The organism is Brevundimonas sp. UBA5936 (assembly GCA_002430835.1).
Taxonomy (GTDB): domain Bacteria; phylum Pseudomonadota; class Alphaproteobacteria; order Caulobacterales; family Caulobacteraceae; genus Brevundimonas.
In genome coordinates this window covers 1-56,452 of sequence record DJDA01000153.1, presented here as the reverse complement: position 1 = coordinate 56,452, position 56,452 = coordinate 1, and the positions used below count along the sequence as shown (strand labels likewise).

General features: G+C 67.5%; 54 protein-coding genes (1 of these 54 cut by a window edge). 18 read left to right on the top strand and 36 right to left on the bottom strand.

The window, feature by feature from the left end:
- On the top strand, positions 1-902 hold the 3' portion of the coding sequence (locus B2Y21_RS15670; RefSeq protein WP_292060771.1) for a cation diffusion facilitator family transporter. 19 nt of this gene lie to the left of the window's left edge; only the last 902 of its 921 coding nucleotides appear in the window; the start codon falls outside the window, past its left edge; it ends in the stop codon at positions 900-902.
- 15 nt (positions 903-917) lie between these two features.
- Here the strand turns inward: B2Y21_RS15670 and gatB are convergent, their stop codons facing one another.
- Genes gatB through gatC form a run of 3 tightly spaced genes read right to left on the bottom strand, consistent with a single transcriptional unit; the run spans position 918 to position 4,183 of the window.
- Complete coding sequence (gene gatB, locus B2Y21_RS15665; protein ID WP_292060770.1) at positions 918-2,411, bottom strand: Asp-tRNA(Asn)/Glu-tRNA(Gln) amidotransferase subunit GatB; 1,494 nt, start codon at positions 2,409-2,411, stop codon at positions 918-920.
- A 2-nt stretch (positions 2,412-2,413) separates the two neighbouring features.
- Positions 2,414-3,892 carry an Asp-tRNA(Asn)/Glu-tRNA(Gln) amidotransferase subunit GatA gene (gene gatA, locus B2Y21_RS15660; RefSeq protein ID WP_292060768.1) on the bottom strand — a complete coding sequence of 493 codons (1,479 nt, stop codon included), beginning with the start codon at positions 3,890-3,892 and terminating at the stop codon, positions 2,414-2,416.
- 3 nt (positions 3,893-3,895) lie between these two features.
- Positions 3,896-4,183 carry an Asp-tRNA(Asn)/Glu-tRNA(Gln) amidotransferase subunit GatC gene (gene gatC, locus B2Y21_RS15655; RefSeq protein WP_046653549.1) on the bottom strand — a complete coding sequence of 96 codons (288 nt, stop codon included), beginning with the start codon at positions 4,181-4,183 and terminating at the stop codon, positions 3,896-3,898.
- Positions 4,184-4,354: 171 nt separating this feature from the next.
- On the opposite strand from gatC, the gene B2Y21_RS15650 reads away from it, so the two are divergent.
- From B2Y21_RS15650 to dprA, 7 genes are all read left to right on the top strand, one after another.
- Complete coding sequence (locus tag B2Y21_RS15650; RefSeq protein WP_003164651.1) at positions 4,355-4,654, top strand: hypothetical protein; 300 nt, start codon at positions 4,355-4,357, stop codon at positions 4,652-4,654.
- 197 nt (positions 4,655-4,851) lie between these two features.
- Positions 4,852-5,316, top strand: a complete 465-nt coding sequence (gene ruvX, locus B2Y21_RS15645) for a Holliday junction resolvase RuvX (RefSeq protein WP_292060766.1) — start codon at positions 4,852-4,854, stop codon at positions 5,314-5,316.
- 1 nt (position 5,317) lies between these two features.
- Positions 5,318-6,241 (top strand): AEC family transporter, encoded by a 924-nt coding sequence (locus tag B2Y21_RS15640; protein ID WP_292060765.1) that lies wholly within the window; start codon positions 5,318-5,320, stop codon positions 6,239-6,241.
- Positions 6,242-6,264: 23 nt separating this feature from the next.
- A complete protein-coding gene (locus B2Y21_RS15635; protein ID WP_292060763.1) occupies positions 6,265-7,248 on the top strand; it encodes an aspartate carbamoyltransferase catalytic subunit in 984 nt (327 codons plus the stop codon).
- Positions 7,245-8,540: a dihydroorotase gene (gene pyrC / locus B2Y21_RS15630; protein ID WP_292060762.1), complete on the top strand. Its 1,296-nt coding sequence runs from the start codon at positions 7,245-7,247 to the stop codon at positions 8,538-8,540. Before B2Y21_RS15635 ends, pyrC begins: the two co-directional genes overlap by 4 nt.
- Positions 8,541-8,554: 14 nt before the next feature.
- Positions 8,555-9,193 carry a glycerol-3-phosphate 1-O-acyltransferase PlsY gene (gene plsY, locus B2Y21_RS15625; protein WP_292060761.1) on the top strand — a complete coding sequence of 213 codons (639 nt, stop codon included), beginning with the start codon at positions 8,555-8,557 and terminating at the stop codon, positions 9,191-9,193.
- Positions 9,190-10,278, top strand: a complete 1,089-nt coding sequence (gene dprA / locus B2Y21_RS15620) for a DNA-processing protein DprA (protein WP_292060759.1) — start codon at positions 9,190-9,192, stop codon at positions 10,276-10,278. Before plsY ends, dprA begins: the two co-directional genes overlap by 4 nt.
- Here dprA and B2Y21_RS15615 read toward each other — a convergent pair.
- The gene (locus B2Y21_RS15615; RefSeq protein WP_292060757.1) at positions 10,275-10,460 is read right to left on the bottom strand and encodes a hypothetical protein; all 186 of its coding nucleotides are present in this window, start codon (positions 10,458-10,460) and stop codon (positions 10,275-10,277) included. The genes dprA and B2Y21_RS15615 overlap by 4 nt on opposite strands.
- A 152-nt stretch (positions 10,461-10,612) precedes the next feature.
- On the opposite strand from B2Y21_RS15615, the gene topA reads away from it, so the two are divergent.
- Complete coding sequence (topA, locus tag B2Y21_RS15610; protein WP_292060755.1) at positions 10,613-13,249, top strand: type I DNA topoisomerase; 2,637 nt, start codon at positions 10,613-10,615, stop codon at positions 13,247-13,249.
- Between the two features lie 39 nt (positions 13,250-13,288).
- On the opposite strand, the gene B2Y21_RS15605 is transcribed toward topA, so the two are convergent.
- Complete coding sequence (locus tag B2Y21_RS15605) at positions 13,289-13,660, bottom strand: hypothetical protein (protein ID WP_200168449.1); 372 nt, start codon at positions 13,658-13,660, stop codon at positions 13,289-13,291.
- 231 nt (positions 13,661-13,891) lie between these two features.
- Between B2Y21_RS15605 and B2Y21_RS15600 the strand changes: the two genes are divergently transcribed.
- Together B2Y21_RS15600 and B2Y21_RS15595 are read left to right on the top strand one after the other, a co-directional pair.
- Positions 13,892-15,385 (top strand): DEAD/DEAH box helicase, encoded by a 1,494-nt coding sequence (locus tag B2Y21_RS15600; protein ID WP_292060754.1) that lies wholly within the window; start codon positions 13,892-13,894, stop codon positions 15,383-15,385.
- A gap of 82 nt (positions 15,386-15,467) precedes the next feature.
- Positions 15,468-16,526 (top strand): GGDEF domain-containing protein, encoded by a 1,059-nt coding sequence (locus B2Y21_RS15595; protein WP_292060753.1) that lies wholly within the window; start codon positions 15,468-15,470, stop codon positions 16,524-16,526.
- 8 nt (positions 16,527-16,534) lie between these two features.
- Here B2Y21_RS15595 and B2Y21_RS15590 read toward each other — a convergent pair whose 3' ends face one another.
- The 5 genes from B2Y21_RS15590 to tpiA all read right to left on the bottom strand — a co-directional run bounded on the left by B2Y21_RS15590 (position 16,535) and on the right by tpiA (position 21,925).
- Positions 16,535-18,550 carry a TonB-dependent receptor gene (locus B2Y21_RS15590; RefSeq protein ID WP_292060752.1) on the bottom strand — a complete coding sequence of 672 codons (2,016 nt, stop codon included), beginning with the start codon at positions 18,548-18,550 and terminating at the stop codon, positions 16,535-16,537.
- A 133-nt stretch (positions 18,551-18,683) separates the two neighbouring features.
- Positions 18,684-18,833, bottom strand: coding sequence for a hypothetical protein (locus B2Y21_RS15585; protein ID WP_292060751.1), 150 nt, complete (start codon positions 18,831-18,833; stop codon positions 18,684-18,686).
- Between the two features lie 70 nt (positions 18,834-18,903).
- A complete protein-coding gene (locus tag B2Y21_RS15580; protein ID WP_292060748.1) occupies positions 18,904-20,556 on the bottom strand; it encodes a CTP synthase in 1,653 nt (550 codons plus the stop codon).
- Positions 20,557-20,681: 125 nt separating this feature from the next.
- Positions 20,682-21,086, bottom strand: coding sequence for a preprotein translocase subunit SecG (secG, locus tag B2Y21_RS15575; RefSeq protein WP_223850708.1), 405 nt, complete (start codon positions 21,084-21,086; stop codon positions 20,682-20,684).
- 89 nt (positions 21,087-21,175) lie between these two features.
- Positions 21,176-21,925, bottom strand: coding sequence for a triose-phosphate isomerase (tpiA, locus tag B2Y21_RS15570; protein WP_292060747.1), 750 nt, complete (start codon positions 21,923-21,925; stop codon positions 21,176-21,178).
- Positions 21,926-22,056: 131 nt separating this feature from the next.
- On the opposite strand from tpiA, the gene B2Y21_RS15565 reads away from it, so the two are divergent.
- The 5 genes from B2Y21_RS15565 (at position 22,057) to trpC (ending at position 28,247) form a co-directional block, all read left to right on the top strand.
- Entirely contained in the window at positions 22,057-23,988 is a 1,932-nt protein-coding gene (locus B2Y21_RS15565; RefSeq protein ID WP_292060746.1) for a peptidylprolyl isomerase, read from the top strand.
- Entirely contained in the window at positions 23,988-25,511 is a 1,524-nt protein-coding gene (trpE, locus tag B2Y21_RS15560) for an anthranilate synthase component I (protein WP_292060745.1), read from the top strand. The genes B2Y21_RS15565 and trpE overlap by 1 nt, the downstream gene beginning before the upstream one ends.
- A 308-nt stretch (positions 25,512-25,819) precedes the next feature.
- Entirely contained in the window at positions 25,820-26,410 is a 591-nt protein-coding gene (locus B2Y21_RS15555; protein WP_292060744.1) for an anthranilate synthase component II, read from the top strand.
- Positions 26,407-27,444 (top strand): anthranilate phosphoribosyltransferase, encoded by a 1,038-nt coding sequence (gene trpD / locus B2Y21_RS15550; RefSeq protein ID WP_292060812.1) that lies wholly within the window; start codon positions 26,407-26,409, stop codon positions 27,442-27,444. The genes B2Y21_RS15555 and trpD overlap by 4 nt, the downstream gene beginning before the upstream one ends.
- The gene (gene trpC, locus B2Y21_RS15545) at positions 27,444-28,247 is read left to right on the top strand and encodes an indole-3-glycerol phosphate synthase TrpC (protein ID WP_292060743.1); all 804 of its coding nucleotides are present in this window, start codon (positions 27,444-27,446) and stop codon (positions 28,245-28,247) included. Before trpD ends, trpC begins: the two co-directional genes overlap by 1 nt.
- A 152-nt stretch (positions 28,248-28,399) precedes the next feature.
- Here trpC and lpxB read toward each other — a convergent pair whose 3' ends face one another.
- The 18 genes from lpxB to B2Y21_RS15455 all read right to left on the bottom strand — a co-directional run bounded on the left by lpxB (position 28,400) and on the right by B2Y21_RS15455 (position 48,128).
- Positions 28,400-29,566 (bottom strand): lipid-A-disaccharide synthase, encoded by a 1,167-nt coding sequence (gene lpxB / locus B2Y21_RS15540; protein WP_292060742.1) that lies wholly within the window; start codon positions 29,564-29,566, stop codon positions 28,400-28,402.
- Entirely contained in the window at positions 29,563-30,402 is an 840-nt protein-coding gene (lpxI, locus tag B2Y21_RS15535; protein WP_292060740.1) for a UDP-2,3-diacylglucosamine diphosphatase, read from the bottom strand. Before lpxI ends, lpxB begins: the two co-directional genes overlap by 4 nt.
- Positions 30,399-31,187: an acyl-ACP--UDP-N-acetylglucosamine O-acyltransferase gene (gene lpxA / locus B2Y21_RS15530; RefSeq protein ID WP_292060739.1), complete on the bottom strand. Its 789-nt coding sequence runs from the start codon at positions 31,185-31,187 to the stop codon at positions 30,399-30,401. Before lpxA ends, lpxI begins: the two co-directional genes overlap by 4 nt.
- Positions 31,184-31,648: a 3-hydroxyacyl-ACP dehydratase FabZ gene (gene fabZ, locus B2Y21_RS15525; RefSeq protein ID WP_046653574.1), complete on the bottom strand. Its 465-nt coding sequence runs from the start codon at positions 31,646-31,648 to the stop codon at positions 31,184-31,186. The genes lpxA and fabZ overlap by 4 nt, the downstream gene beginning before the upstream one ends.
- Positions 31,645-32,664 (bottom strand): UDP-3-O-(3-hydroxymyristoyl)glucosamine N-acyltransferase, encoded by a 1,020-nt coding sequence (gene lpxD, locus B2Y21_RS15520; protein WP_292060737.1) that lies wholly within the window; start codon positions 32,662-32,664, stop codon positions 31,645-31,647. Before lpxD ends, fabZ begins: the two co-directional genes overlap by 4 nt.
- An 8-nt stretch (positions 32,665-32,672) precedes the next feature.
- Positions 32,673-33,257: an OmpH family outer membrane protein gene (locus tag B2Y21_RS15515; protein ID WP_128115850.1), complete on the bottom strand. Its 585-nt coding sequence runs from the start codon at positions 33,255-33,257 to the stop codon at positions 32,673-32,675.
- 31 nt (positions 33,258-33,288) lie between these two features.
- Positions 33,289-35,718: an outer membrane protein assembly factor BamA gene (bamA, locus tag B2Y21_RS15510; RefSeq protein WP_409410784.1), complete on the bottom strand. Its 2,430-nt coding sequence runs from the start codon at positions 35,716-35,718 to the stop codon at positions 33,289-33,291.
- 53 nt (positions 35,719-35,771) lie between these two features.
- Positions 35,772-36,989 carry a M50 family metallopeptidase gene (locus B2Y21_RS15505; RefSeq protein ID WP_292060735.1) on the bottom strand — a complete coding sequence of 406 codons (1,218 nt, stop codon included), beginning with the start codon at positions 36,987-36,989 and terminating at the stop codon, positions 35,772-35,774.
- 23 nt (positions 36,990-37,012) lie between these two features.
- Positions 37,013-38,209, bottom strand: a complete 1,197-nt coding sequence (gene dxr, locus B2Y21_RS15500; RefSeq protein ID WP_292060733.1) for a 1-deoxy-D-xylulose-5-phosphate reductoisomerase — start codon at positions 38,207-38,209, stop codon at positions 37,013-37,015.
- Positions 38,206-39,024, bottom strand: coding sequence for a phosphatidate cytidylyltransferase (locus B2Y21_RS15495; protein WP_292060731.1), 819 nt, complete (start codon positions 39,022-39,024; stop codon positions 38,206-38,208). The genes dxr and B2Y21_RS15495 overlap by 4 nt, the downstream gene beginning before the upstream one ends.
- A 1-nt stretch (position 39,025) precedes the next feature.
- On the bottom strand, positions 39,026-39,784 hold the full coding sequence (gene uppS, locus B2Y21_RS15490; RefSeq protein WP_292060729.1) for a polyprenyl diphosphate synthase: 759 nt from the start codon (positions 39,782-39,784) through the stop codon (positions 39,026-39,028).
- Between the two features lie 35 nt (positions 39,785-39,819).
- A complete protein-coding gene (gene frr / locus B2Y21_RS15485; RefSeq protein WP_125900163.1) occupies positions 39,820-40,377 on the bottom strand; it encodes a ribosome recycling factor in 558 nt (185 codons plus the stop codon).
- Positions 40,378-40,417: 40 nt separating this feature from the next.
- Entirely contained in the window at positions 40,418-41,155 is a 738-nt protein-coding gene (gene pyrH, locus B2Y21_RS15480) for a UMP kinase (protein WP_003164613.1), read from the bottom strand.
- 137 nt (positions 41,156-41,292) lie between these two features.
- Positions 41,293-42,231, bottom strand: a complete 939-nt coding sequence (tsf, locus tag B2Y21_RS15475) for a translation elongation factor Ts (RefSeq protein ID WP_292060726.1) — start codon at positions 42,229-42,231, stop codon at positions 41,293-41,295.
- Positions 42,232-42,331: 100 nt separating this feature from the next.
- Positions 42,332-43,174: a 30S ribosomal protein S2 gene (rpsB, locus tag B2Y21_RS15470; protein ID WP_292060724.1), complete on the bottom strand. Its 843-nt coding sequence runs from the start codon at positions 43,172-43,174 to the stop codon at positions 42,332-42,334.
- A 240-nt stretch (positions 43,175-43,414) separates the two neighbouring features.
- Positions 43,415-43,780, bottom strand: coding sequence for a GFA family protein (locus tag B2Y21_RS15465; RefSeq protein ID WP_292060723.1), 366 nt, complete (start codon positions 43,778-43,780; stop codon positions 43,415-43,417).
- On the bottom strand, positions 43,780-47,235 hold the full coding sequence (gene dnaE, locus B2Y21_RS15460; RefSeq protein ID WP_292060722.1) for a DNA polymerase III subunit alpha: 3,456 nt from the start codon (positions 47,233-47,235) through the stop codon (positions 43,780-43,782). The genes B2Y21_RS15465 and dnaE overlap by 1 nt, the downstream gene beginning before the upstream one ends.
- Positions 47,236-47,468: 233 nt before the next feature.
- Positions 47,469-48,128 carry a response regulator transcription factor gene (locus tag B2Y21_RS15455; protein ID WP_292060721.1) on the bottom strand — a complete coding sequence of 220 codons (660 nt, stop codon included), beginning with the start codon at positions 48,126-48,128 and terminating at the stop codon, positions 47,469-47,471.
- Between the two features lie 231 nt (positions 48,129-48,359).
- On the opposite strand from B2Y21_RS15455, the gene B2Y21_RS15450 reads away from it, so the two are divergent.
- Positions 48,360-48,680 carry a hypothetical protein gene (locus B2Y21_RS15450; protein ID WP_292060720.1) on the top strand — a complete coding sequence of 107 codons (321 nt, stop codon included), beginning with the start codon at positions 48,360-48,362 and terminating at the stop codon, positions 48,678-48,680.
- On the opposite strand, the gene B2Y21_RS15445 is transcribed toward B2Y21_RS15450, so the two are convergent.
- Genes B2Y21_RS15445 through B2Y21_RS15430 form a run of 4 tightly spaced genes read right to left on the bottom strand, consistent with a single transcriptional unit; the run spans position 48,677 to position 52,366 of the window.
- On the bottom strand, positions 48,677-49,420 hold the full coding sequence (locus B2Y21_RS15445; protein WP_292060719.1) for an ABC transporter ATP-binding protein: 744 nt from the start codon (positions 49,418-49,420) through the stop codon (positions 48,677-48,679). The two genes, B2Y21_RS15450 and B2Y21_RS15445, sit on opposite strands and share 4 nt — an antisense overlap.
- Positions 49,413-50,726: a lipoprotein-releasing ABC transporter permease subunit gene (locus B2Y21_RS15440; protein ID WP_292060718.1), complete on the bottom strand. Its 1,314-nt coding sequence runs from the start codon at positions 50,724-50,726 to the stop codon at positions 49,413-49,415. The genes B2Y21_RS15445 and B2Y21_RS15440 overlap by 8 nt, the downstream gene beginning before the upstream one ends.
- Entirely contained in the window at positions 50,723-52,039 is a 1,317-nt protein-coding gene (gene proS / locus B2Y21_RS15435) for a proline--tRNA ligase (protein ID WP_292060717.1), read from the bottom strand. Before proS ends, B2Y21_RS15440 begins: the two co-directional genes overlap by 4 nt.
- A 60-nt stretch (positions 52,040-52,099) precedes the next feature.
- On the bottom strand, positions 52,100-52,366 hold the full coding sequence (locus B2Y21_RS15430; RefSeq protein WP_087141628.1) for a DUF1467 family protein: 267 nt from the start codon (positions 52,364-52,366) through the stop codon (positions 52,100-52,102).
- Positions 52,367-52,440: 74 nt separating this feature from the next.
- Between B2Y21_RS15430 and B2Y21_RS15425 the strand changes: the two genes are divergently transcribed.
- Positions 52,441-52,794 carry a 5-carboxymethyl-2-hydroxymuconate Delta-isomerase gene (locus tag B2Y21_RS15425; RefSeq protein ID WP_292060715.1) on the top strand — a complete coding sequence of 118 codons (354 nt, stop codon included), beginning with the start codon at positions 52,441-52,443 and terminating at the stop codon, positions 52,792-52,794.
- Positions 52,795-52,967: 173 nt separating this feature from the next.
- On the opposite strand, the gene B2Y21_RS15420 is transcribed toward B2Y21_RS15425, so the two are convergent.
- The 4 genes from B2Y21_RS15420 to B2Y21_RS15405 all read right to left on the bottom strand — a co-directional run.
- Positions 52,968-53,306: a DUF3088 family protein gene (locus tag B2Y21_RS15420; protein WP_125900152.1), complete on the bottom strand. Its 339-nt coding sequence runs from the start codon at positions 53,304-53,306 to the stop codon at positions 52,968-52,970.
- Positions 53,306-54,982 carry a ribonuclease J gene (locus B2Y21_RS15415; protein ID WP_292060713.1) on the bottom strand — a complete coding sequence of 559 codons (1,677 nt, stop codon included), beginning with the start codon at positions 54,980-54,982 and terminating at the stop codon, positions 53,306-53,308. The genes B2Y21_RS15420 and B2Y21_RS15415 overlap by 1 nt, the downstream gene beginning before the upstream one ends.
- Positions 54,983-54,988: 6 nt before the next feature.
- Entirely contained in the window at positions 54,989-55,783 is a 795-nt protein-coding gene (locus B2Y21_RS15410) for a type III pantothenate kinase (RefSeq protein WP_292060809.1), read from the bottom strand.
- The coding region (locus tag B2Y21_RS15405; protein WP_292060712.1) for a biotin--[acetyl-CoA-carboxylase] ligase at positions 55,780-56,452 on the bottom strand (673 nt) is incomplete at its 5' end. The genes B2Y21_RS15405 and B2Y21_RS15410, both read right to left, overlap by 4 nt.

Below are 56,452 nucleotides of genomic sequence, written 5' to 3'. Positions count from 1 at the left end.
GACACCTTCCTTCCAGCGGCCGAGCGATGGTCATATCGGCATGGTTGACTGGCCTCTACTTCATCGCTGAACTGGTAATTGGGCTGTGGACCGGCTCTATCGCCGTCATTTCCGACGCTTTTCACACATTCTCCGCCGTGGGCGGGGTCATCGTTGCCCTTGTCGCAACGAAGCTTGCGCGCCGATCAGCCGACGAGAGCCGCAGCTTCGGCTGGTTCCGAGCCGAGATAATAGGCGCGCTGGTGAACGGCGGTTTCCTGTTGGCCATGGCCATAGTGGTCATCGTCATGGCGGCCATGCGGTTGTCCGAGCCGGTTCATCTGCCTACAGGCCCGATGCTGTGGGTAGCGGCAGGCGGTCTGCTGACAGAATTCGTCGCGTTGGGGCTGATGTGGCGTCAAAGCAAAGACGACCTAAACATGCGAGGCGCCTTCTGGCACGTCATACAGACCTTCGTCGGCAGTCTGCTGATCATCGTGACAGCCCTGATCATCCGGTTCACGGGATTCCTGCTGATCGACCCGCTTCTCGGTATGGCTTTTGGATTTGTGCTGATCTGGGCGAGCTGGGGCATATTGCGCGATGCCGCTCACCTGTTGATGGAGGGTACTCCGCCAGGTGTCAGCCTGTCACAAATCACAGAAGCTCTCGCCGAGGTCGAGGGCGTGGCTGACGTCCATCACGCACACGCCTGGGCGCTAACCAGCGGCAAACATGTTTTTTCCAGCCACATCCGGGTCTCCAAAGGCAGCGACCCACAAAACGTGCTGTTCACCGCTCACGCATTGCTGCGTGAGCGGTTCGGTTTCTTTTTCGTCACCGTCCAGGTGGAAGACCGCTGCCTCGACGAAAGCGGCGCAGAACAGATTGATGTGATGCGACCGATTAAAGCCCACCACTGACGTTCCTGTCAGAGCTTACAGCCCCAGCTTGGCCTTCAGGATGTCGTTCACTGCGGCCGGGTTGGCCTTGCCGCCGGTGGCCTTCATGACCTGACCGACAAACCAGCCGATGGCCTGGGGCTTCTCGGCGACGGCGGCGGCCTTGTCCGGGTTGGCGGCGATGATCTCGTCCACCGCCTTTTCGATGGCGCCGGTGTCCGTGACCTGCTTCAGGCCGTGCTTCTCGACCACCTCGGCGGGCGAGCCTTCGCCGTTCCACACGTAGTCGAAGACTTCCTTGGCGATCTTGGACGAGATGACGTCCGTCTCGATCAGCTCGACCAGCTGGGCCACATGGGCGGCGGGCAGCGGGTTGTCGCTGAAGTCCTTGCCGTCGGCGGCCAGGCGGGCCGAGACCTCGTTCGTCACCCAGTTGGACACCAACTTGGCGTCGCGGCCCTTGGCGGCGGCCTCGAAATACAGGGCCTTGGCCTGCTCCGAGATCAGCACGCCCGCGTCGTATTGCGACAGGCCGTATTCGCTCATGAAACGGCGGCGCTTGTCGTCGGGCAGTTCCGGCAGGTCAGCCTTGATGGCGTCGATCCAGGCCTGTTCCAGCACCAGCGGCAACAGGTCGGGATCGGGGAAGTAGCGATAGTCCTGCGCCTCTTCCTTGGAGCGCATGGAGCGCGTCTCGCCCGCCGTCGGATCGTACAGACGGGTCTCCTGCGTGATCGAACCGCCGTCTTCGAGGATCTCGATCTGGCGGCGCGCCTCATACTGGATCGCCTGAGAAATGAAGCGGAAGCTGTTGACGTTCTTGATCTCGCAGCGCGTGCCCAAGAAGCTGAAGTCGCCCGTTTCCTTGAACTTGTCGTAGTTCCCGGCGCGGCAGACCGACACGTTCACGTCGGCGCGCAGATTGCCCTTCTCCATGTCGCCGTCGCAGGTGCCGAGGTAGATCAGGATGGTCCGGATCTTCTTGACGTAGGCGACCGCCTCTTCCGGCGTGCGAATATCGGGGCGCGAGACGATCTCCATCAGCGCCGTGCCCGCCCGATTCAGGTCGACGTAAGACTCGGTCGGCGACAGGTCGTGGATCAGCTTGCCCGCGTCCTGTTCCAGGTGCAGGCGCTCGATGCCGACGTTGAAGAAGCTGCCGTCCTCGGCCTCCACCTCGACCACGCCCTCGCCCACGATAGGGTGATAGAGCTGGCTGATCTGATAGCCGGTCGGCAGGTCGGGATAAAAGTAGTTCTTGCGGTCGAACTGGCTCTTCAGATTGATCTGGGCGCGCAGACCCAGACCCGACTTCACCGCCTGCTCGACACAATACTTGTTCAGGGTCGGCAACATGCCGGGAAAGCCCGCGTCGACCAGCGACACCTGCTCGTTCGGCCCCGCGCCGAAGCCGACCGCCGCGCCCGAGAACAGCTTGGCGTTCGAGGCGACCTGGGCGTGGATCTCCAGACCCATGACGATTTCCCAAGCGCCCGTGCGGCCTTGGATCAGTTTGGAGTTGTCAGTCATGCTCACCACCAACGGTCCGGCTTGGCGACGAAGCCCGCCGCGTCTTCGAGGGCGCTCGCGACCTGGAACACCGTCGCTTCATCCAGGGCCTTGCCGATGACCTGCAGGCCCAACGGCAGGCCGTCGGCGCTGAGGCCGGCGGGGACCGAGATGCCCGGCAGACCGGCCAGATTGGTCGTCACCGTGAAGACGTCGTTCAGATACATGGTCAGGGGGTCGATCTGCTTGTCGCCGATGGCGAAGGCGGCCGACGGGGTGGACGGCGTCAGGATGGCGTCCACCTGGCCCCAGACGTTGTCGAAGTCCTGGGCGATGCGGCGACGCACCTTCAGCGCCTTGACGTAATAGGCGTCGTAGAAGCCAGCCGACAGCACATAGGCGCCGATGGTCAGGCGGCGCTGGACTTCCTTGCCGAAGCCCTCGGCGCGCGAGGTCGCATAGAGGTCGTCCAGAGAGGTGAACTGCTCGGCGCGGTGGCCGAAGCGCATGCCGTCATAGCGCGCCAGGTTCGACGACGCCTCGGCCGGGGCCACGATGTAGTAGGTCGGCAGGGCGTATTTGGTGTGCGGCAGGCTGATCTCGACGATCTCGCAACCGGCGGCCTTCAGCCACTCGACGCCCTGCTCCCACAGCTTCTGGATCTCGGCGGGCATGCCGTCGAGGACGTATTCCTTGGGCACGCCGATGCGCAGGCCCTTGACCGACTGGCCGACCGATTGGGTCCAGTCGGGGGTCGGGATGTCCAGGCTGGTCGAATCCTTGGCGTCGAACGAGCACATGGAGTTCAGCAGCAGGGCCGAATCCTTGACCGTCTTGGCGATCGGCCCGGCCTGGTCCAGCGAACTGGCGAAGGCGACCATGCCGTAGCGGCTGGCGCGGCCGTAGGTCGGCTTGATGCCCACGGTGCCGGTGAAGGCGGCGGGCTGGCGGATCGAGCCGCCGGTGTCGGACGCGGTCGCGGCCAGGCACAGGTCCGCAGCCACGGCCGAGGCCGAACCGCCGGACGAGCCGCCCGGCGTCAGGTCGGCGTTCGATCCCTTGGACTTCCACGGGTTCTTCACCGGACCGAAGGCCGAGGTTTCGTTGGACGAGCCCATGGCGAATTCGTCCATGTTCAGCTTGCCCAGCATGACCGCCCCGTCGCGCCACAGATTGGCGGTGACGGTCGATTCATACGGCGGGACGAAGCCGCGCAGCATGTTGGAGCCGGCGGTCGTCTGCACGCCCTGGGTGCAGAACAGATCCTTGATGCCCAGCGGCGCGCCTTCCAGCGCCCCGCCCTCGCCCTTGGCCAGACGGGCGTCGGAGGCCCGCGCCTGTTCCAGCGCCTTGTCCGCCGTCACCTCGACATAGGCGTTCAACGTCGGGTTCGAGGCCTCGATGTTGGTCAGGAAGGCGCGGGTCAGTTCTTCGGACGAGAAGGTCTTGGCCTTCAGGCCGTCGACGGCGTCGGCCAGCGTCAGCTTGGTCAGATCGGTCATGACTTACTCCACGACCTTGGGCACGACGAAGAAGCCGTCGGCGGATTTGGGCGCGTTGGACAGGACGTCGGCGACCTTGTCGCCGTCCGTCACCACGTCGTCGCGCAGGCGCAGCGGCTGGGACACGTTGGAGGTCATCGGTTCGACGCCCTGCACGTCCACCTCGTCCAGCTGTTCGATCCACTTCAGGATGCCGTTCAGCTCCTGGGCCAGCGGCTCCAGGCGGTCCTCGGGGGTCTTGATGCGGGCGAGATGCGCAACCTTGCGCACCGTCGCGGCGTCGATGGCCATGCGGCCCTCCAAAGCATGAGAGTCTAAGGGGTCGGGATTAGCGTCTCGACGCCGCTTCGACAAGGATTTGGGTGCAGGCGCGAAGACAGCTTGGCCGTTGCGGCCAAACGCCCCCTATCGAAGGCCGTGGCGGCGCCTAAGTATGGAGCGCAGATCACAGGAGACGCGACCATGAAGATCACCGGCCCCCAAGTCCGCGCCGCGCGCGCCCTGGTGCAATGGCCGCGCGACCATGTGGCACGCCTGTCCGGCCTGACGGTTGACGCCCTGGCCGATTTCGAGCGCGAGAACGTCGACCCCGGCGACGAGGCCCGCAGCCGCCTTCAGGCCGCGCTGGAGGAAGGCGGCGCTGTGTTCCTGCACGAAGAAGACGGCGGCCTGGGCGTGCGGCTGAAATTCACGCGCAAGGAAGTGCGCTCGATCCGTAGCCTGGAGAACGAAGGCGGGCCGGTCGGGGACGACGACGTGTAGGTCCGTCTCCAACTCCGCTCATCCCGGCGGACGCCGGGATCCAGTGCTTTGGCTTCAAGCAAGAACCTTGACCACATTGCGTGATGGCCGCGAACCAGCGCGTGCACAGCTCTTACTGGATCCCGGCGTCCGCCGGGATGAGCGGGAGTATAGGGAACCACTTTGACACGCGCCCCGTCTGGGCCTAACGCGCCCTCGTGCCTGTCCTTGATCTATCCGAACTGTCCGCCGCCTGCCCGCCCAACACCCCGTGGCTGGGTCTGGATCTGGGCGAGAACACCATCGGCGTCAGCGTGTCCGACACCGGCCGCATCATCGCCAGCCCGCTGGAGCTGATCCGCAAGACCAAGTTCAGCAAGGACGCCGAACAGCTGTTCAGGATCATGGACGGCCGCAAGGTCTCGGCGCTGGTCATCGGCCTGCCGCTGAACATGGACGGCACCGAAGGCCCCCGCGCCCAGTCGTGCCGCGCCTTCGCCCGCAATCTGGAGCGGTTCCGGCCGGTCAACGTCGCCTTTCAGGACGAACGGCTGTCGACCACCGCCGTCGAGCGGTTCCTGATCGACGAGCTGGACCTGACCCGCAAGCGCCGCGCCGATGTGGTGGACCGCACCGCCGCCGCCTGGATTCTGCAAGGCGCGCTGGACCGGCTGCGCGGCTGAGATGGCGGCCATTCTCGCGGGCGTCCTGCCGGTCTTCCTGCTGCTGGCGCTCGGCTATGGACTGAAGAAGTCGGACTATCTGCCCGACGCCGCCTGGCGGCCGATCGAGAAGCTGGCCATCAATGTCCTCTATCCGGGCTTCCTGATCCCGGCGATCTGGAATGCCGACCTGTCGGGCTCGGCCGCAGGCGCGGCGGGCGCCGCCGCCGTCACCGTGTCGATCATCATTTCGACCCTGACCCTGCTGTCCAAGCCCCTGTTGCCCCTCAGCGGCCCGGCCTACACCAGCGTCTTTCAGGGCATGATCCGCTGGAACAGCTTCGTCTTCCTGCCGGTCGTGCAGGCGACCTTCGGACCGGCGGGCGTGGGCCTGGCCGCCGTGGTCATCGCCGCCATGATCCCGGTCAGCAACATTCTGAGCGTCGTCGTCCTGGCCAAATGGGGCGCGGGCCAGCACGGCGCCTCGCCCAGGGCCCTGTTCCGGGCGATGATGTCCAACCCCATCCTGCTGGCCTGTCTGCTGGGGCTGGCGCTGAACTTCTCGGGCGCGCCCCAGCCGCCCGGCGTGGCCGAGACACTGCAACTGCTGGGATCGGCCGCCCTGCCGCTGGGTCTGATCGTGGCGGGCGCGGGCCTCAGCTTCCGGGAGTTAGCGCGCACCCGCGTCACGGTCGGCGCCGTGGTCGTGGTCAAGATGATCGTGACGCCGCTGGCCATGTGGCAGTTGGCGCGCCTGTACGGCGGCGATGAACTGGCGCAGGGAATCGCCCTGCTGTGCGGCGCGGCGCCCGGCGCCGCCTCAGCCTATGTGCTGGCGCGTCAGATGGGCGGAGACGCGCCGCTGATGGCCGGGATCATCGCAGCGACGACGGTATTCTCGGTCATCGGCATCCCCGCGGCCCTGCTGCTATTCCATCTGGCCTGAGTCCCGCCTATAGCCACGTCTCAATGACCCATGCAGCGCCCGTCTCCGACCTCATCAAGGAACGGCTGACGCCGTTCCCCCGCGACCACTTCCTCGCCGCCGGAGACCTTCATCCGCCGGCCGCCTTGGCCTTGCTGGACCTGGCCGACGCCTTCGTCGACTTTAACAGGCAGTCAGCCAAGGGCGTGGACCTGATGCGCGGCCAAACGGTCGTGAACCTGTTCTTCGAGAACTCGACGCGAACCAGCTCCTCCTTCGAGATCGCGGCCAAGCGTTTGGGCGCCGATGTGGTGACCATGCCGGTCGCCTCGTCCTCGGTGAAGAAGGGCGAGACGCTGATCGACACCGCCGTGACGCTGAACGCCATGAAACCGGAGATTCTGGTCGTGCGCCACGCCTCTTCCGGCGCGGTGGACCTGCTGTCGCAGAAGGTGGGCTGCGCCGTGGTCAACGCCGGCGATGGGCGCCACGAACACCCGACACAGGCCCTGTTGGACCTGCTGTCCCTGCGCCGCGCCTTCGGCGAGGTGGGCGGGCTGACGGTCGCCATCTGCGGCGACATCGCCCACAGCCGTGTGGCGCGCTCGAACGTCGCCCTGCTGCAGATGATGGGCGCGCGGGTGCGGCTGATAGGCCCGCCGACGCTGGTGCCCGGCGACGCCGACCGCTGGGGCTGCGAGGTCTTCCACGACATGAAGGACGGCCTGAAGGGCGTCGACGTGGTGATGATGCTGCGCCTTCAGCTGGAGCGGATGGCGGGCGCCCTGATTCCTTCGACGCGCGAGTATTTCCGCTTCTGGGGTCTGGACCGCGAAAAACTGGCCTGGGCCGCGCCCGGCGCCAAGGTCATGCACCCCGGCCCGATGAACCGGGGCGTCGAGATCGATTCCGACGTGGCCGACGATCTGAGCGTCTCCCTGATCCAGGATCAGGTCGAGATGGGCGTCGCCGCCCGCATGGCCGTTCTGGCCGCCCTCGCCCACCGCCGCGCGGGAGGCGCCGCATGACCGCCGCTCAACCCATAGCCATCATCAACGCTCGCCTGCTGGACCCGGCCAGCGACTATGACGGCCCCGGCGCGGTCCTGATCGAGAACGGCCGCATCGTCGAGGTCATCCACGGGCAGGCGACCCAACGCCCCGAGGGCGTGCAGATCATCGACGCCGAGGGCCGCTGTCTGGCGCCCGGCCTGATCGACATCCGGGTCAAGACCGGCGAGCCGGGCAACGAGCCCAAGGAGACGCTGAAGTCGGCCAGCCTGTCGGCGGCGGCGGGCGGCGTCACCACCATCGTCGTCCAGCCCGACACCGATCCGGCCATCGATGACCCGGCCCTGATCGACCACATCCAGCGGCGCGGCGCGGCGCTCGATCTGGTGCACGTCCGCGCGGCCGGCGCGGCGACCCAAGCCCGCGACGGCGAGCGCATGGCCGAGATCGGCCTGATGCATGAGGCAGGCGCCCTGTACTTCACCGACGGCGACCGGGTGATCCGCAACACCCGCACCCTGCAACGGGTGATGAGCTACGCCGCCTCGTTCAACGCCCTGATCGCCTGTCGCCCGACCGAGCCGTGGCTGTCGGAGGGTGCGGTCGCGACCTCGGGCGAACTGGCGACCCGGCTGGGCCTGTCGGGCGCCCCCGCCATCGCCGAGCGCATCCAGCTGGAGCGCGACCTGGCCCTGGTCGAGCAGACCGGGGCGCGTTTCCTGATCGACCAGATCTCGACCGAGGGCGCGCTGGAGACGCTGGCGCGCGCCCGTGCGCGGGGACTAGAGGTCGCGGCCTCAGCCTCGATCAACCACCTGTGCTTCAACGAGATCGACATCGGCGACTATCGCACCTTCTACCGGCTGGACCCGCCCTTGCGCGCCGAGAGCGACCGGCAGGCTCTGGTCGAGGCGGTGCGCGACGGCCTGATCGACGTCATCACCTCGGCCCACTGTCCCGAACCGGCCGAGAACAAGCGCCGCCCCTTCGCCGAGGCCGAGCCGGGCGCCGTGGGTCTGGAGACCCTGCTGCCCGCCGCCCTGACGCTGCACCACGAATACGGCGTCGATCTGCTGGACGTGCTGCGCCCGCTGACGCAGGGCCCGGCGGCTCTGCTGGGGCTGGAGGCCGGAGAGCTGTCGCAAGGGTCGCCCGCCGATCTGGTACTGTTCGACGCCGGGGCGCCGGTGGTGATCGACGCCGCGACCCTGCGGTCCAAGTCGAAGAATTCGCCCTTTGACGGGCGTCGACTGCAAGGCAAGGTCTTGCTCACCGTCGTTTCGGGCCGCATCGTCCACGACGCACGTTAAGGGGAGCGAATCACTTGCAGGATCTGGCGGGGCCGGCGCTCCTTACGCTCGGGCTTGTGGCTATTGGCGGATACCTGCTGGGCTCCATCCCGTTCGGCGTGGTCCTGACCCGCGCGGCGGGCGCGGGCGACGTACGCAACATCGGCTCTGGCAATATCGGCGCGACCAACGTCCTGCGCACCGGGCGCAAGGATCTGGCCATCGCCACCCTGATCCTCGATGCGGGCAAGGGCGCGGTCGCCCTGCTGATCGCGCGGCATCTGCTGGGGACTGACGCAGCAGGCGCCATCGCCGGCGGCGCGGCCTTCCTCGGCCACCTGTTCCCCGTCTGGCTGGGCTTCAAGGGCGGCAAGGGGGTAGCGACCTTCTTCGGCCTGATCCTGGCGGCGTGCTGGCCTCTGGGCCTGCTGGCGGCGGCGACCTGGCTGATCATGGCCTTCGCCCTGCGCTATTCCTCACTAGCGGCCCTGGTGGCGGCGGCATTGACGCCGCTTTACGCCCTGCTGCCCCTGCCCGCGCTGGGCCTGCCCGCGCCGCAGCCCATCTTCATCATGGCGGTCTTCACCGCTGTCCTGATCTTCATCCGCCACCATGAGAACATCGGCCGCCTGCTGAAAGGCGCCGAGCCCAAGATCGGGGCGAAGAAAGCGTGACGCCCCTGTCGGAGGCCGAGCGTTTCGCCCGCCTCCGGCTAGCCCGGACCGACCGCGTCGGCCCCGTGGCCTTTTCCCAGCTGTTGCAGCGGTTCGGTTCGGCTGAGCGCGCGCTGAACGCCCTGCCCGACCTGATCCGCAGCGGAGGCCGCAACGGCTACGCCATCCCTGCGCCCAAGGCCGTCGAGGCCGAACTTGAGGCGGGCGCCCGTATCGGGGCGCGGCTGATCCTGTGGGGCGAGGCCGCTTATCCCCAAGCCCTGGCCGCCGTCGATCCTCCGCAGCCCCTGCTGTGGACCCTGGGCGATCCAGCGCTGATGCAGCGGCCCTGCATGGCCATCGTCGGGGCGCGCATCGCCTCGGCAGGCGGCCAGAGAATCGCGCGCGGCCTGGCCCAACAACTGGGCGAAAGCGGCCACGTCGTCGTCTCCGGCCTGGCGCGCGGCGTCGATGCGGCGGCGCATCTGGGCGCCCTCGAAACCGGCACGGTCGCCGTGCTGGGCGGCGGCGTGGATGACGTCTATCCGTCCGACAACGCCGAGCTGTATCGCCAGATCGTCGAGCGCGGCTGCATCGTCTCGGAAAGCCCCGTCGGCGCGCGGGCGCAGGCGCGAGACTTCCCGCGCCGCAACCGCATCATCTCAGGCCTGTCGCGCGGCGTGGTGGTGGTGGAGGCGGAAATCCGCTCCGGCTCCCTGATCACCGCGCGGCTAGCGGGCGAACAGGGGCGCGACGTCTTCGCCGTGCCGGGCTCGCCGCTGGACCCGCGCTCCAAAGGTCCGAACGAACTGCTGCGTCAGGGGGCCATCCTGTGCGAAGGGATCGAGGACATCGAGCGGGCCTACGCCGCCCTGCGCACGCTGCGCGAACCGCCCGCTGATTCGCCGTTCGAGGCCGGTTCGCCGGATCAGATCGACGATGCGGTGCTGGATCGTATCGAAGCCCTGCTGTCGCCGACGCCCATCGGTCGCGACGAACTGGCGCGCGCGGCTAGATTGTCAATTGCGGAAACGGCCGCCGCCCTGCTGGAGCTTCACCTCGCAGGGCGGGCGACCTTGCTGCCCGGCGGCCTGGCCTCGACCTAGGCGGGCGCGGTGCGGCGGGCCATGTCCGCCGCGCTTTCCAGAAGTCCGGCCAACCGCTCATCCCCGTCCCAGCGGGCCATTCCGGCCAGTTCCGTGGCCATGGCGGCCACATATTCGCGAACCGGATAGTCCGTCAGATCAAGGCTCGTCGCCTTGCGGCGTCGCTGCGCTGTCTTGTTCATCGTCAACCCTCCCGAGAACATCTGAGAGGAACACAACTCAGGGAGGTTTGTAAACTCACGTTACCCGGAAAGGTTGCTCATATAAAATGGGCCGATTGACTTCCGCGCTCGCCGCAACCACGTTCGCGCCCCGTTTTCCCCGATAGAGCGCCATGAATCTCGTTATCGTCGAGAGCCCCGCCAAGGCCAAGACCATCAATAAATACCTGGGCTCGGACTATAAGGTTCTGGCTTCCTACGGCCACGTCCGCGACCTGCCGTCCAAGGACGGCTCGGTGCTGCCCGACGATGACTTCGCCATGCACTGGGAGGTCGACGCCAAGGCGTCCAAGCGCCTGTCCGAGATCGCCGAGGCCGCCAAGGCCGCCGACCGCGTCATCCTGGCGACCGACCCCGACCGCGAGGGTGAGGCGATCAGCTGGCACGTTCTGGAAATCCTGAACAAGAAGAAGGCGCTGAAGGACACGGACGTCCAGCGCGTCACCTTCAACGCCATCACCAAGTCCGCCGTGCTGGAGGCCATGGCCAATCCGCGCCAGCTGGATATGGAGCTGGTGGACGCCTATCTGGCGCGCCGGGCGCTGGACTATCTGGTAGGCTTCAACCTGTCGCCGGTGCTGTGGCGCAAGCTGCCGGGCGCCCGTTCGGCCGGTCGGGTCCAGTCGGTCGCCCTGCGCATCGTCGTCGATCGCGAGATGGAGATCGAGAAGTTCAAGGCGCAGGAATACTGGTCGGTCGAGGCCGATCTGATCGCCGACAGCCCGCCCTTCACCGCCCGTCTGGTCAAGCATGACGGCAAGCGCGTCCAGCGCCTGGACATCGTGTCCGAGGCCATGGCCATGGCGGCGCGCGAGGCCGTTCACGGCGGCGACTTCACCATCAAGTCGGTCGAGAAGAAGCCGGCCAAGCGGTCCCCCGCCCCGCCCTTCACCACCTCGACCCTGCAACAAGAAGCGGCGCGCAAGCTGGGCTTCACCGCCCAGCGCACCATGCAGGCGGCGCAGAAGCTGTATGAGGGCGTCGACGATACCGGCGGCCTGATCACCTACATGCGTACCGACGGCGTCTATGTGACGCCTGAGGGCATCGCCCAGGCGCGCGAGGCCATCGGCCAGCGTTTCGGCCCCGCCTATGTTCCGGCCGAGCCGCGCTACTACAAGACCAAGGCCAAGAACGCCCAGGAAGCGCACGAAGCCATTCGTCCGACCAACATCCTGCGCAGCCCCGACACCCTGCGGCTCGAGAACGATCTGCAGCGCCTGTACGAGCTGATCTGGAAGCGGATGATCGCCTCGCAGATGGAATCGGCGCGCCTGGACCGCACCACGGTCGAGATCGAGACGCCCGACGGCCAGACCGGCCTGCGCGCCACCGGCCAGGTCGTCGCCTTCGACGGCTTCATCGCCGCCTATGAAGAAGGCCGCGACGAGAAGCAGAAGGGCGCTGAGGACGACGAGGATGAGGGCGGCCGCCTGCCCGCGCTGAAGGAAGGCGCCAAGGCCAAGGTCGAGGCGATCCGCACCGACCAGCACTTCACCGAGCCGCCGCCGCGCTTCTCGGAAGCCACCCTGGTCAAGAAGCTGGAAGAGCTGGGCATCGGGCGCCCGTCGACCTACGCCTCCATCCTGACGACCCTGCGCGACCGCGAATACGTTCGCATGGACAAGAACCGCTTCTATCCCGAGGACAAGGGCCGGCTGGTCACGGCCTTCCTGGAGCAGTTCTTCGCCAAATGGGTCGAGTACGACTTCACCGCCGCGCTGGAGACCCAGCTGGACGAGGTGTCGGCCGGCGATCTGGACTGGAAGACCCTGCTGCGCCGCTTCTGGCAGGACTTCCACGCCGCGACCCAGGCCGCAGGCGAACTGCGCACCACGGCCATTCTGGACCACCTGAACGAGGCGTTGGGCCCGCACATCTTCCCCGACAAGGGCGACGGTTCGGACCCGCGCGAATGCCCCCTGTGCCATCAGGGACAGCTGAGCCTGAAGACCAGCCGCTTCGGCGCCTTCATCGGCTGCTCGCGCTATCCGGAGTGCAAATACACCCGCCCGGTGGCCTCGCCTGACGCGGCCGACGGCGGCGCGGAGGGCGGCGATCGCGAACTGGGCGTCGATCCGGCGACCGGCCAGCCCGTGCATCTGAAGATCGGCCGCTTCGGCCCCTATGTCGAAACCACGCCGCCGGACGCGGACAAGCCCAAGCGCTCGTCCCTGCCCAAGGGCTGGTCCCCGGCCTCGATCGATCTGGAGAAGGCGCTGCGCCTGCTCAGCCTGCCGCGCGACGTGGGTCCGCACCCCGAAGACGGCAAGATGATCACCGCCAGCCTGGGCCGCTATGGCCCGTTCGTGGCGCACGCGGGCACCTACGCCAACGTCGCGGACATCGAGGAGGTGTTCGACGTCGGCCTGAACCGCGCCGTGGCCCTGCTGGCTGAAAAGCGCGCGGGTCGTGCGGGCCGCGCCTCGGCCGCCGCGCCGTTGAAGGAGCTGGGCGCCCACCCGGAAACGGGCGAGGCCGTGCAGGTCATGGCCGGCCGCTACGGCCCCTACGTCAAGTCGGGCAAGATCAACGCCACCCTGCCCAAGGGCACGGCGCCCGAGGACATGACGATGGAGGCCGCCCTGCCCCTGCTGGCCGCCAAGGCCGGCGCTGCGCCCAAAAAGAAGGCGCCCGCCAAGAAGGCCGCTGCGAAAAAACCCGCGGTGAAGAAGGAGCCTGCGGCCAAGAAACCGGCCGCGAAGAAGGCCCCCGCCAAGAAGGCGGCCAAGGCTGCGGAAGCCGAATAAGACGAAGCGCCCTCGTTCTCACGAACGGGGGCGTTTTTTCTACCGCCCAGCGACCAGCTCGTTGCGGACGCGACGGCCCAGGGGATCGCGGCCCGACCAGCTCTCCCCCACGGAAGCCTCGACATAGGGCGTGCAGAAGCGCGAGATGATCATGCGCGGGCGGATTTCGTTCAAACAGACGCGATCCCCCTCACGCGCCCAGCGCGCGGTCAGGCGGCGCCCATCCGAAAACAGGGCGCGATAACCGCCGTCCCGATCGAACCAGTGTTTGACCCAGTCGCCGTCGGGATAGTGGGAAACGACCGTATTGCCGAAGGCCGCCTGCATGGCGTCGGCGTTTCCGCCCCCGCCCGATGCTGATGCGCTCGCAGGCGCAGCCAACATCAGCGTGATCAGCACGGCTGCGCGCATCCGGTCCCTCTCCCAGTCGTCTTCCAGTCCCCAGGCGGACCATACAGGCCGAAACGCCGTTGCCAAGCGGCCCGTTCCGAACGGAAATACTTGACTGAGGCGTAGGGCCTTCTTTATACGGCCGCAGGCTCGGAACAGGACTGGCGATGCGCGCCGCCCGCTCGCCCAAGAGGGGCGGTTCCGTCAGCTGAAGGCGTTTGCGAACGCTATCCTCCGTCCCTTCAGGACTGCATGACTGAATTTTCCAAGCTGGGCCTTTCGCCCACGACCCTGCAAGCGGTCGCCGATACCGGCTACACGACCGCCACCCCCATTCAGGAACAGGCCATTCCGGTGGCCCTCGCCGGCCGCGACGTCCTCGGCATCGCCCAGACGGGCACCGGCAAGACGGCCGCCTTCACCCTGCCCATGGTCGACCGCCTGGCTTCGGGCCGCGCCCGCGCCCGGATGCCGCGCGCCCTGGTGCTGGCCCCGACCCGCGAACTGGCCGACCAGGTCGCCGAGAGCTTCGCCAAATACGCCAAGGGCACCAAGCTGAACTGGGTGCTGCTGATCGGCGGCGTGTCGATGGGCGATCAGGTCGCCGCCCTGAACAAGGGCGTGGACGTGCTGATCGCCACGCCGGGCCGCCTGCTGGACCTGTTCGATCGCGGCAAGATGCTGCTGACCGGCGTCGAGCTGATGGTGGTCGACGAAGCCGACCGCATGCTGGACATGGGCTTCATCCCGGACATCGAGCGCATCTTCAAGCTGACGCCGCCGCGCCGCCAGACCCTGTTCTTCTCGGCCACCATGCCGCCGGAGATCACGCGCCTGACGCAGCAGTTCCTCAAGGATCCGACCCGGATCGAGGTGTCGCGCCCGGCCACGACCGCTGACACCATCACCCAGCACATCACCCGCCTGCCGACCTCGGACCCCAAGGCCAAGCGCACCGCCCTGCGCGCCCTGGTCGAGCGCGGCGAGGTCCAGAACGGCATCGTCTTCTGCAACCGCAAGTCGGAAGTCGACATCGTCGCCAAGTCGCTGCAGGTCCACGGCTTCGACGCCGCGCCGATCCATGGCGATCTGGACCAATCCTTGCGGATGAAGACCCTGTCCGATTTCCGCAGCGGCGCGCTGAAGCTGCTGGTCGCCTCGGACGTCGCCGCGCGCGGTCTGGACATCCCGGCCGTCAGCCACGTCTTCAACTATGACGTCCCGCACCACGCCGACGACTACGTCCACCGCATCGGCCGCACCGGCCGCGCCGGCCGTCTGGGCGAGGCCTTCATGATCGTGACGCCGTCCGACGACAAGTCGTTGGACAAGGTGCTGAAGCTGATCAAGAAGGAACCGGTCGAACTGCCGCTGGAGCATATCGACTTCACCGCCATCAAGGACCGCCCGCGCGACGACAGCCGCCCGGGCCGTGGCCGCGGCCGCAGCGACCGCCCCGAACGCGGCGAACGCAGCCGTTCGCGCAAGGCGGTCGACGCCGCCCCGGCTGAAGTCGCCGAAGCTGCCGCCCCCGTTGCGACTGAGGTCGTCACGCCCAAGGTGGAAGAAGCCCCGCGTCGTTCGCGCAGCCGCAAGAAGTCCGACGACCGCGCCCCGGCTGCGGCGCCCGCCGCCGCCGCTGCATCCAAACCGGCTGCGTCCAAGTCCGCCGGTGAAATCCGAGGCAGCGCCTTTGGCGATGATGTGCCGGCATTCCTGCGCCGGCCGGTCGTTTTTGCTGACTGACGCCGCAGTTCTTGATTTAACTCTGCGTTACGGAAGGCCGGGGTAAGTTCCCGGCCTGAACTTCCCAGGGGCGCTTCAAGGCATGACCACTCAGGTCGAAACCACGGTTCGTAGTCCCGAAGCCTATGCCCTGGCGCACCGCGCGGTTGATGCGATGCAAGAGGCAGGCGTCTGGCCGACCCCGCTGAACTTCGAGCTCTGGCTGCACTATCTCAGCGCGCCAGACAGCCCGTTGAGCCAGGAGATGGCGCGGCTGCTGGCCAGCGGCGCGCCCTTCACTGACACCACGGCCGAGATGCTGGCCGCCGAGTTCCTGCCCCGCAGCCGCCTGTCCGAAGAGATTCGCGATGCGGGCGCCGTGCTGAACCGCGAACTGGCCGCCGTCGCCGCCGCCATCGACAAGGCGCGCGAAAGTCAGGCCGACTACGGCGACACCCTGGCCCAGGCGGCGGACCGCATGGCCTCGGCGCCCGACACCGACAGTCTGGGCGTCATCGTCACCTCGCTCAGCGACGCCACGCGGCGGATCCGTCGCCATACCTCGGCGCTGGAGCGTCGCCTGGAATCCTCCAACCGCGAAGTCGTCAAGCTGCGCGATCACCTGGAGCAGGTCCGTCGCGACGCCATGACCGACGCCCTGACCAATCTGGCCAACCGCAAGGCGTTCGACGAACAGCTGCAACGCATGTGCGACGAGGCCGAGGCTGATGGAACGCCCATCGGGCTGGCTCTGATCGACATCGACCACTTCAAGCGCTTCAACGACACCTGGGGCCATCAGACCGGCGACCAGGTGCTGCGCTATGTCGCCAGCGTCCTGGCCCGCATCGCGCGCGCGCCGCGTATCGCCGCCCGCTATGGCGGTGAGGAGTTCGCCGTCATCTTCCCGCGTGAGACGGCGGGCGCCGTCGAGGCCGCCTTGAACGCCGCGCGCGAAGAAATCGCCTCGCGCAGCCTGCGTCGTCGTTCGACCAATGACGACCTGGGCGCCGTGACCATTTCCGTCGGCTTCGCCCTGCGCCACTCCGGCGAAACGGCGTCGCAGTTCCTGGGGCGCGCCGACGAAGCGCTCTACGCCTCCAAGCGCACGGGCCGGAACCGCGTCACCAACGCCGAGTTGGCGGCGTCTGCCGCCGCCTGAGCCTCGCCTCAGTAGGACAGGCGCAGACCCAGCGACAGGGTGCGCGGCGGAGCATAGCCGGCCACCCCGCCCGCCGTTTCCGAGACCTCGACCTCGGCGTCGAACAGATTGTCCGCCGCCAGCCACAGCAAGGTTCGCGGTCCGGCGCGCCATTCCGCACGCGCGTCGATGGTGACGGCGGCGTCCAGCACGCGGCTGTTCAGATCATCTTCGAACCGCTTGCTTTCGTAGCGGGCCTGCATCGACAGGCCGAGCCGGTCAGCCGCCTGCCAGTCCAGCCCGCCCGTCACGCTCCAGATCGGCGCCTGCGCGGGCCGCAGTCCGGTCAGCTGAGGCGCCGCTGAGCCGCCGTCCATCCGCGCATCGGTGATCGACAGGGCGCCGTTCAGGGCCAACCCGCCTCGCAGCGCCTGACGCGCCGTCAGCTCCACGCCCTTGGCCTCGATGGTCCCGGCGTTCTGACGCTGACGCAGGACGCCGCCCGCCGGAACAAAACCCGCCCGCGGAAAGGTTCCCGGCCCCTCGGCGATGGTGACGTTGACGATGGCGTCCTCGATCCGGTTCCAGAACAGATTGACGCCGAAGGCCGAAATCGGCCCCTCAAACGCCAGCCCCGCCTCGACCCCTTGCAGCGTCTCGGGAACCAAGGCCGCATTGGCCTCGGTCAGGTCATTGCCGACGCGGAACGGACGGTGCAGCTCATTCAGACTCGCCGGGCGGAACCCGGAATAGGCCGCCGCCCGCGCCGCCCAGCCGCCGCCGATGAACCGCCGCGCCGCCAGGCGGGCGCTGACCACCTCGCCCGAGCGATCGGGATCGCTTTCGTCCAGCGTGGGCAGGCCCGTGGCGCGGTCCCACTCCCGCCGCCTGCCGTTCTCATTGCGCCATCCGTCCAGGCGCAGCCCGCCCGCCACCAGCCACAGGTCGTCGCTCCACGAGCCTTCGCCATAGACGCCCGCCACGGAGGTCTCGCCGCCCGCCACGCGATCGCGGGTGAAGGCGCCCTGCATGAAGCGGAAACGCTCGCGCGTTTCGCCCTCGTTGAAGCGGGCGTCGGCGCCCAGCTCCCATTCCAACCGCCCTCCGGCGATGTCGCGCGTCGCGCGTCGCAAGGCGGCGTTGACGCCCCAGCCGGTCGCTGGCGTTTCATACTGGTCATTGGCGGGCGTGGTCGCGCTGCGATCGGCCGCCACGGCGACGGAGGTGTTGGCGAAGTCGCTTTCGCGCCGCCACGCCTGCAAGCGCCAGCCATAGCGCCCCTCCTCCGCCCTGCGCGCCGCCGTGGCGGACAACAGGTGGCCGCTGGCGCTGGACCGTGCGCCCGCCAGACCCGAGCCGCGCTCTTCGTCATAGACAGAGGCCCTCAGCGATACGTTAGCCTCGCCCAGCGGCGCATCCAGCCGCAGGGCCGCCGCACGGGCTTCCAGATCCAGGGAAGTATCCGCCGCCCCGGCCGCCGCGCCGCGTACAGGCGCATAGCCGTCGCTGCTCTCATACAGGGTCGAGGCTGTCAGCCGCGCTGGCCCGATATCGAACCCGCCCGAGCCGGCCAGCCGTGCGCCGCCGCGTTCCGAGACCGAGGCGGACAGCACGCCGCCGCGCTCCCGCTCGCGCAGTTGGATCACGCCCGTCAGGGCGCCCGCGCCATAGGGGCCGGCGCCGGCGCCGCGCACGATGTCGAGACTTTCCAGGCTCTCGGTCGGCAGTTGCGACCAGATCACCCAGCCGCCGAAGGGATCATTCAAGGGCACGCCGTCCAGCGTCACCAGGGTCCGCCCCGCGCCCGACGGCGCGATGGCGCGCAAGGAGATGCCCTGGGTCGTGGGGTTGGCCGCCAGGCTGGAGGTGCGCCGGAACAGGGACACGGCCGGAACAGCGCTCAGAGCCTCGTCCAGCCGATCCGCGCGCGCCAGCGCCGCTTCGTCCAACCGAATGACCGAAAAGGCCGCCTCGCCCGCCGCAGGCGGCAACCGCGCCGCCGTCACCACGACCTCGTCAACGACGTGCGCCTGAAACTCGATCAACGCTGAACTCCCTGCCAACCGCTCGGCGACCGGATCAGGGATAGTCGATGCCGTCAGGCTTGTCGTCCGCCGAGCCGCAGCATCCGCGCGTCAAATGACCGCCGCCCGAGAAGACCTCAGCTCGAAAGCGCGCTCAAACGGCGGAGCCGCCGGTCGACACGCTGAACAGCAGCCCCAGAACGCCGCGAACGATCAGGCCGAGCGCCATCACGCCGACCGTCGCGCCGATCAGAAACACCGCGCGAAAATGCCGGTGCAAGAAATAGAGAATGTCGCCTGCCATCTGCGTCGACCCGAAAGGTTAACAGCATGATGACACACGGTTCGGCGAAAACCGCAACAACCGTTCGTGATCAGACCAGACGGCTCTGCACCAGGGCCGCCTCGACGAAGCTGGCGAACAGCGGGTGCGGAGCGAACGGGCGGCTGCGGTATTCGGGGTGATACTGCACGCCGATGAACCAGGGGTGGTCCTTGCGCTCGACCGTCTCGGGCAACACGCCGTCCGGAGACAGACCGGCGAAGAACAGGCCGCCCTTCTCTTCCACCGCCTCGCGGTAGTTGATGTTCACCTCATAGCGGTGACGGTGGCGCTCGTTGATGTCGGTCTGGCCGTAGATCTCGGCGATCTTGGAGCCGGGCGTCAGGGTGGAGGCGTAGGCGCCCAGGCGCATGGTGCCGCCCAGATCGCCGCCCTGTTCGCGCTTCACGCGCTCATTGCCCTGGACCCATTCGGTCATCAGGCCGACGACGGGCTCTTCCGCCGGGCCGAACTCGGTCGAGGTCGCCTTGGGATAGCCCGCCAGGTTCCGCGCCGCCTCGATCACCGCCATCTGCATGCCGAAGCAGATGCCGAAGTACGGGATCTTGCGCTCACGGGCGTAGCGCGCCGCCTCGATCTTGCCCTCGGCCCCGCGTTCGCCGAACCCGCCGGGCACCAGGATGGCGTGGGCGCCTTCCAGACGTTCGGCGCAGGCCTGCGGGTCGCCGGCGAAGGTGTCGGCCTCGACCCAGTCGATGTTGACCTTGGCGTTGTTGGCCACGCCGCCGTGCTGCAGGGCCTCAATCAGCGACTTATAGGCGTCCTTCAGGACGGTGTATTTGCCGACCACGGCGATGGTGACTTCGCCGTCCGGGTGCAGGCGGCGGCGCACGATCTCGTTCCAGCCGGACAGCTCCGGCTCCGGCGCGTCCGTCATGCCGAAATGGGCCAGCACCTGCGTGTCCAGGCCCTCGCGGTGATAGTCCAGCGGCACGGCGTAGATGTCAGCCGAGTCCATCGCCTGAATGACGCTGTCCGGGCGGACGTTGCAGAACTGAGCGATCTTGCGCTTCTCGTCAGCCGGGATCGGGGCTTCGGAGCGGCACAGCAGGATGTCGGGCTGGATGCCGATGGAGCGCAGCTCCTTGACCGAGTGCTGCGTCGGCTTGGTCTTCATCTCGCCCGCGGTCTTGATGAAGGGCAGCAGGGTCAGGTGGACGAAGCACGACTGGCCGCGCGGCAGATCCTGCTCCAGCTGACGGATCGCCTCGAAGAAGGGCAGCCCCTCGATGTCGCCGACCGTGCCGCCGATCTCGACCAGGACGAAGTCCACATCCTCGCCGCCGTCCGTCTTAGCCGGGTTCAGGCAGAACTGCTTGATCTGGTCGGTGACGTGCGGAATCACCTGGACGGTCGCGCCCAGATAGTCGCCGCGACGCTCCTTCTCGATGATCGTCTGATAGATGCGGCCGGTCGTGATGTTGTCCGACTTGGCCGCCGAGACGCCGGTGAAGCGCTCATAGTGGCCCAGGTCGAGGTCGGTCTCGGCGCCGTCGTCGGTCACGAAGACCTCGCCGTGCTGATAGGGGCTCATCGTGCCCGGATCGACGTTGAGATAGGGGTCCAGCTTTCGCAGGCGGACCTTGTAGCCGCGCGCCTGCAGAAGAGCGCCGAGAGCGGCGGAGGCGAGGCCTTTTCCAAGAGAGGAAACCACGCCGCCGGTGATGAACACATAGCGAGCCATGGGCGGACACCTTACTCCATGATTCGTCCTGCGCGGAGAGGCTCAGGAAAAATCCAACTGTTGATCAAAAGAAGAAAGCGCGCCTTGCGGCGCGCTTCCCCAAAACTCGATGGCGACGACCGCCCTTATTGAGCGGGCGCGCCCTGGCCGGCCGGCAGGCTGGCTTCCAGATCGTCCAGCGACGGGGCGGCCGGAGCGGCCGGGGTCGCCGGTGCGGCTTCAGGCGTAGCCGGAGCCGTCTGCTGCGGCTGGTCCACGGCGATGGAGCCGACGGCGTCGGCGTCGATCACCGAACGCGAACCGCGCGCATAGTTGCCCGCGATCGTCAGGCCGATGGCGCAGACGAAGAAGGCGATCGCCAGGATCGACGTGGTGCGGGTCAGCAGATTGCCTGCCCCGCGCGCCGTCATGAAGCCCGAAGGACCGCCGCCCATGCCCAGGGCGCCGCCCTCGGAACGTTGCAGCAGAATCACGGCCGACAGGGCGACCGAGATCAGGATCATGGCGACGAGCAGAATGGTCTGGAGCATGGCGTCATTCATGTGGGCGCAGAAGCGCGCCGATCAAGCGGCCGCCTCTAACATTGATGGAGGTTTCGGGCAAACGCTCAGGCGCGCGGTCAAACCGCGCGGATGATGCCCAGGAAGTCTTCGGCCTTCAGCGAGGCGCCGCCGACCAGGGCGCCGCCGACCTCGGCCACCGCCAGGATCTCCTTGGCGTTCGACGGCTTGACCGAGCCGCCGTACAGGATCGGGGCGACGCGGCCGCCCTCGCCAAGCTTGGCGACCATGGCGGCGCGCACGGCGGCGTGGACTTCCTCGATCTGCTCCAGCGTCGGCGTCAGGCCGGTGCCGATGGCCCATACCGGCTCATAGGCCACAGCGAACGCCTTGCCCGCCAGCGAGGCCGGAAGCGAACCGGCGACCTGACGGCTGACGACCTCGACCGCCTGCCCGGCTTCGCGCTGCTGAAGCGTCTCGCCGATGCAGATGATCGGCTCCAGACCGGCGGCCAAAGCGGCCTCGACCTTGGCGGCGACATCGGCGTCGGTCTCGCCGAATCCGGCGCGGCGTTCCGAGTGGCCGAGAATCACCAGACCCGCGCCCGCATCACGGACCATCTCGGCCGAGACCGATCCGGTGTAGGCGCCCGAGGTTTCAGCGTGGCAGTCCTGCCCGCCGATCTCGACGACGCCGCCCTTCAGGGCCTGGGCCATGCGGTCGATCAGGGTGGCGGGCGGGCACAGGGCCACGCGGCAGGCCGCAGCCTGTTCCTTCAGCGCCTTCTCGAGAGTTTCAGCCTCGGCCAGGCTCGCGCCCAGGCCGTTCATTTTCCAGTTGCCGGCGACCAGCTTCACAGATTGTTTCATGCGGCCTGTCTAGTGGCGACGGCGGCGGAAGCCAAGATGTCGTCAAGCCTCACTTGCGGCGGCGGCCCTGCACCCCCTATACGCGACCCTTGGCGCCCTTTCGACGCCGGCCCTCGTCAGGTTCTTCTTAGATGATCACGCACTTCCGCAACTTCGCCAAGTCCAAGTGGGCTGGGGGCCTGTTCGCCCTGATCATCCTGAGCTTCCTGATCGTCGGGGCCCAGTCCGACATCTTCGCCAGCCTGGGACCGCGCCACATCATCAGCGCCGGCGACCGCAGCGTCGATTCCAACCAGTTCCGCGCCGATTTCGAGCGCGTGCGCGCCAATCTGCAGGAGCAGGCCGGCCGCCCCGTCAGCTATGACGACATGGTCAACGAGAACCTGCACCAGCAGTATCTCGACAGCCAGACCCAGCGCCTGGGCTTCCTGTCGTGGGCCTGGAAGAACGGCATCCGCCCCGGCAAGGAGCTGGTGCTGACGGAAATCCGCAAGATTCCGGCCTTCTTCAACCAGATCACCGGCCAGTTCGACCAGGATCTCTACACCCAGGCCCTGGCCCAGCAGAACCTGACCTCGGAAATGCTCGAGCAGGATCTGCGCGACCAATACGTGACCGCCCACGTCGGCTCGGCCGTCTTCGCCGGCCTGCAAGCGCCGCGCGTCTACGCCGCCCTGCTGGCGGGCCAGGCGCTGGAAACGCGTGACGGTCGCTGGTTCTCGGTCACTCAGGACATGGCCGGCCGTGCGGGCGCCCCGACCGACGCCCAACTGACCGCCTTCATGAAGGAAAACGAGGCGCGTCTGCGCAGCCCCGAGTTCCGCATGATCTCCCTGGTGCTGTTCACGCCGGGCCCGAGCGACCCGCGCCCGACCGTCACCGAAGAACAGATTCAAGAGCGCTATGAGTTCCGCAAGGCCGCCCTGGCTGACCCGGAAAAGCGCACCTTCGTCACCCTGACCGTTCCGACCAAGGAAGCCGCCGACAAGATCGCCGCCGACCTGCGCGCCGGCAAAGCCCCGGCCGAGGTCGCCAAGGCCAACAACATCCAGCTGGGCGACTACAAGGGCACGCCGCAGGCCGCCGTGGGCGACCCCGCCGTCGGCGCCGCCGTGTTCGGCCTGGCCGTCGACCAGGTTTCGGCCCCGATCCAGGGCCGCCTGGGCTTCACCGTCGCCAAGCTGGCCGCCATTCAGGCCGGTCAGGCCGTGACGCTGGAAAGCGCCCGTCCCGCCCTGACCCAGGAGCTTCAGGCCGAGGCCGTCAAGGCCGCGACCTACGCCAAGGTCGAGCAGTTCGAGAAGGCCCGTCAGGAAGGCAAGAACCTGGCCGACGCCGCCACGGCCGCCAAGGCCCGCGTCATCCAGCTGCCGCCCTTCACCCAGCAAGGCCAACTGCCGGACGGCCAGCCGATGAACGCCCCGCGTCAGGTTCTGGAAAGCGCCTACACCCTGAGCAAGGGCGGCGAGAGCGACGTGATCGACGCCGGCGACGGCCAGTATTTCGCCGTCCGTCTGGACGACATCCGCCCGTCGGCCCTGCCGACGCTGGACGAAGTCCGCGCCCCGCTGGGCCAGCAGTGGACCCTGCGTGAGAACGCTCGCCTGCTGTCGGCCAAGGCCGAGCAACTGGCCGGCCGCGTCCGCGCCGGCGAGGACATCGCCAAGGTGGCCGCCGAAGCCGGCGCCCCGCTGACGGTCCGCACCGGCGTGCAGCAGAGCCGCGAGTCGCAGGCCCAGGTCGGCGACGGCGTGCTGCGCGGCCTGTTCGGCCAGAGCAAGGGCCAGGTCTTCTCCGACGCCCAGTCGCAGACCGCCTTCGTCGTCGGCCGCGTGGACGCCATCCATGCCGCCAACCCGGCCCTGGCCGCGCCGCTGGCCGAACAGGCCCGCCCGCGTCTGACCGAAGAACTGGCCAACATCCTGGCCGACCGCACCATCGCCGCCGCCGCTGCACGCACCAAGTCGCGCAACGACCCGGCCCTGGCCCTGCAAGCCCTGGGCGTAGAGGCTCCGGCCGCTGCGCCCGCGGCTCCGGCGGCGCCTGCACCCGCCAAGAAGTAATGCTGGAAGAACGCGACGCCTTCATCGCCGGTCTGACCGCGGGCCGCCCTCAGGTTCTGGTCCGCCGCCTGGTCGATGACCTGGAAACCCCCGTCTCGGCCTTCCTGAAGGTCGGGCACGGGCGGCGCTACGCCAGCCTGTTCGAGTCGGTCGAGGGCGGCGCCGTCAACGGCCGCTACTCCTTCGTCACCCTGTCGCCGGACGTGGTCTGGCGCTGCCGGGACGGCAAGGCCGAGATCGCGCGCGGCGCCGACGTTCTGTCCGACGTCTTCACGCCCGAAGACCGACCCGCGCTGGAATCCCTGCGCGCCCTGATCGCGGCGACCAAGTTCGACCTGCCCGCCGACCTGCCGCCGATGGCCGCCGGACTGTTCGGCGTGTTCGGCTACGACATGGTGCGTCTGCTGGAGCCGCTGGGCGCCGCAAATCCCGATCCGCTGGACCTGTCCGACGCCGTCATGGCGCGCCCGGCCCTGGTCGCCATCTTCGATTCGGTGAAGCACGAGATCGTCCTGATCGCCGCCGCCTATCCGGACACCGCAAGCGATCCAGTCCAGGCCTACGCCGCCGCCGAGGCCCGTCTGGAGGATTTCGAAGACCGCCTGCGCGGCCCCCTGCCGATCCAGCGCGAAGTCGAGCCGGTTCCCGCGCCCGACTTCCACTCCGACGTCGATGAAGCCGCCTTCGGCCGCATGGTCGCGCAGGCCAAGGACTACATCGCCGCCGGCGACATCTTCCAGGTCGTGCTGGCGCACCGCTTCTCGGCCCCGTGGAGCCAGGATCCGTTCGCCTTCTATCGCTCGCTGCGGCGCGGCAACCCATCGCCCTATCTGTTCTTCCTCGACTATGTGGACTTCCAACTGGCTGGATCCAGCCCGGAAATCCTGGTCCGGTTGAAGAACGGGCGCGTCACCATCCGCCCGCTGGCGGGCACCCGCCCGCGCGGCGCCACGCCCGAACAGGACAAGGCGCTGGAAGTCGAACTGCTGGCCGATCCCAAGGAACGGGCCGAGCATCTGATGCTGCTGGACCTGGGCCGCAACGACGTGGGCCGCGTCTCCAAGCCCGGCTCAGTCGAGGTCACGGAAAGCTTCGTGGTCGAGCGCTACAGCCAGGTCATGCACATCGTCTCCAACGTGAACGGCGCGGCTGATCCCAAGCTGGACGCGGTGGACACGCTTCTGGCCGCCCTGCCCGCAGGCACGCTTTCGGGCGCGCCCAAGGTGCGGGCCATGGAGGTCATCGACGAACTGGAGACAGAGAAGCGCGGCGTCGGCTACGGCGGCGGCGTGGGCTACATCTCGGCCAATGGCGAGGCGGACATCTGCATCGTCCTGCGCACCGCCATGTTCGCGAAGGGCCAGATCTTCGTTCAGGCCGGCGCCGGCGTCGTCGCCGACAGCGATCCGGCCGCCGAATATGCTGAAACCCTGGCCAAGGCTCGCGCGCCGATGAAGGCGGCTGCGGAAGCGTGGCGTTTCACCGCGACCACTCGCGGCCAGGGCGCCGGCGGATCAGTCTAAGGATTGGAAACCGTGGAACCCTGGTCGAACGATACGCCGGGGCCTGCGACCATAGTCCCCGCCAATAGAACCGCCGTCATGGCGGCGAAGGCGGCTGCGGCAAGCAGGCGCAGGGGTTTCGGTTGTTCCGCTGGGGCCTCGTTCAACAGGGCGCGAGCGTCGCGGATGGCTTCGATAGGGGTCAAGACGGATTTCTTCCGATGGCGATGCTCCTGTATCGCCCGGACAGCTTAACGTCCGCTTTCAATCGGCCCGCTTGCCTTCCATGTTGGGACCGCCCTGCCTCCCCGTACTAAGAAGCCTTCGCCATGATTCTCGTCGTCGATAACTACGACAGCTTCACCTACAACCTCGTCCACTACCTCGCGGAGCTGGGCGCCCAGACGCACGTCATCCGTAACGACGACCTGACCGTCGAAGAGGCCTGGGCGTTACAGCCCGAGGCCGTGCTCCTGTCGCCCGGCCCCTGCGCGCCGGATCAGGCGGGCATCTGCCTGTCGCTGATCGAGACGGCCGCAGAGACCATGCCTATCCTCGGCGTCTGCCTGGGGCACCAGTCAATCGGTCAGGCCTTCGGCGGCGAAGTGGTGCGCGCCAAGACCCTGATGCACGGCAAGACCTCGCCCATTCTGCATGAAGGGCGCGGCGTGTTCGGCGGCCTGCCCTCGCCGTTTACGGCGACGCGCTATCACTCGCTGGCCGTGCGCCGCGAGAGCCTGCCCGACGCGCTGGAAGTCACCGCCTGGACCGAGGACGGCGAGATCATGGGGCTGTCGCACCGCACGCGACCGATCCGCGGCGTCCAGTTCCATCCGGAATCCATCGCCACCGAACACGGCCACGCGATGATCGCCAACTTCCTCGATCTGGCGGGCGTCAAACGATTGGCGACCATCTGATGGACAGCATCAAGCCTCTGCTGGCCAAGCTGGTCGATGGACAGGTGCTGAACCTGGATGAGGCCAAGGCCTTCTTCTCCGCCTGTCTGCGCGGCGAGCCGACCCCGTCACAGGTCGCCGCCGCCGTCACCGCCCTGCGCATCCGGGGCGAGACGGTGGACGAGATCGTCGCCTTCGCCAGCGCCATGCGCGAGGCCGCCCGGTCGCTGGATCACCCGTTCGCTGAAGTCATCGACACCTGCGGCACCGGCGGCGACGGCCAGCACACCTATAACATCTCGACGGCGGCCTCCTTCGTGCTGGCGGGCGCGGGGCTGAAGGTCGCCAAGCACGGCAACCGCGCCGTCAGCTCCAAGTCCGGTTCGTCCGACGTTCTGGCCGCCCTGGGCGTCAATCTGGACGCCACGCCCGCCCAGCAGGCGCGGGCGCTGGACCAGGCGGGCATCGCCTTCCTGTTCGCGCCCTTCTATCACAGCGCCAGCCGCCATGTGGCGCCGGTGCGCGGCGAGATCGGCTTCCGCACCGTGTTCAACCTGCTGGGTCCGCTGTGCAATCCGGCGGGCGCCACGCATCAGGTCATGGGCGTCTATGACCCCGCCCTGCTGGAGCCGCTGGCCGGGGTGCTGGGCCGACTGGGCGCCAAGCGCGCCTGGACCGTCAACGGTCAGGGACTGGACGAGTTGACCACCACAGGTCCGACCGAGGTGGCCGAATGGAAGGACGGCGCCGTGCGCCGCTTCACCGTCACGCCCGCCGACGCCGGTCTGCCGCTGGCGACCATGGACGACCTGCGCGGCGGCGACGCCGAGCATAATGCGGCGGCCCTGACCGCCCTGCTGGCGGGCGAGCGCGGCCCTTATCGCGACATCGTGCTGCTGAACGCCGCCGCCGCACTAGTGGTGGCCGGGCGGACCGAAGACCTGAAATCGGGAGCCGAACTGGCCGCCGCCGTCATCGACGACGGCCGCGCCGCCGCCGCCCTGGCTGAACTGGTGCGCGTCTCCCACGCGCCGATCGAAGACGAGGACGCCTGATGAGCGACGTTCTGGACCGTATCGCCGCCTACAAGCGCGAGGATGTCGCCGCCCGCAAGGCCGCCGTATCGCAGGACGCCATCGAGGCGCGCGCTCGCGAGGCCTCGCCTCCGCGCGGTTTCCGCGCCGCCCTGGCTGACCGATTCGTCGAAACCGGCCGCCCGGCCCTGATCGCCGAGATCAAGAAGGCCAGCCCGTCGAAAGGCCTGATCCGCGCCGACTTCGACCCGCCCATTCTGGCCCAGGCCTATGAGCGCGGCGGCGCGTCCTGCCTGTCCGTCCTGACCGACGGGCCGAGCTTTCAGGGCGACGACGCCTATCTGGTCGCCGCGCGCGCGGCCGTCGCCCTGCCCTGCCTGCGCAAGGACTTCCTGGTCGATCCGTGGCAGGTGGCCGAGAGCCGGGCGCTGGGCGCCGACTGCATCCTGATCATCATGGACATGGTGGATGACGCCCTGGCTGCAGATCTGCTGGCCGAAGCGACCCGCTGGGGCATGGACGCCCTGGTCGAGACGCACGACGCCGACGAAATGGCGCGCGCCGCCAAGCTGGTCCAGGGCCGCGACGACGCCTTGATCGGCGTCAACAATCGCTCGCTGCGGACCTTCGAGGTCGATCTGGCGACGACCGAGCAACTGGCGGCGCTGAGCCCGGACGGCGCCCTGCTGGTCGCCGAAAGCGGCCTGTTTACGCCGCAGGATGTAGCGCGCGTGGCCGACGCCGGCGCCCGCGCTCTTCTGGTGGGCGAAAGCCTGATGCGTCAGACCGACGTGGAAGCCGCGACGCGAGCATTGCTGGCCTAAGCTCCCACTTACCGCCCATCCCGGCGGACGCCGGGATCCAGTGCTTTGGCTAAGGGCGCAGCGGCAGCCGTCCCAAGCCCAGCTTACCAAAAACTGCGCGCGTGACTCTTGCTGGATCCCGGCGTCCGCCGGGATGAGCGGGGTGTGGGGGATCAGCCCGCTTTCGCCGCGATTACCCGCAGCACGGCATCCGCCGCCAGTTCCGACGGGTCCGGCCCGCCGCGTCCCATCAGGTCCAGCGCCTCGGTCTGACGCCGCGCCTGATCGGCCGCCGTCTCAGGATCGATCAGCAAGCGTCCGACCGCCTTGGCCAGCGCCTGCGGCGTCGCCTCATGCTGGATGAACTCCGGCGCGATGGCTTCATCGGCGGCGATGTTGAACAGGGTGATGTGCTTGGCCGTCACCAGCCGCTTCATCAGCACATAGCTCAGCCCGTCGATCTTATAGGCGATGACCATCGGCGCGCCCGCCAGCGCCAGTTCGGTCGAAACCGTGCCGCTGGTCGCCAAAGCAGCGTTCGCGGCCTTCATCGCGTCGTACTTGTCGGCTTCCTGCACGACATGGGCGCGGAAGGGCCAGGCGGCGACCCGGCCCGCCACATCGGCGGCCACCGTGCCCGCCGCGACGACCGCGACCTCCAGCCCCGGAATCTGGGCCTTCAACTGTTTGATCGCCTGCTCATAGACCGGCGTCATGCGCGTGATCTCGCTGGGGCGGCTGCCCGGCAGGACCAGCAGCAGCGGCGCATCCGCCGCAATCCCGCGCGCCGCGCGAAAGCGGGCGCCGTCGGCTCCCGCCATGTCGACGTGCAGCGCCTGCGACCCCACGACCGTCGTCGGCAGGCCCGCCTTCTCGAACCACGGCGCATCCAGCGCATAGAGGGCCAGCAGATGATCTACCGCCCCCGCCAGCGTCTTGGCCCGACCCGGCCGAGAGGCCCAGACCTGCGGTCCGACATATTTGATCAGCGGCGTCTTCGGCGAGGCCGCGCGGATCGCCTGCGCCACGCGGATGGTGAACCCCCAGCTATCGATCAGCACCACGGCGTCCGGCTTCTCCGCCGCCGCCAGAGCCGCCGTCTCGGCCACCCGTTTCTTGACCTTACCGTAAGCCTTCAGCCCCTCGATCCAGCCCAGGATCGACAGCTCGGCGATGTCGAAGGGGCTGGCGACGCCCTCGGCCGCCATCTTGGGACCGCCCACGCCGACGAAGACCACATCCTTGCCCAGCCGCGCCTTCAGTGCTCGCGCCAGCCCGGCGCCCAGCGCATCGCCCGACGCCTCGGCCGCCACCAGCATGACCTTCAACGGACGGCTCATCGCGGCTCTCCCCAGACGAACAGGCCCAGACGGTCGGCCTCTTCGACCAGACCTTCGTGGTCGATGACGATCAGCCGTCCCTCAAACCCGCCGATCCCGGCCAGACCCGCAGCGGCGGCCAGTTCGACCGTCGTCGGTCCGATAACGGGCATGTCGACGCGCAGATCCTGGATCGGCTTGGGCGCCTTGCCCAGAGCGCCGCGCGCAAAGCCGGGCGAGCCGCGCAGGTCGGCAGGCAAACCCGCCACGCGGCGCAGCATCTCGTCCGTGCCCTCCTGCGCCTCGACAGCCAGCACCAGCCCGTCGCAGACGACCGCGCCCTGACCTATATCCAGTTCGCCTGATTTTTCAGCGACGTGCAGCGCCTTCTTCAGGTCCGCCAGTTGCTCCGCCGTCGGCGCCACGCGGCCCAGCGCGCCCGCCGCCAGCATCTCGCCGCCCAGAATGTCGTCCGCGCCCTCGACGGCGAAGCCTTCGTCCTCGAACACCGACAGAATCTTGCGTAACAGGGCATCGTCGCCCTTTGACGCCGCCGCGATGATGCCGGGCAGCAAGGATGCGCCCTTCAGATCGGGCTTCAACGTCTTGAAATCCGGCCGGTTGACGTAGCCCGCCAGACAGACCGCGCGACAGCCCTCGCCCCGCATAGCCTTCACGATCTTGCCGATCTCGGCCATGCCGAAATCCTGCCCCGGCCAGCGGTGCAGGTGGGCGTCAGCGAAGCCCTTCAGCCGGATGATGAAGACCTCGCGCCCCTCGGCCTCGCAGCGCTGGGCGACGCGGATGGGCAGGTCGCCCGAACCCGCGATCAGGGCCAGCTTGGGCGCGGTCGTCATTCCGCGCCCGGCAGGCACAGCGGGCGCTTGCCGCCATCACGAATGAAGCCGGTGATCTCCATGATCTCGGGCAGGTCGGCATAGGCCTGCTCGACCCGATCCAGACGATCGGCGAAGACGCCTTCGCCCTCGAACAGGTCGCGATAGGCGGCCAGCAGGCGGCGCACGGCGTCCTTGCCGTAGCCCTTGCGCTTCAGCCCGATCAGGTTGAGGCCGTGCAGGCTGGCGTGATTGCCCCAGACCGAGCCGTAGGGAATGACGTCGCGCGTCACGGCGGCCAGACCGCCGACGATGGCGCCCTGCCCCACCCGGCCGTTCTGGTGAATGGCGCACAGGCCGCCAAGGAACACCCTGTCACCGACATGGACATGGCCGCCCAGGGTGGCGTTGTTGGCCATGGTGACGCTGTCGCCGACCACGCAGTCGTGGCCGACGTGGGCGCCGGTCATGAACAGATTGTTCGAGCCGACGCGGGTGACGCCCGATCCCTGCGGCGTACCCCGGTTGAAGGTGCAGTGCTCACGGATCAGGTTGTTCTCGCCGATCTCCAGCCGCACCGGCTCGCCCTTGTAGCCGCCGTGCTGCGGATCGCCGCCGATGACGGCGAAGGGGTGGATCGTCGTATTCGCGCCGACGCTGGCGTCCTGCTGGATCACCACATGGCTGACCAGACGCACGCCGGAGGCCAGCGCCACGCCCGGCCCGACGGTGCAGAACGGGCCGATCTCGACCCCGTCCGCCAGGGTCGCCGAGGCGTCCACCACGGCGGTTGGGTGGATGGTCACTGCGCGGGCTCCGCCACGGTCACGACCATGGCCATGAACTCGGCCTCGGCCGCCAGCTTGCCGTCGATGAAGGTCTCGCCGCGGAACTTATAGGCGTCGCCGCGCGCCTTGATCACCTTGACCTCCATGCGCAGCTGGTCGCCTGGACGGGCAGGCTTGCGGAAGCGCACGCCGTCGATCGACATGAACATGATGACCTTGTCGGCCACCGCCACGTCCAGCGATTTGGACATCAGCAAGGCGCCCGTCTGAGCCATGGCCTCGACGATCAGCACGCCCGGCATGACCGGGTCGATCGGGAAGTGGCCGGGGAAGAAGGGCTCGTTGTGGGTGACGTTCTTGATGCCGACGATGGAGGTCGCCGCCACGAAGTCCTGCGCCTTGTCGACCAGCAGGAAGGGATAGCGGTGCGGCAGGCGACGCATCACCTCGGCGTAATCGATGTTGTTGTCTTCGCTCATTCTTTCGATTCCTTTGCGCCCTTCTTCTGGGACGCCTGTTTGGACAGCCACACCGTCTCGCGCAAGAATTGGCGCAGGGGCTTGGCGGGATAGCCGGACCAGATCTCGCCCGGCGGAATGTCAGCCAGAACGCCGCCGCCGGCCGCCACGCGCGCGCCTTCGCCGATGGTGATGTGGTCGCCCACGCCCGCCCGGCCGCCGAAGATGCAGTTGTCGCCGCTGGTGACCGAGCCCGAGATGCCGGTGTGGGCCGCCATCAGGTTGTTGCGGCCGATGACGCAGTTGTGCCCGATCATGACCAGATTATCGATCTTGGTGTTCTCGCCGATGACGGTGTCGTCATAGGCGCCGCGATCGATGCAGGAGTTGGCGCCGACCGTCACCCCGTCCTGCAGAATGACGCGGCCGAGCTGAGGAATGTCCACCGGCCCGGCCTTGGACCCGGCAGCGCCGAAGCCCGCCTCGCCGATGCGTGCGCCCGCCAGCAGCTTCACCCGGTCGCCCAGCAGGGCGAAGCCGACGGTGACGCCGGAACTGATCAGACAGTCGCGGCCGATCTGGACGCCCGGCCCGATGACGGTGTTGGCGCCGATGCGGCTACCGCGCCCGATGCGGACGCCCTCGCCCAGAATGGCTCCCGGCTCGACCACCACGGTGTCGTCCTCGGCGGCCTCGGCAACCGTGATGGCGCGGTCCAGACGGATCGGCCGGTGCAGCAGGGCCGACGCCCGCGCCCAGGCAGCCTGCGCCTCACCCGACACAATGACGGCGGAGTCAGCAGGGGCCGCCTCCACGGCCGACGGCGGCACGATCACGCAACCGGCCTTAGTCTGCGCCAGGGCGTCGGCGAACTTGCGGTCGCCCAAAAACGCAATCGCGCCCCGGTCCGCACTGGACAGGGGCGCGACGGCCGAGACGATGACCTCGCCGCCCCGGATCACCTCCCCGCTGATGTGCTCGGCGAGGGCGGCGACCGTCAGGGACGACAGGGTCTCAAAGAACCTCGGATCGGGCATGGCCCGCCTTAGGATTGCGGCTGGGCCGGAACCGGCATGCGGTTGAAGCTCAGCGTCGGCAGTTGGGCGTTCAGGCGCTGGATGACGGTGTCCGTCACGTCCATGGCCGGGTTCATGATGAAGACGCTCTCGCGGTCGATCATGATGCCGCAGCCCTTCTCCTGGTAGACGGCGACCAGCAGGGGCTCGATGGCTTCCGAGATCTTCTGGCGCTGCTGCGCCAGGGTGTAGCGCAGTTCGTTGTCGCGGGTGCCTTCCAATTGCTGGGCTTCCTGGATGCGCGTCTGCAGCGCCTGGCGACGCTGGTTCATCTGGTCGGCCGGGATGGTCGCCGCGCCTTGTTGCAGAGCCTGAGCTTCGGTCTGGATGGCGGTGGCGTAGGGCTGGAGTTCGCCCTGAACTTCCTGCGCCAGTTGCTCCATGCGGGTCTGCACAGCCTGACCAACCGTCGATTGAGCCAAGACACGCTGGTTGAAATAGACGCAAACGCCGGGGATGGCCGGGCCGGGGTTGGCCGGGCCTTGCGTCTGGGCCAGGGCGGCCGAAGCGGTCAGCGAAGCGAGGGCGAAGGCGCCGATAGCGATGAGTTTCATAATCTAAGCCTTGGTGGCGGTCAGACCGCGGTTAGAACTGGGTAGAGGTCGAGAAACGGAAGGTCTCGGTCTTGTCGTAGTCTTCCTTGGACAGAACCTTCGACAGATCGAAGCGGATCGGCCCCATCGGCGAACGCCAGTGAATGCTGACGCCGGCGGCCGCACGCAGCGACAACTCATCGACGATGTTCGGATTCCGCAGCCCAGTCGTCGGATCGACCAGATAGCGATCGTCCAGCTTGCCGATGGTGCCGAAGTCAGCGAACAGCGAGGTCTTGATGCCGTATTCGTCGGGCAGATAGTTCGGCACCGTCAATTCAACCGTACCGATGGCGTAGAAGTTGCCGCCCAGGGCGTCGGTCGTGGTCAGGTCGCGCGCGCCCATACCCGCCGTCTCGAAGCCGCGGAAGGTGTTGCCGCCCTTGAAGAAGCGGTCGTTGATCCGGATCGGATCGCCGCTCCAGCCGCTGACGTAGCCGGTCTGACCCTGGACGCTGACCACCCAGTTCGGGCGGATGCCGTAGTACCAGGAAGCGTCAGCCTCGGTCTTGATGTAGTTCACGTCGCCGCCGATGCCGGCGAAGTCCTGACGCAGCGAAGCGGACCAGCCGCGCGTGGGTCGAACCGGGTCGTTCAGGCGGTTCACCAGCAGGGTGTAGCCCGCCGAGGAGTTGATGTAGGAGCCCGCCTGGTCGCACAGGGCCGACGAGCCGGCGCCCACGCCGCCGCAATAGCCGAACGGAATGACGACCTCGTCATCCTTCAGGAAGTAACGCGCGCTGAACGAGGCGTAGCCATTAAGCGGATAGGTGACGCGCACCCCGCCCCCGGTCGAGCGATAGTCGTAGGACGAGTATTTGCTCAGATCATAACGCATGTGGAACAGGTCGAAGCCCGCCCGCATGTCGCGCCCCAGGAACTTGGGCTCGGTGAAGCGGAAGTCGATCTGCTGACGCAGCGAGCCCCATTCGGCGCGCGCCACGACGTTCTGGCCCCGACCGCGGAAGTTGCGCTCGGTGATGCCCAGGTTCAGCACGAAGGAGTCGACCGAGCTGAAGCCCGCGCCGACCGACAGTTCGCCGGTGGGCTGCTCTTCGACGGTGACGTTGACGACCGAACGGTCCGGCGCGCTGCCGCGCGTCTCTTCGATCTTCACGTCCTTGAAGAAGCCCAGGGCGCGCAGGTTGTTGCGCGAGCGCTCGACCAGCGAACGGTTGAAGGCGTCGCCCTCGCCCACCATCAGCTCGCGGCGGATGACGGTGTCCAGGGTGCGGGTGTTGCCGACCACATTGATGCGGTCGATGTAGACCCGCTGGCCCTCGCGCACGTTGAAGGTCACGTTGACCGTGTCGGTCTCGGGGTCGGCGCGATAGGTCGGATTGATCTCGACGAAGGCGTAGCCGGCCGAACCGGCGGCGAAGGTCAGGGTGTCGACCGCCGCCTGGATGCGATCGCTCTCATACAGGTCGCCCGAACGGATCGGCAGCAACATCTGCAGGAAGTCGGCGTTCAGGCGATCGTTCTCGGTGACGACCTTGATCTCGCCGAAGTTGTAGCGGTCGCCTTCGTCCACCGTAACCGTCACGCCGAAGGCGCTGTTGTCCGGCTTCAGCTCGGCCACGGACGACAGGATGCGGAAGTCGTAGTAGCCGCGGTTGGTGTAGAATTTCCGCAGCTGCTCCCGGTCGTAGTCGATCCGGTTCGGGTCGTAGTTGTCGTTTGAACTGAACAGGCGCCACCAGGCCGACTGCTTGGTGACCATGACCTGACGCAGGTCGTTGTCCGAAAACGCCGTATTGCCCAGGAAGGTGACGGCGGCGATGCCGGTTTCCGGCCCTTCGTCAATCTCGAACACGACGTCGACGCGGTTCTGCTCCAGCTGGACCAGCTTGGGCGTGACGGTCGCCGAGATGCGGCCCGACAGGCGATACAGTTCGACGATCTTGCCGACGTCTTCCTGAACCCGCGCGCGGGTGTAGATGCCGCGCGGGCGGATGGTCACTTCATCGCGCAGCTTCTTCTCGGCCAGGGCCTTGTTACCCTCGAACGTCACCTGGTTGATGATCGGGTTCTCGGCGATCTCGACGATCAGGTCGCCATTGGCCTGAAGACCGATCTGCACGTCCGCGAACAGACCCGTGCGCGACAGGGTCCGCACCGCAACGTCGATGGTCACGGCGTCGATGGTGTCGCCCGGCTGGATCGGCAGATAGGACAGGACCGTCGTCTGATCGATACGCTGGTTGCCGCGCACCACGATACGGTTGACCGGGGCGCGCTCGGCTTCCGGCTGCGCCATCTGCACCTGCGGCGTCTGAGCCTGCGGGGTCTGGGACGCGGCAGCGGGCGCCTGGGCCGGAGCGGGCGACGCCTGCTGGGCCAGGGCCGGTTGCGCCAGTCCGGCGGCGAAGGTCAGAGCCAGGGCGCTGACCCCGAGAATGCGGCCAGGAGTCTGGATCATGAGGCGACTGTCGTTTTGGTTCATGCGGAATACCATCGGGGGCTGGCGTCGGCTCACGAGACGAGCCCGCCGAGGAATTTGAAGAGATTGAGCTTCTGCAGATCGTTCCAGGTCGCGAACAACATCAAACCCGCCAGCAAAGCAAGACCGACCCGATATCCCGCTTCCTGAACACGAGCGGCCATCGGGCGGCGCGCCACGGCTTCATAAGCGTAGAACAGCAGGTGCCCCCCATCCAGAACGGGAATAGGCATCAGATTTAAAAAGCCGATTCCGACCGAAAGTATGGCCGCGAAGCTGGTCAGCGTCAGCAACAGATTGCGAACGATGGCCCAGGGCTCGGGATTGGCCGCGACCGCGGCGTTGGTCAGGGCGCCGGACGCCTTGGCGATTCCCAGCGGGCCGCTGAACTGATCGCCCGACTCACGGCCGGTGAAGATGCGGCCGATATAGGTCAGGGTGGTGTTCAGGATGGCGCCGGTTTCGCGCACCCCCTGCCCCACGGCTGCGATGGGACCGTAGCGGACGTGGCGGATTTCATCGCGGTTCGAGCCCAGGGCCAGACCGATGCGGCCGACGCTGACGCGGCCGGCGATGCGATCCGTCTCGACCCGACGCTCGGGCGTGGCCGTCAGCTGTACCGCCTGGTCGCCGCGCTCGACGGTGAAGCGCACCGGATCGCCGCTGCTCAGGGCCACGACGCGCGTCACCTCGCCCCCGTCGGAGATCAGTTTGCCGTTCACATGGGTGATCAGATCGCCCGGCAGGAAGCCCGCCTGCGCCGCCGGCGACTGGGGCTGGACCTCCATCACCCGCGCGGGACGCAGCTCGACGCCCACCAGGCTGAACAGCAGGGTGAAGATGAAGATGGCCAGGATGAAGTTGGCGATCGGCCCGCCCGCCACGACCAGGGCGCGCTGCCACAGCGGCTTGAAATAGAGGTAGTCGCGCTCGGCGCCCGGCCCATGCTCGGCCGTCACGGCCTGGCGCAACGCCTCAAGACCCGCACGATCGGGCACGCCGGTCGCATCCAGGTCGCCCGAGAACTTCACATAGCCGCCCAGCGGCAGCCAGCCGATCCGCCACTCCACGCCGTGCTTGTCGGTCCGGCGGAAGATCGCGCGCCCGAAACCGATGGAAAAGCGGTCCATCTTCACGCCGAAGGCGCGCGCCGTCAGGAAGTGGCCCAGCTCATGCACTGTCACGACAAGCGTCAGCACGAGCAGGAACGGCACGACATAGGTCAGAGCCTGGCTGATCACGCCTATCATGCCGTTCGTATCTCCCGTTCCCCTCAGGCCGCTATGTTCAGCGAGGCGATGACGTCGCCCGCGATCCGCCGCGCCTGCGCATCAACGGCCAGGGCCGTCTCGCAGGCATCGTCGGAACCGCAAGACGCGCCCGCGCCCGTCGCCTTCTCAAGGGTGTCGGCGACGACTGCGGCAATATTGAGAAAGCCCAGCCGCCGGTCAAGGAAAGCCAGAGCCGCCACCTCATTGGCCGCATTGAAGACGATGGGGGCGATTCCGCCCGTCGCCAGGGCTTCGCGCGCCAGACGCAAGGCCGGGAACCGATCCTCATCCGGCGCCTCGAACGTCAACCGCCCCAGGGCCGCCAGGTCCAGCTTGGGCGCCGGCCAGGCCAGACGATCCGGCCATGACAGGGCGCAGGCGATCGGCGTCCGCATGTCCGGCGCGCCCATCTGGGCCAGGGTCGAACCATCCACATATTCCACAAGGCTGTGGATGATCGATTCCGGGTGCACCACCACATCGACCCGGCCTTCCGGCATCTCGAACAGATAGGCGGCCTCGATCAGCTCCAGCCCCTTGTTGGCCATGGTGGCGCTGTCGACCGAGATCTTGGCGCCCATGCTCCAGTTCGGATGGGCCACGGCCTGCTCCGGCGTGATCCGCGTCATGGCCGCGCGCGGCAGGGTGCGGAACGGTCCGCCCGAAGCGGTCAGGACCAGCTTGGACACCCGCTCGGGCGCCCCGGCCGGGAAGACCTGGAAAATGGCCGAATGTTCGGAATCGACGGGGATCAACCGCCCGCCGCTGCGCTTGACCCGCTCGATCAACGCCGGACCGCAGCAGACCAGGCTCTCCTTGTTGGCCAGGGCCAGGGTCGCGCCCGTCCCCGCCGCCGCCCAGGCCGAGCGCAGGCCCGCCGCGCCGACGATGGAGGCCATGATCCAGTCGGCAGGCCGCACGGCCGCCTCGACGATGGCGTCCGGCCCCGCCGCGGCCTCGACCCCGGTTCCCGCCAATGCGTCGCGCAGCTCGTTCAATCGGCCGGGATCGGCCGTCACGGCGATGCGCGGCCGCCAGCGGCGCGCCTGTTCGGCCAGGCGAGCGATGTTGGCGCCGCCGGTGAGGGCCTCGACCTCGAACGCGGCCGAACCAGCCGCTTGCGCCTGTTCCATCAGGTCCAGGGTCGAAGAGCCCACCGATCCGGTCGACCCCAGGACAGAGACGCGCCGCGCGATCATGCCGCTCGCTCCAGCATCAGGACGATCAGGCGCCCGGCCGACACCGCCACCACGGCGAACATCAGCCCGTCGACGCGATCCAGCAGGCCGCCGTGACCGGGTATCAGGTTGCCCGCGTCCTTGACCCCGAATCGCCGCTTCAACGCGGATTCCCACAGGTCGCCGCCCATGGTGGCCAGGGCCGCCGTCAGACCCAGAACCCCGCCCCAGAAGGCGTTCAGCAGCCCCATGTCCAGCCAGCCCGCCATGGCGGCGCCGGCGATCATCCCGGCGGCCAGCCCGCCGATGAAGCCCGACCAGGTCTTGTTCGGCGAAAAGCGCGGCCACAGCTTGGGCCCTCCGACGAAGCTGCCGACCAGATAGGCCAGGATGTCGGCCGACCAGGCCACGGCGAAGACCAGCACGGTCCAGTACAGCCCCTGCACCTCGTGCAGGTCGCGCAACCAGATCAGCAGGATGCAGGGCCAGCCGAGATAGAGCACCCCATAGGCCGTATCCAGCAGGGACTCGCCGCGCGTGCGGGCGAACAGGCCCGCCGCCAGGGCGCCGAACACCATCAGCACCAGCGCCAGGGAAATCTGTCCGACGTGGGCCGCGATCACCGCCACGACCAGGGCCAGGGCCACGCTGATCCCGATCGGCCGCCACAGGTTCGGGGCGCACATCCGCGCCCACTCGAAGGCCAGCAGCACCGCCCCCGCGACCACCAGGGCGCAGAACCAGTCGCCGCCCGCCCACGTCGCCAGGACCGCCGCCGGCGCCAGCACGACCGCCGAAGCGGCGCGCAAGGCGATATCTCGAGGCTTCAACGCCATGTCAGCCCGCGACCTCGCCATAGGCTTCAACCATGACCTCACGCCCGCCGTAGCGGCGCTCACGACAGCCGAACTGGGCGATGGCTTCAGCCAGGGCTTCGGCGCCGTAGTCGGGCCACAGGATCTCCTGGAACACCATCTCGGCGTAGGCCGCCTCCCACAGCAGGAAGTTGGACAGGCGCTGTTCGCCCGAGGTCCGCACGATCAGATCGACCGGCGGCGCGCCCGCCGTCGACAGTCCGGCGCCCAGCGCCTCTTCGTCGACAACCACATCTTCGCCCCCGCGCGCGCGATCGACCAGCCGCTGGGCCGCGTCGACCAGATCCGCCCGGCCGCCATAGTTGAAGGCCACCTGCAGCAGGAATTTATCATTGTTCGCCGTCTCGGCCTCGGCCCGCGCGACGATGGCGGCGATATCGTCCGGCAACCCCTTGCGACGGCCCAGCACCTTCACCCGCACGCCCGCCGCAGCCAGCCGCTTCAGGTCGCTGCCGACGAAGGCGCGCACCAGGCCCATCAGGTCGGACACCTCGTCGGCCGGACGGCTCCAGTTCTCGGTCGAGAAGCCGAACACCGTCAGGCATCGCACGCCCAGCTCCGGCGCCGCCTTGATCGTGCGGCGCAGGGCCTGGACCCCCTCGCGGTGGCCCACGGCGCGCGGAAGACCCCGGCGCTGCGCCCAGCGGCCGTTGCCGTCCATGATCAGGGCGACGTGACGAGGCCCCTTTGCAGGCGCCGTGGCGACGGGCTCGGCCGACATGATGGGGGCGTCCTTCCTGAACAGGTCTGATCGCGTCAGACCTGCATGATCTCGACTTCCTTGGCCTTCAAGGTCTCGTCGATACGCTTGATGGCCGCATCGGTGTCCTTCTGGACCTCGGCCTCCATCTTCTTCTGATCATCCTGGCTGATCTCGCCGGCCTTTTCAGCCTTCTTCAGCTCGTCGTTGGCGTCGCGACGCACGTTGCGCACGGCGATCTTCTTGTCCTCGGCGTATTTGCCGGCCAGCTTGGCCAGATCCTTGCGGCGCTCTTCGGTCAGCGGCGGGATCGGAATACGCAGCGTCTGACCGTCGACGACCGGGTTCAGACCCAGGCCGGCCGAACGGATGGCCTTCTCGACCGAGACCACCATCCCCTTGTCCCAGACGCTGACCGAGATCATGCGCGGCTCCGGCACGCTGATCGCGGCCACAGCGGTCAACGGCGAGGTTGCGCCATAGGCCTCAACCACGACCGGCTCCAGCAGACCGGCGTTGGCGCGGCCGGTACGCAGGCCGGCGTAGTCGTCCTTCAGGGCGGCGACGGATTTGTCCATCCGGTCGCGGAACGTCTTGAGATCGGGTTTGGCCATGACGTGTGTCCTTGGTCCTGTCGTTTGATGACGAAGCCGCTCAGGCGGCCTTGTTGGTGATGACGGTGAAGGTGCCTTCTCCCGTCAGCGCCTTCTGAATCGATCCTTCCTCGCGGATCGAGAAGACCACGATCGGAATGCCGCTGTCGCGCATCAAGGCGATGGCCGAGGCGTCCATGACGCGCAAGTCCTTGGCCAGCACTTCCTGATAGGTCAGCGTTTCATAGCGGGTGGCCGTGGCGTCCTTCTTCGGGTCGGCGGTGTAGACGCCGTCGACGCTGGTGCCCTTCAGCAGGGCGTCGCAGCCCATTTCGGCGGCACGCAGAGCCGCGCCGGAGTCCGTGGTGAAGAAGGGCGCGCCGACGCCCGCAGCGAAGATCACCACGCGGCCCTTCTCGAGGTGGCGAAGGGCGCGGCGGCGAATATAGGGCTCGGCGATGGCGGCCATGGGGATGGCGCTCTGGACCCGCGTGTCGACGCCGATCTTCTCGAGCGCGCCCTGCATGGCCAGGGCGTTCATGATGGTCGCCAGCATGCCCATGTAGTCGGCGTTGGCGCGATCCATGCCCGCCGCCGCCTTGGACAGGCCGCGGAAGATGTTGCCCCCGCCGATGACCAGGCAGATCTCGACGCCCTGGCGCGCCACCGCGGCGACGGCGGCGGCGACCACATCCACGGTCGGCATGTCGATGCCATAGGGCTGGTCGCCCATCAGCACCTCGCCCGAGACCTTCAGCAGGACGCGCTTGTAACGAAACTCAGAGGGGGCGTCGGGCATGATCAGGGGTCCGTGGATACAGGGGTTAGCATCCGCGCGAAGTGAATCGGCGGCTCATCATAGACGAAGGGCGCGTCAGCCTTCAAAGCCGAACGCGCCCTTTTGAAAATTCTTCCCTTTCGGGAAGACGTTTCGAGTTAGTTGCCGCCCGTCATCGAGGCGACTTCCGACGCGAAGTCGGGGGTTTCGACCTTCTCGACGCCTTCACCCAGCGCCATGCGGACGAAGCCGGCCAGCTTCAGCGTGGAGCCCAACTCCTTGCCGGTGTTGGCGACCAGCTGTTCGATGGTCACGTCCGGGTCCATGACGAACGGCTGCTTGGTCAGCACCACGTCCTTCTGGAACTTGTTGATCTGACCTTCCACGATCTTTTCGATCATGTTTTCCGGACGGCCTTCTTCCTTGGCCTTCTCGATCAGGACGGCGCGTTCTTTTTCGATCGCGGCCGGGTCCAGGTCCGAGGTGTCCAGCGCCAGCGGAGCCGTGGCCGCCACGTGCATGGCGATCTTGCGGCCCACTTCACGCAGGGCGTCCTTGTCGCCGGCGCCTTCCAGGGCGACCAGCACGCCGATGCGGCCGACGTTCGGCGAGACGGCGTTGTGGACGTAGGTCGAAACCACGCCTTCACCGACCGACAGGCGAGCCGCGCGACGCAGTTGCATGTTCTCGCCGATGGTGGCGATCAGGTTGGTGACTTCGTCCTGAACGGTCTTGCCGTTTTCCAGGGTCGCGCCGTGGATGGCGTCGACGCCGTCGTGGTGCAGGCCCAGCTGAGCGAATTCCTTGGCCGCGGCCTGGAACAGGTCGTTGCGGGCCACGAAGTCGGTTTCGGCGTTGAACTCGATGGCCGAGGCGACTTCGCCCTTGCCGTCTTCACGCACGGCGACGGCCACCAGGCCCTCGGCGGCGACGCGGTCGGCCTTCTTGGCGGCCTTGGACAGGCCCTTGGCGCGCAGCCAGTCGATCGCTGCTTCGATGTCGCCGTTGGTCTCAACCAGCGCCTTCTTGCAGTCCATCATGCCGACGCCCGAACGCTCGCGAAGCTCCTTCACAAGGGCGGCAGTGATCTCGGCCATGTTCTTCTCCTGAAATTCAAAATGGGCGGCCGGACTGTTTAGCCCGGCCGCATGTCAAGTTGACGTCGGTCCGGCGCGCGGCGGCGCCGGAACGTCAGTCTCAGCCCTCGACCTTCTCGGCCTCGGCGGCGACCAGCTCTTCAGCCACGCCTTCAGCGCCGGCCGGAGCGGCTTCGGCTTCAACCACGGCGGATTCACGCAGGGCCGGCTCGACCGGAGCTTCCGAAGCGCCCAGGTCGATGCCCTGAGCGGCGGCGCCGGCGGCCAGGCCGTCCAGAACGGCGTCGGCGATCAGGTCGCAGTAGGTCTGGATGGCGCGAGCGGCGTCATCGTTGCCCGGCACCGGATAGGTGATGCCGTCCGGGTCCGAATTGGTGTCCAGGATGGCGATGATCGGGATGTTCAGCTTGCGGGCTTCCTGGATCGCGATCGCTTCCTTGTTGGTGTCGATCACGAACATGATGTCCGGCACCGAACCCATGTCCTTGATGCCGCCCAGCGACAGTTCCAGACGGTCCTTCTCGCGCTGCAGGGTCAGCAGCTCTTTCTTGTTACGGCCTTCGCCGCCGGCGCCGACGATGGTTTCCAGCTCGCGCAGGCGAGCGATCGAGCCCGAAACGGTGCGCCAGTTGGTCAGCGTGCCGCCCAGCCAGCGGTTGTTCATGTAGTATTGGGCGCAGCGCGTGGCGGCTTCAGCCACCGGGCCGGCGGCCTGACGCTTGGTGCCGACGAACAGGACGCGGCCGCCCTTTGCGGCGACGTCGCGCACAGCCACCAGAGCCTGGTGGAACAGCGGCATCGTCTGCGACAGGTCGATGATGTGGATGTTCGAGCGCGAGCCGAAGATGTAGCGGTCCATCTTCGGGTTCCAGCGGTGCGTCTGGTGGCCGAAGTGAGCGCCGGCTTCCAGCAGCGTACGCATCGAGAATTCAGGCAGAGCCATGATCGTCTTTTCCTTTTTCCGATCAAACCTAGCGCGGGCGGTTAAAAGGATCGGCTGATCCCTCGGAACGGTGCAGACCGGGATGTCTCCCCGGGCCGCGCCACGCCCACGTGCGAAGTGCGCCGCGCATGTAGGCGAAACGGCCGAAAAAGGCAAGGCGTCGAAAGGGATGGGCCGCAAAGCCGCGTCAGGCTCACTCTCCCCAAACCGCGCGAACAGGCTCAGCGCCCGCCGAAAGGATCAGAAGCTGCGGCCGTCCACGCGCTGGGCGGTCCAATCCCACGGCTCCACATCCGTCAGGGTGCGGATGTTGATCGCCGCCACCTCGCTGCCGTCGGGCGCCGCGCCGTAACCGAACGGCTGCACCCCGCAGGTCCGACAGAAGCGATGCTCGATCTGGTGCTGGTTGAAGAAGTAGGAGGTCGTCGCCTCCTCACCCTTGGTCAGGCGAAAAGCCGAACGCGGCGCAAAGGCCAGGACGAACCCCTTGCGATAGCAATGGGAGCAGTTGCACTCCATCAGGCCGTCCAGCCCGACATCCACCTCATAGGCCACGGCGCCGCAGTGGCACGACCCGGCATGGGTCTTCACGCTCGTCTCGCTCATCAGGCGTCCTCCAGCATCACCACCCCCGGCGCCGACTTCAACGCGCCGCGCAGCGCCGCGTCCAGCCGGTATCGTCCCGGCAGCTTGATCTCGACCTCGGTGCGGCCGCCCAGCGTCGCCTGCAGCCAGACCTCGCCGCCCTTGCCCTGCGCTCGCGCCCGGTCCAGCCGAGCCTTCAGCGCCTCGGCGTCCGCCGATTGCGCCGACAGGACGACGCGCAACCCGATCTGGGCGTCGTCCAGCAACACGTCCATGCGGCTGGCGTCGTCGCCGAAGAAGCGCACCTCGCCGTCGGCCGCCTTGGCCCGAACCTTGACTAAAACCGACGTCCCGACCTCCAGAACCTCGCGGCACCGCCGAAGCTGTTCGGGCGGGAACAGGCATTCGAACTCGCCCGTCGGGTCCGAGAAGGTGACGAAGGCGAACTTCTCGCCGGTGCGGGCGCTGGCCCGCTCCTGACGACGGCGCACGACCCCGGCCATCTGGAAGGCTTCATGCCCCGCCTCAGCCAGGCCTTGCGCCTCGGCCACGAAGGTCACGCGCTTGCGTTTCAGGGCGGGCGTCAGTTCTTCCAGCGGGTGACCCGACAGATAGAAGCCGACAGCATAAAGCTCCTGATCCAGCTTGTCCGGCCCGGCCCACGGCTCCATGCTCTTCAGACGCGGCCGCGCGGCAGCGGCCTGATCGGCGCCGAACAGGCTAACCTGGGACGAGGCCCGCTCCGCCGCCACGCTCTGGCAATAGGCGATCAGCACATCGGCCTGTTCGAACAGTTGGCGACGGTTCGGATGGATGCTGTCGAACGCGCCCGCGCGCGCCAGGCCTTCTAGCGCTCGCTTGTTCACCGCCCGCGGATCCACCCGCTCCAGGAAGTCGAAGATGTCGGGGAAGGGCCCGCCCGTCTCGCGCACCTCGATGACGTGCTTCATCGCCTCCAGGCCCACGTTGCGGATGGCGCCCAGCGCATAGAGCACGCTGCCCTGCCCGTCCTTCCACGACACGTCGAAGTCGGCGGACGAACGGTTGATGTCGGGCGCCAGAACCGGAACCTCGAACCGTCGGCAATCCTGATAGAAGACCGCCAGCTTGTCGGTGTTCGACAGATCGAGACTCATCGACGCCGCGAAGAACTCCACCGGGTGATTGGCCTTCAGCCAGCCCGTCTGGAACGAAATCAGCGCATAGGCCGCTGCGTGCGACTTGTTGAAACCATAGCCCGCGAACTTGGCCACCAGGTCGAAGATGGAGCCCGACTGGGCCTCCGGCACGGACTTCTCGGACGCGCCCTTGACGAAGCGGAGACGCTGGAAATCCATCTCCTCCTTCTTCTTCTTGCCCATGGCGCGGCGCAGCAAATCGGCCTCGCCCAGGCTGTAGCCCGCCAGGATCTGGGCGATCTTCATCACCTGTTCCTGGTAGATGATGACGCCGTAGGTCTCGGTCAGCACCTCCTTCAGGCTGGGGTGCAGGTAATCGACCTCGGCCCGGCCGAACTTCCGGTCGATATAGGTGTCGATCATCTCCATCGGCCCCGGCCGATAAAGGGAGATCAGAGCCGTAATCTCTTCGATCGAGCCGCAGCGCATCTTGCGCAGGGTGTCGCGCATGCCCTGGGATTCCAGCTGGAACACCCCGACCGTCTGGCCCGAGGCCATCAGCTCATAGGTCTTGGGATCGTCCAGCGGCAGCAGGCCCCAGTCCTGGGCCGCGCCGCGCCGTTCCAGATAGCTCTTGGCCCGATCCAGCACCGTCAGCGTCTTCAGGCCCAGGAAGTCGAACTTCACCAGGCCCGCGGGCTCGACCCACTTCATGTTGAACTGGCTGGCCGGGATGGTGGAGCGCGGATCCTGATACAGCGGCACAAGTTCCGTCAGCGGCCGGTCGCCGATGACGATGCCCGCCGCGTGGGTCGAGGCGTTGCGGTAGAGGCCTTCAAGCTCCAGCGCCGTCTCCAGCAACGCCTTGACGGCAGGCTCGGCGTCGCGCGCCTCACGCAGGCGCGGCTCCAGGTCGATGGCCTGGGCCAGGGTCACGGGGTTCGCGGGGTTGGCCGGCACCATCTTGGCCAGACGATCCACCTGGCCCAGCGGCATCTGCAGCACCCGGCCCACGTCGCGCAGCACGGCCCGCGCCTGCAGGGTGCCGAAGGTGATGATCTGAGCCACCCGGTCCTTGCCGTAGTGGTCCTGAACATAGTCGATGACCTCTTCGCGTCGCTCCTGGCAGAAGTCGATGTCGAAGTCGGGCATGGAGACCCGTTCGGGGTTGAGGAACCGCTCGAACAGCAGGCCGAACCGCAAGGGGTCCAAGTCGGTGATGGTCAGCGACCAGGCGACCAGGGAGCCGGCTCCCGAGCCCCGCCCCGGCCCCACCGGGATGTCATGCAGCTTGGCCCATTTGATGAAGTCCGCCACGATCAGGAAGTAGCCGGGGAACCCCATCTGCTGGATGATCCCGACCTCCCATTCCAGGCGGGACCAGTAGTCTTCCTCGGGCGCATAGGCCTGGTTCTTCTCCAGCCGCGCCTTCAGCCCCTCGCGCGCCTGGTGCGCCAGTTCGTCGTCTTCCGAACGGCCTGCGCCCGTGTCGAAGCGCGGCAGGATCGGCTTGTGCGTCTTGACCAGGAAGGCGCAGCGGCGCGCGATCTGAATGGTGTTGTCGCAAGCCTCGGGCAGGTCCGCGAACAGTTCGCGCATCGCCTCGGCCGACTTGAACCAGTGCTCGCCGGTGACGCGGCGGCGGTCCTCCTGGCCCGTGAAGGCGCCGTCGGAGATACAGAGCAAGGCGTCGTGCGACTTCGCCTGAGCCGCCTTGGCGTAATAGACGTCGTTGGTCGCGACCAACGGCGCGTCGTTGGCGTAAGCCCATTCAACCAGCCCGCCCTCGGCCACCGTCTCACTGGACAGGCCGTGGCGTTGCAGTTCGACATAGAAGCGGTCGCCGAACACCCGCTTCATCTCCGCCAGGGCTTCGGCGGCCTCGGCCGGCTTCTTCTGCACGAACAGGGGATCAATGGGACCGTCGGGACCGCCGGACAGCAGGATCAACCCGTCGGACTTATCCACAACCTGTCCCCAGGGCACGCCCGGCTCGGCCATCTCGCCTGCGTCCAGATAGGCGGCGGACGACAGGGCGCACAGGTTGAGCCAGCCCTGCTCGTTCTGAGCGATCAGCACGACCGTCGGCGTCTTGGCCCAGCGCTGGGCGACCTGCCCGCCGATATCGAGCACCGGCAGGGCGCATGCGACGATGGGCTGGACGCCCGCATCCTTGGTCGTCTGGCTGAACTCAAGGGCGCCGAACAGATTGGCGCGGTCCGCCACCCCCACCGCCGGCATCCCAGCATCGGCGGCCATCTTGCCGATCTTGCCGGCCTTGATCGCCCCTTCCAGCAGCGAATAGGCGCTGCGGACCCGCAGGTGGACAAAGCCCTGACTGTTCACCGCATCCGCCAATCGAAAACTCCGCATCGCAGCGCCCGATCATACGGGCGCATCGTCATCATGCAGGGAGTCGCGCCTCAATGGGGCGCGGTCATGTCACCAGGAAGGCCGCCTGCCAGACCATCCAGACGAAGCCGCCGCAGGACGCAAGCGACAGCAGATCCCTCACCCAACGCGTCATTGATTTTATCCCCAGATCAAATGTTGCCTATTTGTTCTAGGTTGCCTCTTTGTTCTCGTCAACCTCAATTCGCGAGGAAGCCGAGCCGGGTCAGCGCCGAGGCCAGGGCGGCCGAGTTGGGGGACTGGGTCTTGCGCAGCAGGCTGGCGCGGAAGAATTCGACCGTCCGCGGGCTCAGCTCCAGGTTCTGGGCGATCTGCTTGGTCGTCAGCCCCTCAACCAGCATTTCTGCGACCTGACGCTCGCGGCGGGTGAAGGTCAGTTCCTCACGCGCCGGCGTGGACGCCAAGGCCTCCGCCCCGCGACGCAGGGCGCGCACCAACTCATCGATCGTCGTGGGCTTGGGCAGAACATCGTCCACGCCCAGGCGCATGGCGTCCACCGTCGTCCGCACGTCCACGAAGGCGCTGACGACGATGACGGCATGTCGGTTCAGGGCGCAGAAGGCGGCCACCAGATCCAACCCTTCGACACCCGGCATCTTCAGATCGGCGACGAGGCAGGTCGGATCGGCGTCGGACGCCCACATCAAGGCGTCGAGCGGTTCATGAAAACCGACGGCGGAGAACCCCGCCTCGCGCACCGCCAAAAGGGTCAGCTCCAGCAGCGCCCGATCATCATCGATGATGGCGATTTCAGCGATAGCGCGCCCAACCCTTTCCGCATCTTGTCCATTTCGACCGCCGTCCACGCCATCACGCATCATGTCGTTGAAACTACGCAAGGCTTAGCGCGGGAAAAACCTCGTAGTCCCACGCAGTTGATCCCGCGTGAGCATACGCAGAACGATATTTCAGTTACGCCGAGGCGAACATGGAGGCTCGCTGTGTTGCAAAGCGCCGTATTCCTGACCCGACCTCCGTCAGGTTTCGCGCAAGGCGCACGGTGGCCGGCCCTGATCGATATGCGCCGCGACCAAGCCCGGTCGTTGGGACTCGCCGGCGTGGCGGCCAGTGTGGACGACGTCATCATCTACGCCATGGAAGGATCGCCCGGCGCTCTTGACGGCTTCCTTCAACTGCTCGGCGCCAGTCCCTGCGAGACGGCGTCGACGGAGGCCTGGCGGCAAACGGTGCAGTTTCGCATCCACCGTGTCCTGGCGCTGTCTCAACCGCCGCTCAGACCGGACGAGACAGCGGTCCTGCGTCGCGCGATCGACCCGGTTCATCCCCGATACGCCGACGTCCCGCCCCTGCTGGGCGCGGCTGCGCTGCATTGGACCATGATGCCCTATCGCACGCCGCTGAAGGCGACGACGCGGCTCATCGCCTCCTAGTAGGCGTGGCTTTCGGCCGCCCGCTGTTCCAGGTGGCCGTCCTTCAGGGCGAAGACGCGGTCCATGTGACCGGCCAGCTCCATGTTGTGCGTGGCGATCAGGGCGGCGACGCCCGTGGTCTTGGCCAGTTCGCGCAGGGATTCGAACACCGCCTGGCTGGTGGCCGGGTCCAGGTTGCCGGTCGGCTCGTCCGCCAGCAGCAGGCGCGGGCTGTTGGCCAGGGCGCGGGCGATGGCGACGCGCTGCTGTTCGCCGCCCGACAGTTGCGCGGGCTGGTGCGTGACTCGCTGGCCCAGACCGAGCGCCGTCAGCTTCTCGGTCGCGCGACGCCGCGCCTCCCCTTCCCCTACGCCTGCGATGCGCATCGGCAGGGCCACATTATCCAGAGCATCAAACTCCGGCAGAAGGTGATGGAACTGATAGACGAAGCCGATGCGGTGCAGACGCAGGCGCGTGCGCGCCCGCTCGTCCAGACCGCCGACGTCCTCGCCGTCGATCAGCACCTGGCCGCTGGTCGGCCGCTCCAGCAGACCCGCCGCGTGCAGCAGGCTGGACTTGCCCGAGCCCGAGGGACCGATCAGGCCGACGACCTCGCCCGGCATGACCTCCAGATCGACGCCCTTCAGCACCGTCAGCCCGCCCTGGGCCGTCGGATAGGTGCGCGTCACCCCGCGCAACGACAGGATGGCGCCGTTCGTCTCGGCGGCGACGGCGGGCTTCTTCTTCAGCAACCTATTCAAAGCGCAGGGCCTCCACCGGATCGATGCGCGACGCATTCCACGACGGCGGCAAGCTGGCCAGGCAGCTCATGAAGAAGGAGAAGACCGCGACCCAGGTCACGTCCCACGGGTCCACCTTGGCCGGAACGGAATCCAGCATATAGACCTCGGCGTTGAACAGCTGGACGCCCAGCAGGCCTTCGAGGAAATGCTGGATCGCCCCGATGTTCCAGCAGAACAGCAAGCCCAGAACCAGGCCCGCGATGGTGCCGCCGATGCCGATGGCCGCGCCCGACATGAAGAAGATGCGCAGGATGGACGACTGGCTGGCGCCGACGGTGCGCAGGATGGCGATGTCGCGCGTCTTGTTCTTCACCAGCATGACGATGCCGCTGATGATGTTCATGGCGGCGATGGCGACCACCATGCCCAGGATGATGCTCATGGCCACGCGCTCGACCTTCAGCGCGCCCCAGATGGCGGCCTGGCGATTGCGCCAATCGGTGACGACGCTGCCCGGTCCGGCCGCGCGCTGAACCGGCGTCAGCAGGTTTTCGACCAGATCGGGCTCCGCCACCTTCATCTCGATGACGTCCCAGACGCCGTCCTTGCCGAAGAACAGTTGCGCCTGTTCCAGCGGCATGAAGATGAAGGCGCGATCATAGTCCGCCGCGCCCGACGTATAGATTCCGCCGACGATATAGGTCTTCTCCAAGCCGCCCAGATTGCCGAAGGCGCTGTCTGCGCCGGTCGGCGTGTAAAGGGAGATCGGGTCGCCTTCGCGCAGGCCCATCTGCTCGGCCAGACTCTTGCCGATCAGCACCTGATCGCCGCCGTACTGGCCCTTGCCGAACCGCTCGCGCGCCTCAGGGGTCAGGCTGTCATAGACGAACTTGGTCGAGGTCAGATCCTGCGGCCGCACGCCGCGAACCATGCCGCCGGTCGCCGCCCCGCCAGCGCGGAACATTGCCGGGCTTTCGATCAGGGGCGTCACCGCGACCACGCCCGGCACGTCGGCGATCCGCTTCAGCGCGGCGTCGCGATCGGGCGCATAGAGCACCGGCCCCTGCACATACATATGGCCGTTGAACGACAGGATCCGGTCCATGAGCGTGCCGCGGAAGCCCGCCATGATGCTCATCACGCTGATCAGCACGGCGACGGCCAGCATGATGCCGATGAAGCTGATCATGGCGATCAGCGCCACCCCGCCCTGCTTGCGCTTGGCGCGCAGATAGCGGAGCGCCAGCCCGATCTCCCAGCTGGAGAACGGGCCGGCCGGCTTGGGCGCGGGCTGCGGGGCGGAAGCCGTCGCGGCGTCGGTCATTTCGTCAGCAGCTCCAGGGCGGCGTCCAGCGACAGGCTCTGCTTCTCGCCGGTGGCGCGGCGCTTCAGTTCGACCACGCCGTCAGCCAGGCCCTTGGGCCCGATGGTCAGCTGCCACGGCACGCCGATCAGGTCGGCGGTGGCGAACTTGCCGCCCGGCCGCTCGTCCGTGTCGTCGTAGAGGACGTCCTTGCCCAGGGCTTCCAGCTTGGCCACGGCGTCTTCACAGGCGGCCGAGACCGCCTCGTCGCTGGCGCGCAGGTTGATCACCACCACGTCGAACGGTGCGACCGAATCCGGCCAGATGATGCCGCCCTCGTCATGGCTGGCCTCGATGATGGCGCCCAGCAGGCGCGACACGCCGACGCCGTAGCTGCCCATGTGGACCTCGGTGTCTTGGCCGTTCGGCCCGGCGACCTTGGCCTTCATGGCGGCCGAGTATTTGGTGCCGAAGTAGAAGATGTGGCCGACCTCGATGCCGCGCGCCGACAGGCGGTCGCCTTCGGCGGTCTGGGTCTCGAACTGGGCGACGTCGTGCATTTCCTCGGTCGCGGCGTAGAGGGCCGTGCGTTCGTTGAACACGCCCTCCAACTGTTCGACGCTGAGATTGTGGCCGGGTGCGGCCATCTCGACCAGCTTGCGGTCGCAGAAGACCTCGCTCTCGCCGGTCTCGGCCAGGACGATGAACTCGTGGCTCAGGTCGCCGCCGATCGGGCCGGTGTCAGCGCGCATCGGCACCGCCTTCAGGCCCAGCCGAGCGAAGGTGTTCAGATAGGCGGCGAACATCCGCTTGTAGGCGATGCGGGCCGAGGCCTCGTCCAGATCGAAGGAATAGGCGTCCTTCATCAGGAACTCGCGGCCGCGCATGACGCCGAAGCGCGGGCGGCGCTCGTCGCGGAACTTCCACTGGATGTGGAAGAGGTTCAGCGGCAGAGCCTTGTACGACTTCACATAGGCCCGGAAGATGTCCGTGACCATTTCCTCGTTGGTCGGCCCGTACAGCAGTTCGCGCTCGTGACGGTCGGTGATGCGCAGCATCTCGGGGCCATAGGCGTCGTAGCGACCGCTCTCGCGCCACAGGTCCGCCAGTTGCAACGTCGGCATCAGCAGTTCGACGGCGCCGGCCTTGACCTGCTCGTCGCGGACGATGCCTTCGATCTTGCGCAGCACCCGCAGGCCCAATGGCAGCCAGGCGTAGATGCCGGCGGCCTCCTGCTTGATCATGCCCGCGCGCAGCATCAGCTGATGCGACACGATCTGGGCGTCGGAGGGGGCTTCTTTCAGGATCGGCAGGAAGTAGCGCGACAGGCGCATGGGAGGATTCTCGGCAAATTCAGTCAGGCCCGAGGTTTAACCGGGCGAAGGGGGCGAAAGCTAGAGCGCGTTCGCGTGGGTGATATCGGGCACGGGGGTCCAGCCGATCCAGACGATGGCGACGATGATGAGCCAGACGATGATCGACACCCAGGTCGTGGTGATGAACTTCTTCTTGAGGTTCGGGTTCTTCGGCGCGCCCCACTGGGTGCCGTCCGTCGGCGGATCCTTGATCTGGTCCGACATGCCCAGCGGCAGAATCGCGAACAACACGATCCACCACACCGTCAGAAAGGTGGCGACCAGGGTGAAGGGGCCAAGGGGCATCGTCTCTAGAGTCCGTTCATCGCAATCATCGTCGCGGCGCGATAAGGAGAGGCGCTGCAACAAGGACGCCCTGAATGCCACAGATTACGCTGGAACACTCCACCCATTTCGACGCGACCGACTGGCGCGCCCTGGCGCTGGAGATTCATCGCCTCTGTGTCGAGACGGTCGGCGCGACCCTTCCCGCCTGCAAGACGCGCATCGTGCGCTGCGACCGCCTGATCATCGCCGACGGCGACCCGGATCAGGCCATGGTCCACTGCGACCTGCGCATCCTCAGCGGCCGCACCCAGGAACAGAAAACCGCCCTGGGCGAAGCCGTGCAGGCCGCCCTGCTGGCCGGCGTCGCGCCCTATGACGGCCCCCGCCAGATCTCGGTCGAGATCGGCGCGCTGGACCGCGACAACTACCGCAAGGTCACGCTCTAACCCCCTCTCCCGATGGGAGAGGGCTTGAGCCTCCAAGAGCGGAGCGATTGGAACAGGCGAAAGGGTGAGGGTTCCGCAATCAGCCGATTTGCAACGGCTTTCGCCGACTTCAGCCGGGAACCCTCATCCGGCCCTTCAGGCCACCTTCTCCCATCGGGAGAAGGGTTCGCTGCTTACGGATGCGGCCGCCCGATCCCGTAGCGCGCGGCCCAGTACGGCAGGATGGCGTCGTCCTGCAGGAAGCGCGCGCCGGTCTCTTCGCTGACCTGGGCGTCGGGCCAGTCGAACTCGCCGTCCAGCACCAGCAGGGGACAGCTCTGGTTCGCCTCCCCCACTTCGGCGATCACGGCCGGGCGCGGGCGCGGGTGATCCAGGTGGGTCACCGTCAGATGCTCGCGCAGGCGCGGGTACAGGCCCAGCACCCCCTCGATCCGCGCGCCGGGCGGGCAGAACCATGGCCCGCCCTGATCGTCGAACCAGTCGGCGTTCAGAAGATACAGACGGTCCGCCATCAGAGCCTCAGCACCACGGTTTCCACGATCGGACGACGATCCCAGATCTGCTGGCTGGCCTTCTTCAAGGTCCGGCTGACCGCCTGTTCGATGACGGCTTCGTCTTCCAGCGCCTCGCCCTTCAGGCCGCGCACCGTGTTCTCGACGCGCTCGGCCATGTCGTCCAGCACATCGCCCAGCGGACGGTCGGCGTCGCCCGGCAGGCCGATGCCGCGCACGTCGATGTCGCTGGCGATCCGGCCGCGCTTGTCCAGGGCGAAGCTGACGATCAGAATGCCGTTGCTGGCGGCGTGCTTGCGCTCGCGCAGGGCCTCGCCGGCCTCTTCCACCAGCATGCCGCCGTCGACGAACAGACGGCCCGAGGGCACTTCGTCAATGATGGCGGCGGGTCCGGGCGCCAGGCGCACCATGTCGCCGTTGCGCGGCGTGACCGTCTCCGGCACCTGCATGTCTTTGGCCAGGTTGCCGTGCTCGATCAGGTGGCGGCGCATGCCGTGGGTCGGCACCGCGATCTGCGGCCGGGCCCACTGATACATCTGGCGCAGTTCGTCGCGGCACGGGTGGCCCGAGACGTGGATGCCGGGGTGATCCTTCTCGGTGTAGATGCGGATTCCGCGCTCAGCCATCTTGTCCTGCAGACGGCCGATGGACAGCTCGTTGCCGGGGATGACGCGCGACGAGAAGATGCAGTGATCCCCCTCGCCCAGCTTGATGAAGGGATGCGTCCCTTCGGCCACGCGCGACAGGGCGGCGCGCGCCTCGCCCTGGCTGCCGGTGCACAGGTACAGGATTTCGTCGGCCGGCCAGACCTTGGCCTCCTGTTCGGACAGGAAGGGCTTGATGTCGTTCAACATGCCGACCGACTTGGCGGCGGCGGTGATGCGGTGCATCGAGCGCCCGGCCAGGGCCACGCGGCGCCCGGCGGCCTCGGCCGCGCTGATGACGCTGTGCATCCGCGCGACGTTCGAGGCGAAGCAACCCACGGCGACCCGGCCCTTCAGGCCCTGGATCAGTTCGGCCAGCTTGACCTTCACATCGCCTTCGGACCCGGCGACGCCGTCCACGAAGACGTTGGTGGAGTCGCACACCATCGCCAGGACGCCCTCGTCGCCCAGCTTCTGGATGAAGTCGACGTCGGTGCGCTCTCCCACGACCGGATCGTTGTCGATCTTCCAGTCGCCCGTGTGCAGCACCGTGCCCAGCGGCGTCTTGATGGCCAGGCCGTTCGGCTCGGCGATCGAGTGGGTGATGGTGACATAGGTCACCTCGAACGGGCCCAGGTTCACCGTCGAACCCAGCGGTGCCTCATGCAACTCGACATCTTCATAGATGCCCGCGTCGCGCAGCTTCTCGCGGATCAGGAAGGCGGTGAAGGGCGTGGCGTACAGCGGCGCCTGAATGCGCGGCCACAGCCAGCCCAGGGCGCCGATATGGTCTTCGTGGGCGTGCGTCAGCACAATGCCCAGAATGTTCTCGCCTTCCAGGAAGGTCGGATCGGGCACGATGACGTCCACGCCCGGCGTGGACTGGTCGCCGAAGGTCACGCCGACGTCGACGATGATCCATTTGCGGTCATGCGCCGGGCCGAAACCATAGGCGTTCAGGTTCATGCCGACCTCGTTCGAGCCGCCCAGCGGCAGGAAGACGAGTTCGTCGTTTTGATTTTGCTTTTTCATACGGCCTTACAGATGGGAGTTCCGCCGCCAGATTTCGAGTAGGCCGCGGATGGTCAGGTCCGGATCAAACCGGTCGATAGAGTCGGTTGCGCCCTCGAACAGGGAGGCGACGCCGCCGGTGCCGATGACCGTCATGGGCTTGCCCCACTCGGCCTTGATACGGTCCACCAGCCCTTCGATCAGGGCGATATAGCCCCAGAAGACGCCCGATTGCATGGAGGTGACGGTGTCGCGCCCGATCACGGTGTCGGGGCGCTGGATGGCGATGCGCGGCAGCTTGGCCGCCGCCTCGTGCAGGGCCTGAAGCGACAGGTTGATGCCCGGCGCGATCAGCCCGCCTTCAAAGGCCCCCGCACCCTGCCCGTTCGCCCCGGACACGACGTCGAAGGTCGTCGCCGTGCCGCTGTCGATCAGCAACAGGTCGCCCTCATAGACCTGAAGCGCGCCGATGGCGTTGACCAGACGGTCGGCCCCGGCCTCGCTGGGCTTATGGATGCGGACCTCAATGCCCAGTTTGACGTTCTCGCCGATCACCAGGGGTTCGACGTTCAGATAGCGCCGCGCCAGGTTGCGCAGGTTGAAGATCGACTGCGGCACCACGCTGGAGATGATGCAGCCGTCCATGTCGGCCATGGTCTGGCCCTGGCCGCGCATCTCGAACAGTTGATGCAGCCAGACGGCGTATTCATCGGCCGTGCGCATGGGATCGGTGGCGGTGCGCCACTGGAAGATCCACTCTTCGCCATCGTGAACGGCGAAAAGCGTATTCGTGTTGCCTTGCTCGATCGCCAGCAGCATCAGGCGGCCTCTCCGAAGAAGACGTCGCCGGCGGAGATGACCCGCAGGCTTCCGTCCGGCAGTTTCAGGCGCAGGGCCCCGTCGGCCTCGACGCCGTCGGCGATCCCGCTCAGGGTTTCATGGCTCAACCGCGCCGTGCATGGCCCGAACAGGCCCGGCGTCCGCGCGACCCAGGCGTCCAGCACCGGCTGAAAGCCCAAGCGCGTCCAGCGTTCCAACCAGGCGTCGAAGGTTTCGGCCAGCGCCCTCGCCCCCTCCTCCATCGACGGCGCGGCGGCCACGTCGTGACGCAGGTGCTCGGCGATGCAGGTGGTCGGGCGCTCGGTCCCTTCGGGCGCGTGGGACAGGTTCACGCCGATGCCCACGGCCAGCCACAGGCCGCCAGACGGCGCAGGACCGGATTCGATCAGGATGCCCGACGACTTTCGCCCGTCCAGCAGCACGTCATTGGGCCATTTGATGCTGACCAGCGCGGGTGGGACATAACGGTCCAGCAGATCGGCCACCGCCAGTGCGGCGGCGAAGGTCAGTTGCGCCGCCTCGGCCGGAGTGCGGTTCAGCGTCAGCAGCAGGGTCGTGGCCAGATTGCCGTCCCGGCTGTCCCAGGCGCGGCCGCGACGGCCCCGCCCGGCGGATTGACGCCGGGCCGCGATCCACAGCGGCCCGGCCTCG

Excerpts from the sequence above, each read along its gene's own strand:
- gatB (WP_292060770.1), bottom strand. The coding sequence starts at position 2,411 with ATGACTGACAACTCCAAACTGATCCAAGGCCGCACGGGCGCTTGGGAA.
- gatA (WP_292060768.1), bottom strand. The coding sequence starts at position 3,892 with ATGACCGATCTGACCAAGCTGACGCTGGCCGACGCCGTCGACGGCCTG.
- gatC (WP_046653549.1), bottom strand. The coding sequence starts at position 4,183 with ATGGCCATCGACGCCGCGACGGTGCGCAAGGTTGCGCATCTCGCCCGC.
- B2Y21_RS15650 (WP_003164651.1), top strand. The coding sequence starts at position 4,355 with ATGAAGATCACCGGCCCCCAAGTCCGCGCCGCGCGCGCCCTGGTGCAA.
- B2Y21_RS15640 (WP_292060765.1), top strand. The coding sequence starts at position 5,318 with ATGGCGGCCATTCTCGCGGGCGTCCTGCCGGTCTTCCTGCTGCTGGCG.
- B2Y21_RS15635 (WP_292060763.1), top strand. The coding sequence starts at position 6,265 with ATGACCCATGCAGCGCCCGTCTCCGACCTCATCAAGGAACGGCTGACG.
- pyrC (WP_292060762.1), top strand. The coding sequence starts at position 7,245 with ATGACCGCCGCTCAACCCATAGCCATCATCAACGCTCGCCTGCTGGAC.
- B2Y21_RS15615 (WP_292060757.1), bottom strand. The coding sequence starts at position 10,460 with ATGAACAAGACAGCGCAGCGACGCCGCAAGGCGACGAGCCTTGATCTG.
- topA (WP_292060755.1), top strand. The coding sequence starts at position 10,613 with ATGAATCTCGTTATCGTCGAGAGCCCCGCCAAGGCCAAGACCATCAAT.
- B2Y21_RS15605 (WP_200168449.1), bottom strand. The coding sequence starts at position 13,660 with ATGCGCGCAGCCGTGCTGATCACGCTGATGTTGGCTGCGCCTGCGAGC.
- B2Y21_RS15600 (WP_292060754.1), top strand. The coding sequence starts at position 13,892 with ATGACTGAATTTTCCAAGCTGGGCCTTTCGCCCACGACCCTGCAAGCG.
- B2Y21_RS15595 (WP_292060753.1), top strand. The coding sequence starts at position 15,468 with ATGACCACTCAGGTCGAAACCACGGTTCGTAGTCCCGAAGCCTATGCC.
- B2Y21_RS15585 (WP_292060751.1), bottom strand. The coding sequence starts at position 18,833 with ATGGCAGGCGACATTCTCTATTTCTTGCACCGGCATTTTCGCGCGGTG.
- B2Y21_RS15580 (WP_292060748.1), bottom strand. The coding sequence starts at position 20,556 with ATGGCTCGCTATGTGTTCATCACCGGCGGCGTGGTTTCCTCTCTTGGA.
- secG (WP_223850708.1), bottom strand. The coding sequence starts at position 21,086 with ATGCTCCAGACCATTCTGCTCGTCGCCATGATCCTGATCTCGGTCGCC.
- tpiA (WP_292060747.1), bottom strand. The coding sequence starts at position 21,925 with ATGAAACAATCTGTGAAGCTGGTCGCCGGCAACTGGAAAATGAACGGC.
- B2Y21_RS15565 (WP_292060746.1), top strand. The coding sequence starts at position 22,057 with ATGATCACGCACTTCCGCAACTTCGCCAAGTCCAAGTGGGCTGGGGGC.
- trpE (WP_292060745.1), top strand. The coding sequence starts at position 23,988 with ATGCTGGAAGAACGCGACGCCTTCATCGCCGGTCTGACCGCGGGCCGC.
- B2Y21_RS15555 (WP_292060744.1), top strand. The coding sequence starts at position 25,820 with ATGATTCTCGTCGTCGATAACTACGACAGCTTCACCTACAACCTCGTC.
- trpC (WP_292060743.1), top strand. The coding sequence starts at position 27,444 with ATGAGCGACGTTCTGGACCGTATCGCCGCCTACAAGCGCGAGGATGTC.
- lpxB (WP_292060742.1), bottom strand. The coding sequence starts at position 29,566 with ATGAGCCGTCCGTTGAAGGTCATGCTGGTGGCGGCCGAGGCGTCGGGC.
- lpxI (WP_292060740.1), bottom strand. The coding sequence starts at position 30,402 with ATGACGACCGCGCCCAAGCTGGCCCTGATCGCGGGTTCGGGCGACCTG.
- fabZ (WP_046653574.1), bottom strand. The coding sequence starts at position 31,648 with ATGAGCGAAGACAACAACATCGATTACGCCGAGGTGATGCGTCGCCTG.
- lpxD (WP_292060737.1), bottom strand. The coding sequence starts at position 32,664 with ATGCCCGATCCGAGGTTCTTTGAGACCCTGTCGTCCCTGACGGTCGCC.
- B2Y21_RS15515 (WP_128115850.1), bottom strand. The coding sequence starts at position 33,257 with ATGAAACTCATCGCTATCGGCGCCTTCGCCCTCGCTTCGCTGACCGCT.
- bamA (WP_409410784.1), bottom strand. The coding sequence starts at position 35,718 with ATGATCCAGACTCCTGGCCGCATTCTCGGGGTCAGCGCCCTGGCTCTG.
- B2Y21_RS15505 (WP_292060735.1), bottom strand. The coding sequence starts at position 36,989 with ATGATAGGCGTGATCAGCCAGGCTCTGACCTATGTCGTGCCGTTCCTG.
- dxr (WP_292060733.1), bottom strand. The coding sequence starts at position 38,209 with ATGATCGCGCGGCGCGTCTCTGTCCTGGGGTCGACCGGATCGGTGGGC.
- B2Y21_RS15495 (WP_292060731.1), bottom strand. The coding sequence starts at position 39,024 with ATGGCGTTGAAGCCTCGAGATATCGCCTTGCGCGCCGCTTCGGCGGTC.
- uppS (WP_292060729.1), bottom strand. The coding sequence starts at position 39,784 with ATGTCGGCCGAGCCCGTCGCCACGGCGCCTGCAAAGGGGCCTCGTCAC.
- frr (WP_125900163.1), bottom strand. The coding sequence starts at position 40,377 with ATGGCCAAACCCGATCTCAAGACGTTCCGCGACCGGATGGACAAATCC.
- pyrH (WP_003164613.1), bottom strand. The coding sequence starts at position 41,155 with ATGCCCGACGCCCCCTCTGAGTTTCGTTACAAGCGCGTCCTGCTGAAG.
- tsf (WP_292060726.1), bottom strand. The coding sequence starts at position 42,231 with ATGGCCGAGATCACTGCCGCCCTTGTGAAGGAGCTTCGCGAGCGTTCG.
- rpsB (WP_292060724.1), bottom strand. The coding sequence starts at position 43,174 with ATGGCTCTGCCTGAATTCTCGATGCGTACGCTGCTGGAAGCCGGCGCT.
- B2Y21_RS15465 (WP_292060723.1), bottom strand. The coding sequence starts at position 43,780 with ATGAGCGAGACGAGCGTGAAGACCCATGCCGGGTCGTGCCACTGCGGC.
- B2Y21_RS15440 (WP_292060718.1), bottom strand. The coding sequence starts at position 50,726 with ATGACCGACGCCGCGACGGCTTCCGCCCCGCAGCCCGCGCCCAAGCCG.
- proS (WP_292060717.1), bottom strand. The coding sequence starts at position 52,039 with ATGCGCCTGTCGCGCTACTTCCTGCCGATCCTGAAAGAAGCCCCCTCC.
- B2Y21_RS15430 (WP_087141628.1), bottom strand. The coding sequence starts at position 52,366 with ATGCCCCTTGGCCCCTTCACCCTGGTCGCCACCTTTCTGACGGTGTGG.
- B2Y21_RS15425 (WP_292060715.1), top strand. The coding sequence starts at position 52,441 with ATGCCACAGATTACGCTGGAACACTCCACCCATTTCGACGCGACCGAC.
- B2Y21_RS15420 (WP_125900152.1), bottom strand. The coding sequence starts at position 53,306 with ATGGCGGACCGTCTGTATCTTCTGAACGCCGACTGGTTCGACGATCAG.
- B2Y21_RS15415 (WP_292060713.1), bottom strand. The coding sequence starts at position 54,982 with ATGAAAAAGCAAAATCAAAACGACGAACTCGTCTTCCTGCCGCTGGGC.